50 protein-coding genes, 1 tRNA gene and 3 pseudogenes are annotated in these 55,617 nt (G+C 72.2%); 26 read left to right on the top strand and 28 right to left on the bottom strand.

From position 1 onward, the window contains the following. Window positions 1-176: 176 nt before the first annotated feature. Window positions 177-365: a hypothetical protein gene (locus ACLBYE_RS02795; RefSeq protein ID WP_447692956.1), complete on the top strand. Its 189-nt coding sequence runs from the start codon at window positions 177-179 to the stop codon at window positions 363-365. Between the two features lie 130 nt (window positions 366-495). Beyond that, the gene (locus tag ACLBYE_RS02790) at window positions 496-936 is read left to right on the top strand and encodes a hypothetical protein (protein ID WP_447692955.1); all 441 of its coding nucleotides are present in this window, start codon (window positions 496-498) and stop codon (window positions 934-936) included. Window positions 937-1,341: 405 nt separating this feature from the next. On the opposite strand, the gene ACLBYE_RS02785 is transcribed toward ACLBYE_RS02790, so the two are convergent. The 9 genes from ACLBYE_RS02785 to pdxY form a co-directional block, all read right to left on the bottom strand. After that, complete coding sequence (locus ACLBYE_RS02785; RefSeq protein WP_447692954.1) at window positions 1,342-1,503, bottom strand: hypothetical protein; 162 nt, start codon at window positions 1,501-1,503, stop codon at window positions 1,342-1,344. A gap of 1 nt (window position 1,504) precedes the next feature. Continuing rightward, window positions 1,505-1,699: a helix-turn-helix domain-containing protein gene (locus tag ACLBYE_RS02780; protein ID WP_447692953.1), complete on the bottom strand. Its 195-nt coding sequence runs from the start codon at window positions 1,697-1,699 to the stop codon at window positions 1,505-1,507. 36 nt (window positions 1,700-1,735) lie between these two features. Beyond that, a complete protein-coding gene (locus ACLBYE_RS02775; protein ID WP_447692952.1) occupies window positions 1,736-1,996 on the bottom strand; it encodes a hypothetical protein in 261 nt (86 codons plus the stop codon). Window positions 1,997-2,075: 79 nt separating this feature from the next. After that, a tRNA-Ser gene (locus tag ACLBYE_RS02770) sits at window positions 2,076-2,165 on the bottom strand. A gap of 154 nt (window positions 2,166-2,319) precedes the next feature. Next, a complete protein-coding gene (gene glgX / locus ACLBYE_RS02765; protein WP_447692951.1) occupies window positions 2,320-4,590 on the bottom strand; it encodes a glycogen debranching protein GlgX in 2,271 nt (756 codons plus the stop codon). A 124-nt stretch (window positions 4,591-4,714) separates the two neighbouring features. Further along, a complete protein-coding gene (locus ACLBYE_RS02760; RefSeq protein WP_447692950.1) occupies window positions 4,715-5,713 on the bottom strand; it encodes an ABC transporter substrate-binding protein in 999 nt (332 codons plus the stop codon). 180 nt (window positions 5,714-5,893) lie between these two features. Then, the gene (locus ACLBYE_RS02755) at window positions 5,894-6,628 is read right to left on the bottom strand and encodes an NUDIX hydrolase (RefSeq protein ID WP_447692949.1); all 735 of its coding nucleotides are present in this window, start codon (window positions 6,626-6,628) and stop codon (window positions 5,894-5,896) included. Further along, complete coding sequence (locus ACLBYE_RS02750; RefSeq protein ID WP_447692948.1) at window positions 6,621-7,505, bottom strand: PhzF family phenazine biosynthesis protein; 885 nt, start codon at window positions 7,503-7,505, stop codon at window positions 6,621-6,623. The genes ACLBYE_RS02755 and ACLBYE_RS02750 overlap by 8 nt, the downstream gene beginning before the upstream one ends. A 57-nt stretch (window positions 7,506-7,562) precedes the next feature. Next, window positions 7,563-8,411, bottom strand: coding sequence for a pyridoxal kinase PdxY (gene pdxY / locus ACLBYE_RS02745; protein ID WP_020092476.1), 849 nt, complete (start codon window positions 8,409-8,411; stop codon window positions 7,563-7,565). Window positions 8,412-8,547: 136 nt separating this feature from the next. Between pdxY and ACLBYE_RS02740 the strand changes: the two genes are divergently transcribed. From ACLBYE_RS02740 to ACLBYE_RS02725, 4 genes are all read left to right on the top strand, one after another. Beyond that, complete coding sequence (locus ACLBYE_RS02740) at window positions 8,548-9,069, top strand: DedA family protein (RefSeq protein ID WP_447692947.1); 522 nt, start codon at window positions 8,548-8,550, stop codon at window positions 9,067-9,069. Between the two features lie 16 nt (window positions 9,070-9,085). Then, entirely contained in the window at window positions 9,086-9,862 is a 777-nt protein-coding gene (locus ACLBYE_RS02735) for a cobalamin-binding protein (RefSeq protein ID WP_447692946.1), read from the top strand. Window positions 9,863-9,977: 115 nt separating this feature from the next. Next, window positions 9,978-10,490 (top strand): MmcB family DNA repair protein, encoded by a 513-nt coding sequence (locus tag ACLBYE_RS02730; protein ID WP_447692945.1) that lies wholly within the window; start codon window positions 9,978-9,980, stop codon window positions 10,488-10,490. A gap of 118 nt (window positions 10,491-10,608) precedes the next feature. Continuing rightward, a complete protein-coding gene (locus ACLBYE_RS02725; protein WP_447692944.1) occupies window positions 10,609-12,213 on the top strand; it encodes a Na+/H+ antiporter in 1,605 nt (534 codons plus the stop codon). A gap of 15 nt (window positions 12,214-12,228) precedes the next feature. On the opposite strand, the gene ACLBYE_RS02720 is transcribed toward ACLBYE_RS02725, so the two are convergent. Both ACLBYE_RS02720 and ACLBYE_RS02715 read right to left on the bottom strand, forming a co-directional pair. Next, entirely contained in the window at window positions 12,229-12,507 is a 279-nt protein-coding gene (locus tag ACLBYE_RS02720) for a hypothetical protein (RefSeq protein ID WP_042671541.1), read from the bottom strand. A 155-nt stretch (window positions 12,508-12,662) separates the two neighbouring features. Further along, window positions 12,663-13,106: pseudogene (locus ACLBYE_RS02715) on the bottom strand (N-acetyltransferase family protein); the annotation flags it as partial. 176 nt (window positions 13,107-13,282) lie between these two features. Between ACLBYE_RS02715 and ACLBYE_RS02710 the strand changes: the two are divergent. The 3 genes from ACLBYE_RS02710 (at window position 13,283) to glyS (ending at window position 17,040) form a co-directional block, all read left to right on the top strand. Further along, window positions 13,283-14,191 (top strand): glycine--tRNA ligase subunit alpha, encoded by a 909-nt coding sequence (locus ACLBYE_RS02710; protein ID WP_447692943.1) that lies wholly within the window; start codon window positions 13,283-13,285, stop codon window positions 14,189-14,191. A 253-nt stretch (window positions 14,192-14,444) separates the two neighbouring features. Next, window positions 14,445-14,888 carry a DUF3828 domain-containing protein gene (locus tag ACLBYE_RS02705; RefSeq protein ID WP_042671538.1) on the top strand — a complete coding sequence of 148 codons (444 nt, stop codon included), beginning with the start codon at window positions 14,445-14,447 and terminating at the stop codon, window positions 14,886-14,888. Between the two features lie 52 nt (window positions 14,889-14,940). Further along, window positions 14,941-17,040, top strand: a complete 2,100-nt coding sequence (gene glyS / locus ACLBYE_RS02700; protein WP_447692942.1) for a glycine--tRNA ligase subunit beta — start codon at window positions 14,941-14,943, stop codon at window positions 17,038-17,040. 179 nt (window positions 17,041-17,219) lie between these two features. Here glyS and otnC read toward each other — a convergent pair whose 3' ends face one another. Next, entirely contained in the window at window positions 17,220-17,900 is a 681-nt protein-coding gene (otnC, locus tag ACLBYE_RS02695; protein ID WP_091927287.1) for a 3-oxo-tetronate 4-phosphate decarboxylase, read from the bottom strand. Next, window positions 17,897-18,904 (bottom strand): LacI family DNA-binding transcriptional regulator, encoded by a 1,008-nt coding sequence (locus ACLBYE_RS02690; RefSeq protein WP_447692941.1) that lies wholly within the window; start codon window positions 18,902-18,904, stop codon window positions 17,897-17,899. Before ACLBYE_RS02690 ends, otnC begins: the two co-directional genes overlap by 4 nt. Window positions 18,905-19,291: 387 nt before the next feature. Here ACLBYE_RS02690 and ACLBYE_RS02685 point away from each other — a divergent pair, with 387 nt between their 5' ends. From ACLBYE_RS02685 to denD, 5 genes are all read left to right on the top strand, one after another. Then, the gene (locus ACLBYE_RS02685; protein ID WP_447692940.1) at window positions 19,292-20,614 is read left to right on the top strand and encodes an MFS transporter; all 1,323 of its coding nucleotides are present in this window, start codon (window positions 19,292-19,294) and stop codon (window positions 20,612-20,614) included. 107 nt (window positions 20,615-20,721) lie between these two features. Then, window positions 20,722-21,630, top strand: a complete 909-nt coding sequence (gene ltnD / locus ACLBYE_RS02680) for an L-threonate dehydrogenase (protein ID WP_447692939.1) — start codon at window positions 20,722-20,724, stop codon at window positions 21,628-21,630. A gap of 12 nt (window positions 21,631-21,642) precedes the next feature. Beyond that, the gene (gene otnI / locus ACLBYE_RS02675) at window positions 21,643-22,425 is read left to right on the top strand and encodes a 2-oxo-tetronate isomerase (protein ID WP_447692938.1); all 783 of its coding nucleotides are present in this window, start codon (window positions 21,643-21,645) and stop codon (window positions 22,423-22,425) included. Further along, window positions 22,422-23,696 (top strand): 3-oxo-tetronate kinase, encoded by a 1,275-nt coding sequence (gene otnK, locus ACLBYE_RS02670; protein ID WP_447692937.1) that lies wholly within the window; start codon window positions 22,422-22,424, stop codon window positions 23,694-23,696. The genes otnI and otnK overlap by 4 nt, the downstream gene beginning before the upstream one ends. Before the next feature lie 26 nt (window positions 23,697-23,722). After that, the gene (gene denD, locus ACLBYE_RS02665; protein ID WP_447692936.1) at window positions 23,723-24,700 is read left to right on the top strand and encodes a D-erythronate dehydrogenase; all 978 of its coding nucleotides are present in this window, start codon (window positions 23,723-23,725) and stop codon (window positions 24,698-24,700) included. A 133-nt stretch (window positions 24,701-24,833) separates the two neighbouring features. On the opposite strand, the gene ACLBYE_RS02660 is transcribed toward denD, so the two are convergent. Continuing rightward, on the bottom strand, window positions 24,834-25,235 hold the full coding sequence (locus ACLBYE_RS02660; protein ID WP_447692935.1) for a type II toxin-antitoxin system VapC family toxin: 402 nt from the start codon (window positions 25,233-25,235) through the stop codon (window positions 24,834-24,836). Next, entirely contained in the window at window positions 25,235-25,471 is a 237-nt protein-coding gene (locus ACLBYE_RS02655; RefSeq protein WP_447692934.1) for a type II toxin-antitoxin system VapB family antitoxin, read from the bottom strand. The genes ACLBYE_RS02660 and ACLBYE_RS02655 overlap by 1 nt, the downstream gene beginning before the upstream one ends. Window positions 25,472-25,553: 82 nt before the next feature. On the opposite strand from ACLBYE_RS02655, the gene recQ reads away from it, so the two are divergent. The 5 genes from recQ to grxD all read left to right on the top strand — a co-directional run bounded on the left by recQ (window position 25,554) and on the right by grxD (window position 30,934). Further along, the gene (gene recQ, locus ACLBYE_RS02650) at window positions 25,554-27,395 is read left to right on the top strand and encodes a DNA helicase RecQ (protein WP_447692933.1); all 1,842 of its coding nucleotides are present in this window, start codon (window positions 25,554-25,556) and stop codon (window positions 27,393-27,395) included. A gap of 154 nt (window positions 27,396-27,549) precedes the next feature. Beyond that, window positions 27,550-29,775 carry a phosphoribosylformylglycinamidine synthase subunit PurL gene (purL, locus tag ACLBYE_RS02645; RefSeq protein ID WP_447692932.1) on the top strand — a complete coding sequence of 742 codons (2,226 nt, stop codon included), beginning with the start codon at window positions 27,550-27,552 and terminating at the stop codon, window positions 29,773-29,775. A gap of 26 nt (window positions 29,776-29,801) precedes the next feature. Further along, on the top strand, window positions 29,802-30,038 hold the full coding sequence (locus tag ACLBYE_RS02640; protein ID WP_007568343.1) for a BolA family protein: 237 nt from the start codon (window positions 29,802-29,804) through the stop codon (window positions 30,036-30,038). 23 nt (window positions 30,039-30,061) lie between these two features. Continuing rightward, complete coding sequence (locus tag ACLBYE_RS02635) at window positions 30,062-30,556, top strand: DUF29 domain-containing protein (protein ID WP_447692931.1); 495 nt, start codon at window positions 30,062-30,064, stop codon at window positions 30,554-30,556. A gap of 39 nt (window positions 30,557-30,595) precedes the next feature. Then, window positions 30,596-30,934, top strand: a complete 339-nt coding sequence (grxD, locus tag ACLBYE_RS02630) for a Grx4 family monothiol glutaredoxin (protein ID WP_012318124.1) — start codon at window positions 30,596-30,598, stop codon at window positions 30,932-30,934. 156 nt (window positions 30,935-31,090) lie between these two features. Here the strand turns inward: grxD and ACLBYE_RS02625 are convergent, their stop codons facing one another. Beyond that, complete coding sequence (locus tag ACLBYE_RS02625) at window positions 31,091-31,747, bottom strand: class I SAM-dependent methyltransferase (RefSeq protein WP_447692930.1); 657 nt, start codon at window positions 31,745-31,747, stop codon at window positions 31,091-31,093. A gap of 98 nt (window positions 31,748-31,845) precedes the next feature. Between ACLBYE_RS02625 and rlmN the strand changes: the two genes are divergently transcribed. Continuing rightward, complete coding sequence (rlmN, locus tag ACLBYE_RS02620) at window positions 31,846-33,120, top strand: 23S rRNA (adenine(2503)-C(2))-methyltransferase RlmN (protein WP_447692929.1); 1,275 nt, start codon at window positions 31,846-31,848, stop codon at window positions 33,118-33,120. A gap of 103 nt (window positions 33,121-33,223) precedes the next feature. On the opposite strand, the gene ACLBYE_RS02615 is transcribed toward rlmN, so the two are convergent. From ACLBYE_RS02615 to ACLBYE_RS02600, 4 genes and pseudogenes are all read right to left on the bottom strand, one after another. Further along, entirely contained in the window at window positions 33,224-34,348 is a 1,125-nt protein-coding gene (locus ACLBYE_RS02615) for a mechanosensitive ion channel family protein (RefSeq protein ID WP_447692928.1), read from the bottom strand. A 287-nt stretch (window positions 34,349-34,635) separates the two neighbouring features. Beyond that, entirely contained in the window at window positions 34,636-39,957 is a 5,322-nt protein-coding gene (locus ACLBYE_RS02610) for an alpha-2-macroglobulin family protein (RefSeq protein ID WP_447692927.1), read from the bottom strand. A gap of 125 nt (window positions 39,958-40,082) precedes the next feature. Next, the gene (locus ACLBYE_RS02605; RefSeq protein ID WP_042673072.1) at window positions 40,083-40,382 is read right to left on the bottom strand and encodes an antibiotic biosynthesis monooxygenase family protein; all 300 of its coding nucleotides are present in this window, start codon (window positions 40,380-40,382) and stop codon (window positions 40,083-40,085) included. 16 nt (window positions 40,383-40,398) lie between these two features. Then, window positions 40,399-40,548 (bottom strand): annotated as a pseudogene (locus tag ACLBYE_RS02600) (Kdo hydroxylase family protein); the annotation flags it as partial. Between the two features lie 258 nt (window positions 40,549-40,806). On the opposite strand from ACLBYE_RS02600, the gene ACLBYE_RS02595 reads away from it, so the two are divergent. After that, window positions 40,807-41,256, top strand: coding sequence for an RNA polymerase subunit sigma-70 (locus ACLBYE_RS02595; RefSeq protein WP_447692926.1), 450 nt, complete (start codon window positions 40,807-40,809; stop codon window positions 41,254-41,256). Between the two features lie 135 nt (window positions 41,257-41,391). Here ACLBYE_RS02595 and ACLBYE_RS02590 read toward each other — a convergent pair whose 3' ends face one another. Both ACLBYE_RS02590 and ACLBYE_RS02585 read right to left on the bottom strand, forming a co-directional pair. Next, a complete protein-coding gene (locus ACLBYE_RS02590) occupies window positions 41,392-42,390 on the bottom strand; it encodes a GNAT family N-acetyltransferase (protein ID WP_056523569.1) in 999 nt (332 codons plus the stop codon). 172 nt (window positions 42,391-42,562) lie between these two features. After that, window positions 42,563-43,045: an Hsp20 family protein gene (locus ACLBYE_RS02585; protein WP_042673074.1), complete on the bottom strand. Its 483-nt coding sequence runs from the start codon at window positions 43,043-43,045 to the stop codon at window positions 42,563-42,565. A 241-nt stretch (window positions 43,046-43,286) separates the two neighbouring features. Here ACLBYE_RS02585 and ACLBYE_RS02580 point away from each other — a divergent pair, with 241 nt between their 5' ends. Beyond that, entirely contained in the window at window positions 43,287-44,321 is a 1,035-nt protein-coding gene (locus ACLBYE_RS02580) for an alpha/beta fold hydrolase (RefSeq protein ID WP_447692925.1), read from the top strand. Between the two features lie 4 nt (window positions 44,322-44,325). On the opposite strand, the gene ACLBYE_RS02575 is transcribed toward ACLBYE_RS02580, so the two are convergent. Continuing rightward, a complete protein-coding gene (locus tag ACLBYE_RS02575) occupies window positions 44,326-44,850 on the bottom strand; it encodes a SixA phosphatase family protein (RefSeq protein WP_447692924.1) in 525 nt (174 codons plus the stop codon). 212 nt (window positions 44,851-45,062) lie between these two features. Between ACLBYE_RS02575 and ACLBYE_RS02570 the strand changes: the two genes are divergently transcribed. Further along, window positions 45,063-45,986: a class I fructose-bisphosphate aldolase gene (locus ACLBYE_RS02570; protein WP_447692923.1), complete on the top strand. Its 924-nt coding sequence runs from the start codon at window positions 45,063-45,065 to the stop codon at window positions 45,984-45,986. Between the two features lie 13 nt (window positions 45,987-45,999). On the opposite strand, the gene ACLBYE_RS02565 is transcribed toward ACLBYE_RS02570, so the two are convergent. From ACLBYE_RS02565 to ACLBYE_RS02550, 4 genes are all read right to left on the bottom strand, one after another. After that, window positions 46,000-46,920 carry an NAD-dependent epimerase/dehydratase family protein gene (locus tag ACLBYE_RS02565; RefSeq protein WP_447692922.1) on the bottom strand — a complete coding sequence of 307 codons (921 nt, stop codon included), beginning with the start codon at window positions 46,918-46,920 and terminating at the stop codon, window positions 46,000-46,002. 16 nt (window positions 46,921-46,936) lie between these two features. Continuing rightward, complete coding sequence (locus ACLBYE_RS02560) at window positions 46,937-47,986, bottom strand: MraY family glycosyltransferase (protein WP_447692921.1); 1,050 nt, start codon at window positions 47,984-47,986, stop codon at window positions 46,937-46,939. A gap of 40 nt (window positions 47,987-48,026) precedes the next feature. Further along, on the bottom strand, window positions 48,027-49,712 hold the full coding sequence (locus tag ACLBYE_RS02555; protein WP_447692920.1) for a methyl-accepting chemotaxis protein: 1,686 nt from the start codon (window positions 49,710-49,712) through the stop codon (window positions 48,027-48,029). Between the two features lie 101 nt (window positions 49,713-49,813). Next, window positions 49,814-51,856, bottom strand: coding sequence for a protein meaA (locus tag ACLBYE_RS02550; protein WP_447692919.1), 2,043 nt, complete (start codon window positions 51,854-51,856; stop codon window positions 49,814-49,816). Window positions 51,857-52,468: 612 nt separating this feature from the next. Between ACLBYE_RS02550 and ccrA the strand changes: the two genes are divergently transcribed. Together ccrA and ACLBYE_RS02540 are read left to right on the top strand one after the other, a co-directional pair. Further along, window positions 52,469-53,755, top strand: coding sequence for a crotonyl-CoA carboxylase/reductase (gene ccrA, locus ACLBYE_RS02545; protein WP_042672037.1), 1,287 nt, complete (start codon window positions 52,469-52,471; stop codon window positions 53,753-53,755). A gap of 166 nt (window positions 53,756-53,921) precedes the next feature. Then, window positions 53,922-54,221 (top strand): alkylphosphonate utilization protein, encoded by a 300-nt coding sequence (locus ACLBYE_RS02540; protein ID WP_447692918.1) that lies wholly within the window; start codon window positions 53,922-53,924, stop codon window positions 54,219-54,221. 37 nt (window positions 54,222-54,258) lie between these two features. Here the strand turns inward: ACLBYE_RS02540 and ACLBYE_RS02535 are convergent, their stop codons facing one another. Further along, entirely contained in the window at window positions 54,259-54,435 is a 177-nt protein-coding gene (locus ACLBYE_RS02535; RefSeq protein ID WP_012318104.1) for a hypothetical protein, read from the bottom strand. 224 nt (window positions 54,436-54,659) lie between these two features. Here ACLBYE_RS02535 and ACLBYE_RS02530 point away from each other — a divergent pair. Then, window positions 54,660-55,617, top strand: a pseudogene (locus tag ACLBYE_RS02530) (serine protease); the annotation flags it as partial.

Below are 55,617 nucleotides of genomic sequence, written 5' to 3'. Positions count from 1 at the left end.
CGCCCGCCGTCGCCTCCTGGCGTGACTAGATCGAGCGCCTGTCCGAGCACGCCTCGCCGTGCCGGTGTCTGACCCCGACGCGGTGGGCGGCGATGCGGGCCAATGCACTGGCCTTCCTCGACTAGCACGGCGCCGAAGCGCACCGGCTGGGCTGGACCGCGGAGCAGCTGTTCGGCGTGCACCCGGAGCACGGCTTCCTGCAGGTCGAGTATGCCGGCGCGCTGATGGTCAACGACAGCAAGGTCGTTGGCGTGGAGGCGGACCGGATCGTGTTCGACCGGTTCAGCGGCTACCGGACGAAGCCGGGTCAGACCTGGGGGCCGCCGGTCTGGGAATACGCCGCTCGGGTCGGCCGAAGCGCCTGACGGGTCTCGGCTTTCCGGGCGCCATCCACACCGCTCCACCACGACTTCGCGCGACATGGCCGCCGCCGGTTGAAGCGCGTCTCCGCCTCAGGCTTGTTCCATGTTCGTTCGCGAACGGAGGGCCGCCAGAATGAGGCGCCTGAGGGATGCAACGCACGGTCGGGTGTACGTCGACTGCGCGACCTGCAAGCGCTCGGGCCGCTACACCGTCGCCAGCCTGATCGACCGCTACGGGGCCGACATCTCGACGCTCGACCTGCTCCGGCACCTGACGGCCTCGTGCCGCTACCAGCGCGCGCCCGGGGCGCCGCCCGCGCGGAAGTACGAGCACCTCTGCCTCGCCGCAATCACGCTGCCGCCGCCAGCCAAAAAAATTCCGCCGGTGCCGCCGGGTGACCCCTACACGGTCGAGATCTGGCGCGAGACCGGCGGCAACGTCGAGCTGCACCTCGCCACCGCCTATCCGCTGACCGTGGCGATCGCGGCCGCCTGCCTGGAGTGGCCGACGCACATGGTCACCGTGCCGGATGAGGCTCGGATCGTGCGGAAGCGGGAGCGGCCGCCGCGATGACAGCGGGCCGGGCTGCGGTGGCAATGAAACGCGCCCGACCCACTGGCCACCAGGCTCGTTTGCGCACGGTCCTAGGCAGCGTGGTTCAACTCACCTGCGAACGGATCTATTTTGTGTCCACCCTGGGTCGAGTCCGTCATTTCTCAGGAGCCAAGCGCCATCGAGTCCAGTTCCGGCGCGTCTCGCTGCTCGCAAAGCCGTCAGCCTCCAGCCGCGTTAGCGCCCGGGCAGCGTGCATGCCGCGCTCCCGCCCGGGGATGCCGGCACGTTCTGCGATCTCGGTAGCGGTCGCCGGCTCGGACGTCAGCGCTGCCAGCACGCGCGGGCGTAGATCCTGACGCGGCCGGGCGCCTTGAGGCGATGGAACCTTCGGCAAGGCGCCGGGCTACAGCGATTCGCCATCCTCTACGAGTCCGCGGCTCGCGGCGAGCGCCACAGGTCGGCATCCGAGAAGTGGAAGTCTCCGACCTGCCAGCGTTCGAGCTCGTCGCCGATCGGCTCGACCACGATGCCGGCGGCCCGCAGCGCGGCGACGGCTTCGAGGACCGGATCGGCCTCATCGCCCATCTTACGCTTGCACCACAGGTGCCGCTTGAGCCTCTGCTGAAAGCGCAGCCAAGACCCGCGGGGCGTGCTGATCGCCGCCGAGACCGCGCTCCAGCTTGCTGATCAATCCCTGCGGGATGCCAAGCTGTCGGGCGAGATCGTCCTGCGACAGTCCCAGTTCGCGACGCCTGTTGCGGATGAGCAGGCCGGCGGGCACAGGCGAAGTGCCGGCTTGGGCAGATCCGCGCACTGCCTACCCCTTCACCGGGTGCGCCAGCAGGATCGCGGTCCGGACCATGTTGCGCTTCCATGCCGGCTTGTCGGTGGTCAGCGCCTCGGCCGCGCGGGTGTTCGTGCGCAGCGTCTCGACGAGATCAAGGGTCCAGCCCTTCGCGAGCGGGTAGGCCTCCGTCGCCAGATCCGCGAGCACGGCGTCGACCGCGGCGTCGATCTCCTGATCGGTGATCTCGGCGGCCTTGCGCAGCTCGGAGACGGTCGGAGCTTCCTTCGCCATCACGAACCGTCTGCTGGTGGGGTAGATGGTGGGGCGGAGGCGCTCGCCTCAGAAATTCTTCAGTTATTTCAATGCAAGTTGGCGGAGGGAGCGGGATTCGAACCCGCGATACCGTTTCCGGTATACACACTTTCCAGGCGTGCGCCTTCAACCACTCGGCCACCCCTCCGTCCGCGAACCGGGCACCCGAGCGCGCACGCCGCGCGCCGGGCGCGGCCAGGGCCGCGCGGTGCCGTGCTGTTAGCCGGGTGCGCCGTCCTGCGCAAGGCGCAGACGGCCGGGCGATGCGAAAACCGCCCGGCCGCGTTTCTCACCCCCTCGCCTTACCCCTCCGCCTCGTCGAGGTGGAAGCGGACATGCTCCACGTTCGCCCGCTCGAAGGCCTGCATCACGTGCTGGTAGGAGCGCTCCATGGCGTTGTCCTCGACGCCCGGGCTATCCTCGGGCTTCAGCACGAACATCAGGAGCGAGCGCCCGGTCACGTCGTAGCCGGAGCCGAACTTGAAGCTCTCCACGTCCTGGCTGTCGGGCAGGTTGGTGTCGAGGAGCCGCGTCCAGGCCACACCGCCGACCGATTCCGGCAGCGTGAACGTCACGAGGTCGTGGTAGGCGTTGAACATGATCAGCAGCGTCGCGTCGCCGCCGCGGCGGTGCAGGCCGGTGGCCTGGGCGCGCCCGTCGAGCTGGACCGCGAAGGCTCGGGCCTCGCCGTCCGACCAGTTCTCGCCGGCCATCTCGCTGCCGTCCGGCCGCAGCCACGTCACGTCCTTGACGCCGAACTCCTCGTCGTACTGGCCGGTGAGGAACCGCCCGCGGCTCAGGATCGGCAGGGCGTTGCGCAGGATGATCAGGCGCTGGGTGAACTCGGCGAGATCCCGCTCCTCGTCGCCGATCGCTCCCCAGTCGAGCCACGAGACCTCGTTGTCCTGGCAGTAGGCGTTGTTGTTGCCCTTCTGGGTCCGAGCGAACTCGTCGCCGGCGAGCAGCATCGGCGTGCCGCGGGACAGGAACAGGGTCGCCAGCATGTTGCGCATCTGGCGCAGGCGCACCGCCCGGATCTCGGGATCGTCCGTCGGGCCCTCCACTCCGTAATTGTACGAGAGGTTGTGCGAGTGGCCGTCGCGGTTGCCCTCGCCGTTCGCCTCGTTGTGCTTGTCGTTGTACGAGACCGTGTCGTGCAGGGTGAAGCCGTCGTGGGCGGTGAGGAAGTTCACCGAGGCCCAAGGCTTGCGCCCGCGCTTGTTGAACTTGTCGGCCGAGCCCGAGACCCGAGCCGCCAGGTCCGGCAGCAGGCCGCCGTCGCCCTTCCAGTAGGCGCGGACGTCGTCGCGGAACCGGTCGTTCCACTCGGCCCAGCCGGGCGGGAAGCCGCCGACCTGGTAGCCGCCCGGGCCGCAATCCCACGGCTCGGCGATCAGCTTGACGTTGTTGAGCACCGGGTCCTGCCGGCAGGTGTCGAGGAAGCCGCCGCCCTCGTCGAAGCCGTAGGGCTCGCGGCCGAGGATCGTCGCGAGGTCGAAGCGAAAACCGTCGACCTGCATCTCCTGCGCCCAGTAGCGCAGGGAGTCGGTGACGAGTTGCAGCACCCTCGGGTGCGACAGGTTGAATGTGTTCCCGGTGCCGGTGTCGTTGATGTAGTAGCGCGGCTCGTTCGGCAGCAGCCGGTAGTAGGAGGCGTTGTCGACGCCCTTGAACGACAGGGTCGGGCCCTTCTCATTGCCCTCGGCGGTGTGGTTGTAGACCACGTCGAGGATCACCTCGAGGCCGGCGCCGTGGAAGCGCGAGACCATCTCCTTGAACTCGGAGAAGGCGAAATCCGGCACCGCGGCGTAACGCCGTGCGGGGGTGAAGAACGAGATCGTGTTGTAGCCCCAGTAATTCACCAGGTCCTTCTGCTGCAGGTAATCGTCCTGCACGAAAGAGTGGACCGGCAGCAGCTCCACCGAGGTGACCCCGAGGCTCTTGATGTAGTCGAGCACGTCCCGGGTGCCGAGGCCGGCATAGGTGCCGCGCAGCTTCTCCGGCACCCGCGGGTCGAGCTTGGTCATGCCCTTGACGTGGGCCTCGTAGACGATGGTCTTCTCCCAGGGGATCAGCGGCTTGCGGTGGCGCCCCCAGGTGAAGGCCGGGTCGATGACGCGGGAGCGGCGCGTGTAGGGGGCGCTGTCGCGCTCGTCGAAGGTCAGGTCGTCGCCGGTCTCCATCTGGTAGCCGAACAGGGCCGGGTTCCAGGTGATCGATCCGACGAGCCCCTTGGCGTAGGGGTCGATCAGCAGCTTGTTGGGGTTGAACCGGTGCCCGGCCTTCGGCTCGTAGGGGCCGTGGACGCGGTAGCCGTAGATCGTGCCGGGGCGCGCGTCGGGCAGGTAGCCGTGCCAGATCTCGTCCGTGTACTCGGGCAGCTCGATGCGCTCGATCTCCTGCTCACCCTGGTCGTCGAACAGGCAGAGTTCGACCTTGGTGGCGTGAGCCGAGAACAGCGCGAAATTGACCCCGAGCCCGTCCCAGGTGGCGCCGAGGGGATAGGGTTGGCCTTCCTGGATGCGCGAGCGGGTCGCGCGGGCCTGCGATGCGGGACGACGGGAATCGGACATGGACACTCCGGAACGCGACCCGCCCGGCCACGTGCCGCTGCGGGGAGCCCCTGGTGAACGTGCCGGAAACAGCGAAGCTCCCGCAGTGCCGCAAAAATCGCGGGGCGTGACGACCGCGCCTCCCTCAGTTCGAGGCCGCTTCCGTGAAGCTCCGGTCCACGGCCCGGCCGACGTCGAGCGTCTTCGACAGGATGCCGTACCGCGTCGCCCGGTCCGAGGCGTCCTGGACCTCCTTCACGACGCCCTCGTCGAGCGCGATCGGGCGCGTCCGCTGCGCCGTGTAGGCCGCGCGCAGGACGTCCTCCGGCATCTTGGTCAGCGCGGCCGTGTTCCGGGCGTAGGCGTCGAGATGGTCCAGCGACCAGAGTCGCGCCCGGTTCAGGCGGCTCAGGAAGTCCTGCAGCGCCGCCCGCTTGGTGGCGATGGCGCTGTCCGATGCGACGATGAAGGTGATGGTCGGCGTGAGGCCCGCGCCGTCCGCGATCGGCCGGGCCTTGTCCTTGAGCGTCGCGAACGCGACGTAGGGCTCCCAGACCGCCCAGGCATCCACCGAGCCGGCCATCAGCGCGACCTTCGCGTCGACCGGGTTGAGTGGCGCGAAGGTGGCCTCGGACGGCGCGATCCCGGCCTTCTCCAGCGTCGCGCTGATCAGGAACTGGCCCCAGCCGCCGCGGGTGCCGGCGAGCCGCTTCCCCCTCAGATCCGCGGCCGAGCGGATCGGAGACTCCGCGCGGACCAGGATCGCCTGCGTCCGGGGATCGGACTTGGTGCCGCCGATCGCCTTGATCGGTGCCCCGGCCGCGACGACCGTGAGGAAGGAGAGGTCGCCGGTGTAGCCGACATCGAGGGCGCCGGCGTTGAGCGCCTCCAGGATCGGCGCGGCGGCGGGGAATTCCGACCACGCGATCCGGTAGGGCAGATCCTTCGCGTAGCCGGCGATCTCGAGGAGCGACCGGTTCCCGCCCTTCTGGTCGCCGACCCGCAGGACGACCTCGTCCGCGCGGGCGGCCACCGGACCCAGCGTCACGGTGGCCAGGGTCATCGTGGCCAGCATCAGTGCGGTCGCGAGCCGCGCCCCGGCGAGCCGGCGGCCACCGGGCCGCAAGTGAGATCGGATGAACATGGGGCCTACCGGGATACGCTGCCCGCTTCGTGCGGGGCTGTTCGGTGGAAGGCCGAGTTTATGCTTGATAAAAGGGCGGTCAATGAAACGGAAATCTGTATTGCCCGCGGTCGGGAAACGAGACAACATCCGGCCGACCTCCGCGGGGAGACGAATGTTTTTCCCCGCGCGCCGTGCCGATCAGCGGGCGGGCGGGAACGCATCCGCCAGGTAGGCCCGCACGAAGCCCGGCATCCGCGCGGGATCGATGTCGTCGCGGCCCCGCACCACGTGCATCCCGGCGAGTTCCGGCTCCGCCTCGGCGCCGAGATGGTCGGCGATGCGCGCCACGAGCTGCGCGGCCGGCTCGGGGAAGCGCACCGGCCGGAGGAAGGCGAGCTGGCCCTCCCCCTCCAGCAGAACCCATTCCGTTTCGGCCTCGTCCGGCAGCGCGAGGCCGGTCTCCTCGGCGAGTTCCCGGGCGGCGCTGCCGGTGAGATCGACCCGCGCGCCGCGCACGTCGTCCGGATCCGGGGTGCCGCAGGGGAAGTAGAGCTGGCCGGCATTGGCCGTGTGGGGGCCCATCTCGCCGAGCAGGACGGCACCGTCCGCCGTCCAGGGCACGATCGCCGCGAAGGCGTTGGCGATGCGGGCCTCTACGTGGGGCCTGTCCCGGTAGTAGGTGAAGGTCGCGTAGCGCGTCGCGAACAGGTCGAGGCGGGCGACCCCGTCGGCGACGGCGTGGTCGCAGCACAGCAGGACGGTGCCGTCGAACATGCCGGGGCTGCGGCGCAGCCGGGCCTGCCAGTGGGCCGCGATGGCGGCCGCGTGGGCCTGAGGAAAGGCCCAGTCGTGCTCCACGAACCGCGCCGCCACGTCCGCGACGCGGGTGATTCGGAAACCGTCGGAGACGCCGTCAGAGTGGCCGTCAGACATGCAGGGTGCCGTCCGACAGGATCACGGCGGCGCCGCCGATCTCGACGCCCTGCAGGGCGCCGGCCGCGATCGTGAGCTGGAGCGCGATGTCGCTCGGCCGACCCATCGCCTCGCCCTGGCGGATCGCCACGTCGTGAGTGCCGTCGCCCAGCGCCTCGAACTGCATCAGCACCCCCGCGAAGGCGGAGGCCGCCGAGCCGGTAGCGGGATCCTCCGGGACGCCGACATTCGGTGCGAACATGCGGACGCGCCAGCGCGGGCCGGTGCCCTCGGGATCCGGGGTGTAGAGGTAGAGCCCGTCGGCCGGATCGGGCGCCTGGGCCGTCCGGGCGGCGTCGAGGGCGGCCACCGACGCGACCGGCACGCAGGTGAAGGTCGGCCCCACGCCGTGGCGGCTCGGCGCGTGCCGGCCGGTGCCGATGTCCCCGGGCTCGAGGCCCAGCAGCGGCGCCAGCACCGCGGGCTCCGGCCCCGGACCGAGGTAGTCCGGCAGGACCGGGAGCCGGAACCGGGCCCGGCCGCCGGTCCCGTCCGCCAGGGTCTCGACCACGCAGGGGACGATGCCGATCCCCTCCTCCAGGCCGAAGGCGCGGGCGTCGCCCCGGGTCGGGTCCTGCAGCGCCAGCAGCACGGCGGTGCCCACCGTCGGGTGACCGGCGAAGGGAAGCTCCCGGGCGGGGGTGAAGATGCGCAGCGCCGCCCGGTGCCGGGCCTCCGTGGGCGGGAGGACGAAGACCGTCTCCGACAGGTTGAACTCCCGCGCGATGGCCTGCATGGCGGCGGTGTCGAGCCCCTCCGCGTCGAGCACCACGGCGAGGGGATTGCCGGCGAGCCTCCGCTCGGTGAACACGTCGAGGGTGACGAAGCGGCGCGCCATCGTGTCGATCCTTGCTGCTCTCTGCGGACTTGGACGGAGCGGTTTGCCGGGGGCGCCTCAGACCGCCTCGACCGGAAACCGCGCGCTCGGGTTCACGTACTCCTCCTGCGCGGCGACCGTCAGGATCTCCCGCGATCCCGCCTCGGCGGTGCGCTTGAGCAGCCCGTAGATCGAGGCCGCCGCGGCGCCCAGCGCCGCCTCGGCCGAGCCGGTCCGGGCGTAGTGCACCAGGAACAGCGCCGCGATGCAGTCGCCGGCCCCGTTCACCGCGATGGCGAGCCGCGGCGTCCGAACCCGGAACACCCGCCCCTCCGCGCCCGCGAGCAGGTCGATGCTGTCGGCGGGCGTGTCGGCGCAGAGCGCCGAGGTGACCAGGACCACCCGCGGCCCGCGCGCCCGGAGCGCCGCGATCGCGGCCCCGGCCTCCGCCAGGGTGCCGCTCGGCAGGCCGGTGAGCAGGCCGAGCTCGAACTGGTTGGGGGTGAGGATGTCGGCGGCCGGGACCGCGCGCTCGCGCAGGAACGCCTCGATGCCGGGGCGCACGTAGACGCCCTCCTCGACGTCGCCGATCACCGGGTCGCAGCAGTAGAGCGCCCGCGGGTTCGCCGCCCGCACGGCGTCCACCGCCTCCAGGATCGCGGCGCCGATCTCGGCCGAGCCCATGTAGCCCGACAGGACCGCGTCGCAGCGGCCCAGGACGCCGCGCTCGCCGATGCCGCGCACCACCTCGCGGATCATCGCCGCGTCGAAGACGGGGCCGCGCCACGCGCCGTAGCCGGTGTGGTTGGAGAACTGCACCGTGTGGACCGGCCAGACCTCGACTCCGAGCCGCTGCATCGGGAACACCGCGGAGGCGTTGCCGACATGGCCGTAGGCGACGTGGGACTGGATCGACAGGACGTTCAACGCGGGACTCGCTCGTTGTCCCGCTACGGTTAGCCGGTTCCCGCGCCGACCGCACCCCTGTCCCTTGCCGCCCTCCCCCGTGCGCCTCAGATGGGACCGACCCTCCTCACATCCCCAGAGCCCCCTTCGGAGCCCCATGGACATCGAAGCCCTGCGCACCTCGACCCTCGCCTTCGTGGAGGCGCACAAGGCCTGGACGCCGGTCATAGCGGGCGGCCTCGCCTTCTGCGAATCGATCGCGATCCTGTCGCTGTTCGTCCCGGCGACCGTGATCCTGGTCGGCATCGGGGCCCTCGTGGGTGGCGCCGATATCCCGTTCTGGCCAGTGGTGATCGCCGCCGCGGTCGGGGCCGCCCTCGGCGACTGGATCTCGTACGAGGCCGGGCGCTGGCTCGGGCCGGGGGCAAAGACCAAGTGGCCCCTGCGGCGCTATCCCGAGCTGATGGCCAAGGCCGAGGCCTTCATCGGTCGGTGGGGCATCGCCGCGGTGGCCCTGGGGCGCTTCTTCGGGCCGGCCCGCGCCCTGGTCCCGCTCTTCGCCGGGATCCTCGGCCTGTCGCGGCTGCCGTTTCAGCTGGCCAACGTCGCCTCCGCCCTGATCTGGGCCTTCGTGCTGCTGGCCCCCGGGGCCGGGCTGCTCACGTGGCTCGACCGGTGATGCGGCCCGACCGCTGATGCGCCGCTTCCCGCCCGAGCGGATCGTCTGCCTCACCGAGGAGACGGTCGAGACCCTGTACCTCCTGGGCGCAGAGGAGCGGATCGTCGGCGTCTCGGGCTACGCGGTGCGCCCGCCCCGGGTCCGCCGGGAGAAGCCGCGCGTCTCGGCCTTCACCAGCGCGGACATCCCGAAGATCCTGGCGCTGGCGCCGGACCTCGTCCTGGCCTTCTCGGACCTCCAGGCCGGCATCGTCGCCGACCTCGCCCGCGCGGGCGTGGCGGTCCACCTGTTCAACCAGCGCGACGTGGCGGGCTGCCTCGCGATGGTGCGCACGCTCGGCGCCCTCGTGGGTCTGCCGGAGAGGGCCGAGACCCTGGCGGCGGGCCTCGAGGCGCGGCTGGCCGCGGCCGCCGCCGCGGTCCGGGACCGGCCGCCCCCGCGCGTCTACTTCGAGGAGTGGGACGCGCCGATGATCTCCGGCATCGGCTGGGTCTCGGACCTGATCGGCCTCGCCGGCGGCAGGGACGTCTTCCCGGAGCTGAGCCGCCAGCCGGCCGCGAAGGACCGGATCGTCACCGCCGAGCAGGTGATCGCGGCCGCGCCCGACGTGATCCTCGCCTCGTGGTGCGGGAAGCGGGTCAATGTCGAGCGCATCCGGTCCCGGCCCGGCTGGGCGGCGATCCCGGCGGTCCGCGACGGGCGCGTCCACGAGATCAAGTCGCCGCTGATCCTGCAGCCCGGCCCGGCCGCCCTTACCGACGGGTACGACGCGATCCGGGCCTGCCTCGGGTGATCGTCCCGGGGTGATGCGTGGGGCGATGCCGCGCCGCAGGTGACGGACCGGGCGCGACTTGGCAGGATGTCCCGATTCGGTACAGACGCACCCGCAGACGCATCCCCCGAGCTCGATGTCCGCTTCCCTCGGCCTTCCCGATTCCGCGCCCCCGGCCGTCGAGGGGCTGCTGCCGCCCGACCGGCGGCAATCGCCCATGGCCCTGCGCATCCAGCGCGGCGTGCGCCGGCTGTTCTCCGAGATGGGCTGCGTCACCCTGCCGGAATTCTCCCTCGTCAACGGACGCCGCGCCGACGTGATCGCGCTCTGCGGCGCCGGCAAGCTCACCATCGTGGAGATCAAGTCGAGCGTGGCCGATTTCCGCGCCGACCGGAAATGGCCGGATTACCGCGATTTCTGCGACCGGTTCTTCTTCGCCATCCCCGAGGACGTGCCCGAGGCGCTGATCCCGGAGGAGTGCGGTCTGATCGTCGCCGACGCCTACGGGGCCGGGATCCTGCGCGAGCCGCCGGAGCACCCGCTGAGCGGCGCCCGCCGCAAGGCCGTGACGCTGCGCTTCGCCCACAGCGCCGCGCGCATCCTGCACGCGCTGGCCGATCCGGGCGCAGTGCGGGAAGGGGCGCTGTAGGTCGCTGACCGTACCGGGACCCTCGGCGGACCCACGGCCGACGCGGTATTCATCCGACCGGGAAACGTCCTAGAACGGCCGCGCTTGCCGGAACTCCGGCGCCGGGCCCGATCCACCGATGACATCCGTCGCCCTGTTCGAGCTGATCCTCGGCCTCCTCGGGGCGGCCCTGCTGCTGTCGCTGGCGGCCGGGCGTCTCGGCTTCCCGCCGGCCGCCGCCCTCGTCGTCGGCGGCATGGCGCTGGCGGTGGTGCCGGGCCTGCCGGCCTTCGATCTCGACCCGGACCTGATCATGGTCCTGTTCCTGCCGCCGCTCCTGCTCGAATCCGCCTACTTCACCGTCTGGCGCGACTTCCGGGCGAGCCTCGGCCCGATCCTGTCCCTGTCCCTCGGCGCGGTCCTGTTCACGACCCTCGTGGTCGGGCTCGTCGCCCACGCGGTGGTGCCGTCCCTGCCCTGGGCCGCCTGCTTCGCCCTCGGCGCCATCGTCTCGCCGCCGGACGCGGTGGCCGCCAAGGCGGTGCTGGCCCGCGTCGCCCTGCCCCGCCGGATGATCACGGTCCTGGAAGGCGAGAGCCTCGTGAACGACGCCTCGGGCCTCGTGCTCTACCGCTTCGCGGTGGCGGCGGCGCTCACCGGCACCTTCAGCGCCTGGGCGGCGGCCGGCAGCTTCGCGTGGCTCGCGGTGGCGGGTGTCGCGGTCGGGATCGCGTGCGGGGTGGCGGTGACCCTGGTGATGCGGCGGATGCACGACGCGAACGCCATCACGGTGCTGAGCTTCCTCGCCGCCTACGTCGCCTACCTCGCGGCCGAGGAGATCCACGCCTCCGGCGTCCTGGCCGTGGTCGCCTGCGGCCTGATGATGGGCGGCCGGGAGCACGAGACCTTCGACGCGCATGCCCGCCGCCATTCCGTGGCGGTGTGGGAATTCGTGGTCTTCGTGCTGGAGGCCCTCGTCTTCGTGCTGATCGGCTTGGCGCTCCGGGGCGTGCTCGCCCGGACCGGCGGCCAGATGGGCGCGCTCGCGGCGGAGCTGCCGCTGGCGCTCGCCGTCACGGCGACCTGCGTCGTCGCCCGCCTGCTCTGGGTGTTCCCGGCCGTCTACCTGCGGCGGCTCCTGTCGCCGCGGGTCCGCGCGCAGGAGCCCGCCCCGAACCCGGCCGTGCCGCTGATCGTCGGGTGGGCCGGCATGCGCGGGGTCGTGACCCTGGCGGCCGCCCTGGCGCTGCCGGTGGATTTCCCCGGCCGCGACGCGATCCTGGTCGCGGCCTTCGCGGTGATCCTGTTCACCGTGCTCGTGCAGGGCACGACCCTGGGGCCGCTGATCCGCAGCCTCCGCCTCGACCCCGTGGCGCACCTCCCCGAGGGCCACCTCGACGCGCCGATGGCCCGCGTCGTCGTGAACGAGGCCGGGCTCGCCGCCCTGCAGGGCCTGGTGTTCGCCGAGACCGGGGCGCTGAAGCACCCGCGCCTCGTGGAGGAGTACCGCCGCCGGGTGCGGGCGGCCTCGCGGGACCGCGACGAGCGGGCGGCGCTGGAGGCCGAGAAGACCGAGCACTTCGCCGCCGCGCTGCTCGCCGTGCGCTCAGGCCGGTCGGCCCTGATCGACCTGCACCGGCAGAACCGGATCCACAGCTCGGTAATGCGGCAGCTCGAGACGGAGATCGACCTGGAGGAACTCCATCTCAAGCGTCTGGCCGGGACCGCACCGGCCCACGGCTGAGTCGGAGCGCGGGCGTCAGTGGGCCGCGCAGCCGTCCGCCGACTGGCCGTAGCCGCTGTAGACCACCCGGACCTTGCGCAGGCAGCTTCCCTCAGCCTTCGGCGCGGCCGCCACGGGGGCGACCTCCACAGGCTCGACCCGCAGGGTCGCGGCCACCGGCTGGTCTTCGGACGTGGCGAGCGCGCGGGTGGCGCTCATCACGAAGGGCGTGGCGGCCAGCGACGAGATGGCGAGCGCGGCGAAGACGGCGATGTTCTTGCGGCCGAAGCTGGTGCGGGTGCGAGCATTGAACATGACGGGTCGTCCGACGTTTAATATTCGGCAGCGCTGAGGTGCCGAGATCCCCTGTTGCGCTGATAACTTGGCCGTCAGCTCGGCGGTTCCGGTTTATTGCCCAAAAACCGCCACGCTTGCGTGTCCCGGCGCACGTGGGGCGCCGGCGCTGAGAAGATCCTGCGGTACTGCACGAAGCCCGACTTCTCGGCGATCCGGTCGTAGAGCTGCATCGCGTCCGCGTTGGTCTCGTGCGTCAGCCAGTGGACGCGCGAGCAGCCGGCGGCCTGCGCGGCCGCGTAGACGTGCTCGATCAGCCGACGGCCGATCCCGAGCCCGCGCGTGCCGTCCGCCACGAACAGGTCCTGGAGGTAGCAGTAGTCGCCGACCGTCCAGGCCGAGCGGTGGCGGATGTGGTGGACGAGGCCGACCGCCTCGGCGCCGCGCCACGCCAGGGCGCCGTCCACCGGCTCGGCCGGATCGTTGAGGCGCTGCCAGGTCGTGTCCGTGACGGCGTCCGACAGGTCGACCTTGTAGAAGGACTGGTAGCCCCGCCAGAGCGGCAGCCAGGCGTCCCGGTCGCCGGGGCCGATCGGGCGGATCGCGAGGTCAGGATCCATGATTCGCTCCGTGGGTGCGCAGCCAGCGGACCATCATCGGGACCGCGTAGGCAACCCGGGCTGCCCGCGCCGCGTCCCTGCGGTGGACACCCTCCGCCTTGCACCCCTCGCCGCCCGCACCTAAACCGGCCCGCCGGCGGCCCCAGCCGCCGCGCGATCCCGAGCCGCCGAGACCGATGTCCGAGAAAAAATCCTTCCAGGGTCTGATCCTGACGCTTCAGGAATTCTGGGCGGCGCAGGGCTGCGTGATCCTCCAGCCCTACGACATGGAGGTCGGTGCCGGCACGTTCCATCCGGCCACGACCCTGCGGGCGCTCGGTCCGAAGCCCTGGAAGGCGGCCTACGTCCAGCCCTCGCGCCGGCCCAAGGACGGCCGCTACGGCGAGAACCCCAACCGGCTCCAGCACTATTACCAGTTCCAGGTGATCCTGAAGCCGAACCCGCCGAACTTGCAGGAGCTCTACCTCGCCTCGCTCGCCGCCATCGGCGTCGACCTCAAGCTCCACGACATCCGCTTCGTCGAGGACGACTGGGAGAGCCCGACCCTGGGCGCCTGGGGCCTCGGCTGGGAGTGCTGGTGCGACGGGATGGAGGTCAGCCAGTTCACCTATTTCCAGCAGGTGGCGGGCTTCGAGTGCGCGCCGGTGGCGGGCGAGCTGACCTACGGGCTGGAGCGGCTCGCCATGTACGTCCAGGGCGTCGAGAACGTCTACGACCTGGACTTCAACGGCGCCGAGGGCGCCGACCGGATCACCTACGGGGACGTGTTCCTGCAGGCCGAGCAGGAGTACTCCCGCCACAACTTCGAGGCGGCTGACACCGCGATGCTGTTCCGCCAGTTCACCGACGCGGAGGCCGCCTGCCGATCCTACCTCGCGGCCGGCGCGCCGGACGCGGAGGGCGCGCGCCACCGCATGGCGCAGCCGGCCTACGACCAGTGCATCAAGGCGAGCCACGTGTTCAACCTGCTCGACGCGCGCGGCGTGATCTCGGTGACGGAGCGCCAGAGCTACATCCTCCGCGTGCGCGAACTGGCCAAGGCCTGCGGCGCGGCGTGGCTGAGGACCGCCGCCGGCGGGGCGTGAGGTCGGCGCTGGCGCTCGGCCAGACGGCTGCGGACGACCCAGTCCGGCGTGCCCGGATGCGCCGCCGTCCTTGCGAGCGCAGCGAAGCAATCCAGGGTCGCGCCTCGCTGCCAGACGTCCCGACCCCTGGGTCGCTTCGCTGCGCTCGCGATGACGGAGGGGAGCCCCATCGCGGAGCCCCTTGAGCCCTCGCGCGTTGCAACCCCCGCCAACCGGCGCGCCTCGGCGCGTCCGCAGACGCGGGACATGCCCAATGAAGAAGACGATCCTCGCCCTCAGCCTCCTCGGATTCGGCCTCGCCCCCGCGCTGGCGGCCGATCCCGGGCCTGAGGCCACGGTCAAGAAGCTCTACGCCGAGCCGCACCCGAATCACTCCTCCGTGTACTCGAAGCGCCTGCAGGGCCTGTTCGACGCCGACGCGAAGCAGGCCAACGGCGCCACCGGCAACCTCGATTTCGACTACCGCCTGAACGGCGAGCCCCTGAAGCCCGACACGGTGAAGAACCTGACCTTCAAGGAGGCCACCGAGGGCAAGGACCAGGCGAAGGTCACGGTCGAGCGCAAGGGCGGCAACGGCGCCAACGTCATCGTGTACGACCTCGTGCGCGAGGACGGCGGCTGGAAGGTCTCCGACGCCCACGCGATCGGCGACCGGAAGTGGCAGCTCTCGACCATCCTCAAGGGCGAGTCGCGCTGAGCCCCGCGCGCCGACCCTCGACAGGGGTGCGGCGCGGCGATATGGCCGCCCCATGCCCGACCTCCTGCTCGAACTCCGCTCGGAAGAGATCCCCGCCCGCATGCAGCGGCGCGCGGCGGAGGATCTGAAGAAGCTCGTCACCGACGCCCTCGTGGCGCGCGGCTTCCTGTACGAGGGCGCCCGGGCGTTCTCGACCCCGCGCCGGCTGGCGCTCCACATCGCCGGTCTGCCCGCCCGGGGCGAGGCCGTGCGCGAGGAGCGCCGCGGCCCGCGGGTCGGCGCGCCCGAGGCGGCCGTCCAGGGCTTCCTGAAGGGCGCGGGTCTGACGAGCCTCGATCAGGCCACGACCGTCACCGACCCGAAGAAGGGCGAGTTCTACCTCGCGGTGATCGAGCGGCCCGGCCGCGAGACACTGGACGTCCTAGCCGAGCTCCTGCCCGAGATCGTCAAGAGCTTCCCCTGGCCGAAATCCATGCGCTGGGGCGCGGCCTCGGCCGAGCCGGGCTCGCTGCGCTGGGTGCGCCCCCTGCAGTCGATCGTCGCGACCTTCGGGCCCGAGACCGAGACGCCGGAGGTGGTCCCCGTCTCGGTCGCCGGGATTGCGGCCGGCACCGTGACCTACGGCCACCGCTTCCTCGCCGCCGAGGCGATCGAGGTGCGCCGGTTCGACGACTACATCCAGGCGCTGGAGCGCGCGAAGGTCATCCTCGACGCCGACCGGCGCAAGGACGTGATCCTGCACGACGCCCGCGACCTCGCCTTCGCCCGCGGCCTCGACCTCGTGGAGGACGAGGGCCTGCTGGAGGAGGTGTCGGGCCTCGTGGAATGGCCGGTCGTGCTGATGGGCTCGTTCGACGCGTCGTTCCTCGACATCCCCGCCGAGGCGATCCGCGCGACCATCCGGGCGAACCAGAAGTGCTTCGTTCTGCGCAAGGGCGGCTCGGAGGACCTGGCGCCGGCCTTCATCCTGGTCTCGAACCTCGTCGCCACTGACGGTGGCCAAGCGATCACCGCCGGCAACGAGCGGGTGGTGCGGGCGCGCCTCTCGGACGCGAAGTTCTTCTGGGAGACCGACAAGGCGACCCGCCTGGAGGACCGGCTGCCCAAGCTCGACGCCATCGTCTTCCACGAGAAGCTCGGGACGCAGGGCGAGCGCATCGCCCGAATCGCGGCCCTGGCGAAGGACCTCGCGCCGCTGGTGGGGGCCGACCCGGCGCTCGCCGAGCGCGCCGCGCGCCTCGCCAAGGCCGACCTCGTCACCGAGATGGTCGGCGAGTTCCCCGAGCTTCAGGGGTTGATGGGCCGCAAATACGCGGCGCTCCAGGGCGAGCACGACAGCGTCTGCGCGGCCATCGAGGAGCACTACAAGCCGCTCGGCCCCTCCGACCGGGTGCCGAGCGATCCGGTCTCGATCGCGGTGGCGCTCGCCGACAAGCTCGACACGCTCGCGGGCTTCTGGGCGATCGACGAGAAGCCCACGGGCAGCAAGGACCCGTTCGCCCTGCGCCGAGCGGCGCTGGGCGTGATCCGGCTGATCCTCGACCGCGGCCTGCGCCTGCGGCTGCTGGAGCAGGTCGGCGCTGCGGATCGCGGCCTCGCCGGTCGGGCCGGTGCCGACGCGCGGGATCTACTCGGCTTCCTCGCCGACCGCCTGAAGGTCTATCTCCGCGACCAGGGCGCCCGCCACGACCTGATCGACGCCGTCTTCGCCCTCCCCGGCCAGGACGACCTGCTGATGGTCGTGCGCCGCGTCGAGGCGCTCGGCCAGTTCCTCGACACCGAGGACGGCAAGAACCTGCTCGCGGGCTACAAGCGTGCGGCCAACATCCTGCGGATCGAGGAGAAGAAGGACGGCCGCGCCTACGATTCCGCGCCGGACGCCGCTCTCGCTGCCGCGGGTGAGCCGGCCGAGCGCGCCCTGGCCGAGGCCCTGGCGAAGGCGCGGGAGACCGCCTCGGCGTCCGTCGCCCGCGAGGATTTCGCCGGCGCCATGCAGGCGCTCTCGACGCTGCGCGCGCCGGTCGACGCGTTCTTCCAGGACGTGACCGTCAACGCCCCCGATCCGAAGCTCCGCGAGAACCGCTTGGCTCTGCTCAACGCGCTGCGCGCCGCGACGCGGGAAGTGGCGGAGTTTGCCAAGATCGAGGGGTGAGGCGGAGACCACTGCAGCCCCGTCCTACCATCCTCCCCCTCATCCTGAGGTGCCGGAGCGTCGCGGAGGCCTCGAAGGAGGGCTCAGGGATCGCGGCGGCGTCTGGAGGGCTCCTTCGAGGCTCGCTGCGCTCGCACCTCAGGATGAGGTGGTCTGATGGGAGAGCGGACCCACCGCCCTCACCCGTGATCGTGCCCGGCATGGTCGTCCGGCTCCGGCAGGGTCAGGCCGAAATGGCTCACCAGATCGGCCACCTGCCCGGGGCTCAGCTGCCGCGGGTTGAGGTTGCGCAGCAGCAGGTAGAGCTTGGCGGTCTCTTCCAGCTCCTCGGTGGCGAAGACCGCGCCCTCCAGGCTGTCGCCGGCCACCACTGGGCCGTGATTCGCGAGCAGCACCGAGCTGTACTTTCCCGCGAGGCCCCGGATCGCGTCCGCCACGGCCGGGTCGCCAGGGCGATAGTAGGGCACGAGCGCCGTGCCGCCGGTCCGCATCAGGTAGTAGGGCGTCAGCGGCGGCAGCACCTGCCTGGGGTCGACCTCCGGCAGCATCGACACCGCCACCGCGTGGGTCGAGTGCAGGTGGACGATGGCCTTCGCCTCGTTCCGGCTCTCGTAGAGCGCGCTGTGCAGCGGGATCTCCTTGGTGGGCTTGTCGCCGGAGACCAGCCGCCCCGCATCGTCCAGCCGCGAGATCCGCGCCGGGTCGAGGAACCCGAGCGACGCGTTGGTCGGCGTGACCAGCCAGCCGCCGTCGGGCAGGCGCAGCGAGATGTTGCCGGACGAGCCCGGCGTCAAGCCGCGCTCGAACAGCGAGCGACCGTAGCGGCAGATCTCCTCGCGCAGCCGGCTCTCGTCGCTCATGCGGTCGCTCCCTCGATCAGCTCGAATCCGAGATCGATTTTCCTCGGGCCTGCGCCGGTCAGGCAGGCGGCGGCCTGCCGACCGATCTCCAGGCGCGGCGTGCGCACCGTCGACAGGGGCTGCGGCATCGCCGCCGCGAAGTCGAGCCCGTTGAAGCCGAACAGCGCGATCCGTCCCGGCACCGCCAGCCCCGTCGACAGGCAGGCGAAGTAGCCGCCGAGCGCCATGTCGTCGTTGGAGAAGTAGACCGCGTCGAGATCGGGCACGCGCGCCAGCAGCGCCTCCAGCCCGGCCCGGCCCGAGGCCGGCGAGGACGGTCCCGTCCGGATCTCCTTGCCGTGGAGCGCCAAGCCCGCCTGCCCGAGCGCGGCCTCGAACCCGGCGAGCCGCTTGCCCGCCCGCAGGTCGACCGCGAGATCGTGCCCGAGATAGGCGATCCGCCGGTAGCCGCGCGCCACGAGGTGGCGGGCGCTCGCCGCCCCGACGGCGCGGTTGGAGAAGCCGACCACGGCGTCGATCCCCTCCCCGTCCGTGTCGATCATCTCGACCACGCGCACGCCCCCGGCCCTCGCCAGGGCGACGGTGCCGGGATTGTGCTCCAGCCCGGTGAGCAGCAGCGCCGCCGGTCGCCAGGACAGCAGCGCGGCGGCCAGCGCCTCCTCCCGGTCCGGGTCGTAGTCGCTGACGCCGATCACGCAGGGGATGCCATCGGCGTCGAGGGCGGCGGTGAGGCCGCGCAGCAGGTCGGGGAAGACCACGTTGGCGAGCGACGGGATGACGACCCCCACGAGCCGCGCGCTCGCCCCCTGGCCGGCGAGGCTGCCGGCGAGGCGATTCGGAACGTAGCCGAGACGGGCCACCGCCTCCGCCACCCGTTCGCCGGCGCGTTTGGAGTAGGAGCCGTGGTTGCGCAGGACCCGCGAGACCGTGCTCTCGCCGACCCCGGCCTCACGGGCGACGTCGGTGAGGGTGACGAGCCGCCCCGGCGGCTGGATGTCGTCCATGGCCCCGCTCTCCCGGCGCGGTTTTCTTGCGATGACGTCGCCATTGAGCCGGACGGATCCGGGTAGGCGCGGGTCCCCTCTCCCGTGCGGGAGAGGGCCAGGGTGAGGGGTACGACCGCTCCGGAAGATGCTGGGTCAGCATGCGCGTCGATGACGTGCACCGTCCTGAAGCGTCTGATCCCTCACCCCGACCCTCTCCCGCACGGGAGAGGGGACCCGTCGCGCCCGTCATCGTCATCGCGCCTCACCGACATAGCCGCCTGCATTATCTCGCACAACCGGATTGGCAGCGCTGCCAAAAGGCGATATGGCACCGCCCCAGCGCCGCCCGACGAGCGGTGAAGACCAACGTCCGGCGGCCGTGCGGCCCGGACCAGGGAGTACGCCATGCCGGTTCAAGCCGCCCCGCTGGGGGGCGCCACCGCACCCGCGGACGAGAAGTCCTTCGCCGACCGCACCTACGCCAAGGTGTTCTGGCGCCTCGTGCCGTTCCTGATGCTCTGCTACGTGGTGGCGTATCTCGACCGGGTGAATGTCGGCTTCGCCAAGCTCCAGATGTCTCAGGAACTGAAGTTCTCCGAGACGGTCTACGGCCTGGGCGCCGGCATCTTCTTCCTCGGCTACTTCCTGTTCGAGGTCCCGTCGAACGTGATCCTGCACCGGGTCGGCGCCCGGGTGTGGATCGCCCGGATCATGATCACTTGGGGGGTGATCTCCGGCGCGTTCCTGTTCGTGAACTCCGAGTGGAGCTTCTACGGGATGCGCTTCCTGCTCGGGCTGGCCGAGGCCGGGTTCTACCCGGGGGTGATCCTCTACACGACCTCGTGGTTCCCGGCCCACCGCCGCGCCCGGGTGATCGCCGTGTTCATGGCCGCGATCCCGATCTCCGGCATCTTCGGCAACCCGCTCTCGGGTTGGATCATGGACGCGTTCAACGGCGCCCACGGCCTGTCCGGCTGGCAGTGGATGTTCCTGATCGAGGCGATCCCGGCCGTGCTGATCGGCCTCGCGGTGTTCTTCTACCTCGACAACCGGCCCGCCGAGGCCAAGTGGCTGACGGAGTCCGAGAAGCAGCTCCTCGAACGCGACATTGCCGCCGACAACCAGGGCAAGGAATCGAGCCCGCACTCGATCGCCACCGTGTTCCGCAATGGCCGCGTGTGGTTCATGAGCCTGATCTACTTCGCCTTCGTCACCGGCCAGTACGGCCTGACCTTCTGGATGCCGACGATCGTCAAGGCGTCGGGCGTGCAGGGCAACTTCAACATCGGCCTGATCAGCGCGATCCCGTTCGTCTGCGCGGCGATCGTGATGGTCCTGCTGGGCCGCTCCGCCGACCGGATGCGCGAGCGCCGCTGGCACCTGATCATCCCGGCGCTGATCGGCGCGGTCGCCTTCGTGGTCTCGGCCAACGCCGGCTCGACGACGATCGCCATCGCGGCGCTGTCGGTGGCGGCGGCCGGCGTGCTGACCTGCTCGCCCCTGTTCTGGTCGCTGCCCACGGCGTTCCTCAGCGGCGCGGGCGCGGCGGCCGGCATCGCGCTGATCAACTCGGTGGGGAACCTCGCGGGCTTCGTCAGCCCCTACGTGATCGGCGCGCTGCGCGACGCCACCGGCAGCACCGCTACGGGCCTCTACGCGCTCGCCGCCATGCTGGTGGTCGGCTCGGTCTGCGTGTTCGTCACACCCGCCCGGATGGTCAACCGCTGACCTCTGATCCAGGCGCGACCTGGCCCCTCTCCCGCACGGGAGAGGGAGACCGGCGCTTCGAGCGGCGACGCCGAGGCGCCCTTTCCTAGCTTCAGGAGCCGTCCCCGATGACCAACGCAACACCCCGCGCCGCGGTGATCGGCCTGGGCTCCATGGGCTCCGGGATGGCCGGCTCGCTCCTGCGGGCGGGCTTCGCGGTCTCCGCCTGCGACGTGAACCCGGACGCGGTGGCGCGCTTCGCGACCGCCGGCGGCCGGGCCGCCGCGAACCCCGCCGAGGCGGCGCGGGACGCCGACGTGGTGGTGAGCGTGGTGGTCAATGCCGCCCAGACCGAGGCGGTCCTGTTCGGCGAGGACGGCGCCGCCGCCGCGATGCCGGAGGGCGCGGTGTTCGTCTCCTCCGCCACCATGGACCCGGCCGTCGCCCGGGCGCTGGCGGCGCGGCTGGAGGCCACCGGCCGCCACTACCTCGACGCCCCGATGAGCGGCGGCGCCGCCCGCGCGGCCGAAGGCGGCCTCACCTTCCTGGCCTCGGGCTCGGCGGCGGCCTTCGCGAAGGCGCGGCCCGCCCTCGATGCCATGGCGGGCACGCTCTACGAGCTCGGCGACGCGGCCGGCCAGGGCGCGGCCTTCAAGATGATCAACCAGCTGCTCGCGGGCGTCCACATCGCCGCCGCCTCGGAGGCGATGGCCTTCGCGGCCAAGCAGGGGCTCGACCTCCGGCGCGTCTACGAGGTGATCACCAAGTCGGCCGGCAATTCCTGGATGTTCGAGAACCGGGTGCCGCACATCCTCGACGCCGACTACAGCCCGAAGAGCGCGGTCGACATCTTCGTCAAGGATCTCGGCATCGTGCAGGACATGGCCCGCGCCGAGAAGTACCCGGTGCCCGTGGCGGCGGCGGCCCTGCAGATGTTCCTGATGGCATCGGGCGCCGGCATGGGCCGGGACGACGACGCCTCGGTGGCGCGGCTCTACGCCCGGGTCTCGGGGGCGAAGCTGCCCGAGAAAGCTTGAGGGGACAGAACCATGCCGCGCTTCGCCGCCAACCTGAGCCTCATGTTCAACGAGGTGCCGTTCCTCGACCGGTTCGAGGCCGCGGCCCGGGCCGGGTTCGACGCCGTCGAGTTCCTGTTCCCCTACGAGCATGCGCCGGACGACATCGGCGCGCGGCTCCGGGCGAACGGCCTGACCCAGGCTCTGTTCAACCTGCCGCCGGGCGACTTCGCCCAGGGCGAGCGCGGGATCGCGGCCTTTCCCGAGCGGTTCGACGAGCTGAAGGCGGGGGTCGACACGGCGCTCCGCTACGCCGAGGCGACCGGCGTCGGCCGGCTCCACCTCATGGCTGGCCTCGCCCCCTGGGACGATTCCAGGGCGATCGAATCATACCGCCGGGCCGTGACCTGGACGGCGGAGCGGCTGGCGCCGGCCGGCCTCGACCTCGTCCTGGAGCCGATCAACGGCCGCAATATGCCGGGCTATTTCCTCAACGATTTCGGCCGCGCGGCCGACCTGATCCGCGAGCTCGCCCTGCCGAACCTGAAACTCCAGTTCGACCTCTACCATTGCCAGATCCTGCACGGCGACGTGACCGTGCGGCTGCGCGCCCTGATGCCGCTCATCGGCCACGTCCAGACCGCGAGCGTGCCCGAGCGACACGAGCCCGGGACCGGCGAGATGGCCGACTTCTTCCTGTTCGACGAGCTGGACCGGCTCGGCTACCGCGGCTTCGTCGGCTGCGAGTACATTCCGGCCGCCGACACCGTCGCGGGCCTCGGCTGGCTCGCCGCCTACAAGGAGAGCGCCCGATGAGACTCGCGCTGGGATGCGTCGCCGACGACTACACGGGCGCCTCGGACCTCGCCAACACGCTGACCAAGGCGGGCCTGCGCACGATCCAGACCATCGGCGTGCCTGAGGACGGCCGGTCGCTGCCGGAGGCCGACGCGGTGGTAGTGGCCCTCAAGAGCCGCTCGATTCCCGCCGACCAGGCCGTGGCGCGCTCCCGCGAGGCGGAGGCCTGGTTGCGGGCCCGGGGCGCGGCCCACGTGATGTTCAAGGTCTGCTCGACCTTCGACTCCACCGATGCGGGCAATATCGGCCCGGTCATGGACGCCCTGCGGGCCGAGGCCGGCGAGACCGTCGCCCTCGTCACCCCGGCCTTCCCCGAGACCGGGCGGAGCGTCTACCAGGGCAACCTGTTCGTCGGCTCGGTGCCGCTGAACGAGAGCCCGCTCAAGGACCACCCGCTGAACCCGATGCGCGACGCCAACCTCGTGCGCGTGCTCGGGCGCCAGAGCGGCAGTCCCGTCGGCCTGATCGACACCGCCACGGTGGCGAAGGGCGCGGAGGCCGTGGCCGCCCGCCTCGACGCCCTCGCGCAGGAGGGCAAGGGCGCCGCCATCGCGGACGCGATCTTCGACAGCGACCTCGAAGTGCTCGGCCGGGCGATCGTCGGCCGCAAGTTCTCGGTGGGTGCGTCCGGCCTCGGCCTCGGCCTCGCCCGGGCGCTCGCGGCCGACGGGCGGGGAACCAAGGACGCCGCCGGCGCGGCCGTGGGCGAGCCGGTGGGCGGCGCCTCGGCCTGCCTCGCCGGCAGCTGCTCGCAGGCGACCCTCCAGCAGGTCGCCGCCGCGGAGGCGATCATGCCGGTGCTGCGCCTCGACCCGGCGCGGCTGCTCGCGGGCGATGACGTGGTCGCCGAGGCCCTGGCCTTCGCGGAGGAGCGCCTGGCCTCCGGCCCGGTGCTGATCGCCACCTCGGCCCCGCCCGAGGCGGTGCGCGCGCTCCAGGCCGCCCACGGAGTCGACGCGGCCGGCCACGCCATCGAGGCGGCGCTGGCTGCGATCGCCGAGGGCCTCGTCGCCCGCGGGGTGCGCCGGCTCGTGGTCGCCGGCGGCGAGACCTCCGGCGCGGTGGTCGACCGGCTGGGGCTGACCGCCTTCCTGCTCGGGCCGGAGATCGCGGCGGGCGTGCCGGTGCTGCGCACGGCGGGCCGGCCCGAGCCGATGCTGCTCGCCCTCAAATCCGGCAATTTCGGCGGCGCCGACTTCTTCGGCCGCGCCCTCGACATGATGGCCTGACGCCACAACCCGACGGGAGGTTTTCCATGCACGCCCTGATTCTCGGCGCCGCCGGCATGATCGGCCGCCGCCTCGTGGACGCTCTGGTGAGGGATGGCCGGGTCGGTGGGCAGCCGCTCACCGCCCTCACGCTCCTCGACGTAGTGCCGCCCGCGGCGCCCGAGGGCTTCTCCGGCCCGGTGCGGGCCGAGGCCGCCGACCTCACGGCGCCGGGCGCCGCCGAGGCTGCCATCGCCGAGCGGCCGGGGGTGATCTTCCACCTCGCCGCCGTGGTCTCCGGCGAGGCCGAGGCCAATCTCGAGCTGGGCTACCGGGTCAACCTCGACGGCACGCGCCTGCTCCTCGACGCGATCCGGGCGGCCAGCGCGGCGGACGGCTACCGGCCGAAGCTGGTCTTCACCTCCTCGCTCGCGGTGTTCGGACCGCCCTTCCCCAAGGTCATCCCGGACGACCACATCCTGCGCCCGGCATCGTCGTACGGGGTCCAGAAGGCCATGGGCGAGCTGATGCTCGCCGACTACGCGCGCCGCGGCTTCCTCGACGGGATCGGCCTGCGGTTGCCGACGATCTGCGTGCGGCCGGGCAAGCCCAACAAGGCGGCCTCGGGCTTCTTCTCGGGGATCATCCGTGAGCCGCTGGCCGGCCAGGAGGCGATCCTGCCGGTGCCCGACACGGTCCGGCACTGGTTCGCCAGCCCGGCGGCGGCGGTGGGCTTCCTCACCCACGCGGCCGGGCTCGACCTCGCGGCGATCGGCCCGCGGATCAGCCTGACCATGCCGGGCGTCTCGGCGACGGTGGCGGAGGAGATCGAGGCCCTGCGGCGCGCGGCGGGCGACAAGGCCGTGGCGCTGATCCGGCGCGAACCCGACGCCACCATCGCGCGGATCGTCGGCAGCTGGCCGGAGGCGTTCGAGCCGGAGGCCGCTCTGGCCCTGGGCTTCCGGGCGGACGCGTCCTTCGACGCGATCGTCGCCCAGCACGTGGCCGAGTTCCACGGCGGCTGAGGCCCCGTTCGCCGTCGTCGCGAGCGCAGCGACGTGACCCCGGGCGGCGCGACCGTTGTGGACCGGGCGCCACTGGATTGCTTCGCTTCGCTCGCAAAGACGAGGGTGCCGACATCTGATGCGGACGGGGCGGTCAGCCGAGGGCCGAGCGGATGTCGGTCTGCGAGAAATCGTCGCCGACGTAGAGCAGCGGCACGCCGTGCACCCGCGCGCAGGCATAGGCGAAGCAGTCGCCGAGGTTCAGGCGCGCCGGGTGGCGGCCCTTGCCGTAGCGGGCGTGGGCCGTGACGGCCTGGGCGCTCACGGCCTCGGCGATGGGAACGATGCGCAGACCGGCGACGCGGATGAGCTCCGCGACTTCCGCTTCGGCATCCGCGACGGACATCGCCTTCTTGCGAGCCACCGCGATCGCCGCCTCGAAGATGGCGAGGCCCGAGGTGAGGGGTGTCACCGCGCCGTCGAGGCAGTCCAGCAGAACGGGGCGCTCCGGCTCCGCGGTCAGGATCGCTACGAGAGCCGAGGCGTCGACGAACATCACTCGTCGTTCAGGCTGTCGTAGAATGTCTTGTCGGCCTCAAGGCCCGTGCGCGGCACGGCATCCATCCTGTCGAGGAGGGGCTTCAGCCGTTCTGCAAGGGGCAGGCACGACTCCCGGCGCGCCAGCTCGTTCGCGAGCGCGAGTCGCACCGCCTCGGTCTTGCTCACGCCGGCCCGCGATGCCAGCTTCTCGGCGAGCCGATTCACCTCTTCGCTGCGGATGTTGAGCGGCATGGCGGCCCCCGTGTAGACACGGGGAGGCTAGTGTCTACACACCCCTGCCGCAAGGGCGGCCAGACCCCGACCAAGGATCCCGATGACCCGCCTCGACGAGGCCCGCGCCGCGCTGAAGAAGACGTTCGGCTACGAGGATTTCCGCCCCGGCCAGGACGAGGTGATCAGCGCGGTGCTCGACGGGACCGACGTGTTCGCCGTGATGCCCACGGGCTCGGGCAAGTCGATGACCTACCAGCTCCCGGCGCTGGTCGATCCGGGGCTCACCGTGGTGGTCTCGCCGCTGATCGCGCTGATGCACGATCAGGTCCAGCAGATGCGCAGCGTCGGCATCCGCGCAGCGACCCTGAACTCGACGGTCACGGAATCCGAATCCCGCGAGACTTGGCGCAGCCTGCGCTCCGGTGACCTGCGGCTGCTGTTCGTCTCCCCCGAGCGCCTCCTGATGGACGGCTGCATGGACGCCCTGCGCGGCGCCGGCGTCCGGCGGCTCGCCGTCGACGAGGCCCATTGCGTCTCGCAGTGGGGGCACGATTTCCGGCCCGAGTACCGGGAGATCGCCCGCGCCCGGACGGCGCTGGGCAACGTCCAGACCCTGGCGCTCACCGCCACCGCCGACGCCGCGACCCGCGCCGAGATCGCCGAGCGGCTGTTCCCGCAGGACCGGCCGCCGAGGATCTTCGTCCATTCCTTCGACCGGCCGAACATCCGGCTGACCTTCCAGCCGAAGGACAACCCGGCCCGGCAGATCGAGCGGTTCCTGAAGCACCGGCGATCGGAGAGCGGGATCATCTACTGCTCGTCGCGCAAGCGCACCGAGCAGCTGGCCGAGACTCTCCGGAAGGACGGGTTCGACGCCCTGCCCTACCATGCCGGCCTCGACCAAGCGACGCGGATGGCGAACCAAGACCGGTTCCTGCAGGAGGACGGGGTGGTGATGACCGCCACCGTCGCCTTCGGCATGGGCATCAACAAGCCGGACGTGCGCTTCGTCTGCCACGCCGACATGCCCAACAACGTCGAGGGCTACTACCAGGAGATCGGCCGCGCCGGCCGCGACGGGCTGCCCGCCGACACGCTGACCCTGTACGGCCTCGACGACATGGCGCTCCGCCGCCGCCAGATCGACGAGAAGGAGATCTCGGACGACCGCCGCCGGGTCGAGCGGCGCAAGCTCGAGGCGATGATCACCCTGTGCGAGGGCGCGACCTGCCGCCGCCAGTCGCTGCTCGCCTATTTCGGCGAGTCGAGCGGCGCTTGCGGCCGCTGCGACCTGTGCCGCGGCGGCGTCACCCTCGTGGACGGGACCGTCCCGGCCCAGAAGATCCTGTCGGCGATCGTGCGCACGGGCCAGCGCTTCGGCGCGGCCTATATCTGCGACGTGGTCCACGGGAAGGAGAGCGACCAGATCCGCCGCAACGGCCACGCGAGCCTCAAGACCTTCGGGGTCGGGGCCGACAAGCCGGTGGCGGCGTGGCGGGCGATCCTGCGCCAGCTCTTCGCCGCCGGGGCGATCGCTGAGAACGCCGACGGCTACGGCGGCTTGTCCATGACCGAGAAGGGCGAGGCGATCCTGTTCGGCCGGGAGCCGGTCCAGCTCCGCCCGGATCCTGAGCCGAAGGCCGAATCCCGCGAGCGCCGCCGGGCCGCCGCCCGCGAGGACGGCGAGATCGCCCTCTCGGAGGCCGACGAGGCGCTGTTCCAGCACCTGCGCGGCCTGCGCGCCACGCTGGCCCGGGCCGAGGGCATCGCGGCCTTCATGGTCTTCCCGGACCGGACCCTGATCGAGATGGCCCGCCAGAAACCCGTCGATCTCTGGGCGCTGCGCACCGTGCACGGCGTCGGCGAGCGCAAGCGCGAGGCCTACGGCGACAGGTTCGTGGCCGCGATCGCCGATTTTCTGGCCCATCCGCCCGCGGCGTGACCGGCACCCATACACGGCCAGCAGGGCCGGCGTATTGCAACGCGGTGGCGGAACGCACTAATCCGTCACCGTCGCCGCGCGCGGCCCGGTTCGGGTCGCGCATCGGGTCGAGGGCCCTGCCGGGGCTCCCGGACCGCCCTCGTCGAGACCGCCCATGTTCCGCAACGACGTTCCGATCACCCCCGAGCTCGTGGCCCAGCACGGCCTGACGCCGGACGAGTACGAGCGCTTCCGCGGCCTGATCGGGCGCGACCCGACGCTGACCGAGCTCGGCATCGTCTCGGCGATGTGGAACGAGCACTGTTCCTACAAGTCCTCCCGCAAGCACCTGCGCGGGCTGCCGACCTCGGCGCCGTGGGTGATCCAGGGGCCGGGCGAGAACGCGGGCGTCATCGACATCGGCGACGGCCACGCCTGCGTCTTCAAGATGGAGAGCCACAACCACCCGAGCTACATCGAGCCCTACCAGGGCGCGGCGACCGGGGTCGGCGGCATCCTGCGCGACGTCTTCACCATGGGCGCGCGGCCGATCGCGGCGCTCAACGCCCTGCGCTTCGGCTCCCCCGACCACCCGCGCACCCGCAGCCTCGTCTCGGGCGTGGTCGCGGGCGTCGGCGGCTACGGCAACTCCTTCGGCGTGCCGACGGTCGGCGGCCTGACCGGCTTCCACAAGCGCTACGACGGCAACATCCTGGTCAACGCCATGGCGGTGGGCCTCGCCCGCACCGACGGCATCTTCTACGCGGCCGCCGCCGGCGTCGGGAACCCGATCGTCTATCTCGGCTCCAAGACCGGCCGCGACGGCATCCACGGCGCCACCATGGCGTCGGCCGAGTTCGACGAGGAATCCGAGTCGAAGCGCCCGACCGTGCAGGTCGGCGACCCCTTCGCCGAGAAGCTGCTGCTGGAGGCCTGCCTGGAGCTGATGGCCTCCGGCGCGGTCATCGCCATCCAGGACATGGGCGCGGCCGGCCTCACCTGCTCGGCGGTGGAGATGGGCGCCAAGGGCGACCTCGGCGTCGAGCTCGACATCGACAAGGTGCCGGCCCGCGAGGAGGGCATGACGCCCTACGAGATGATGCTCTCGGAGAGCCAGGAGCGCATGCTCATGGTGCTCAAGCCCGGCATGGAGGCCGAGGCCGAAGCCATCTTCGTGAAGTGGGGCCTCGACTTCGCGGTGATCGGCCGGACCACCGACACCCTGCGCTTCGTCATCAAGTGGCACGGCGAGACCGTGGCCGACCTGCCGATCAAGGAACTGGGCGACGAGGCCCCGCTCTACGACCGGCCGCACCTCACCAACACCCACCAGCCGGTGATCGCGGCCGCCGAGGTCCCGGCGCCGGCCTCGCTCACCGACGCGCTGAAGCGCCTCGTCGGCTCCCCCGACCTGTCGTCCAAGCGCTGGGTGTTCGAGCAGTACGACCACTTCATCTTAGGGAACACCGTCCAGAAGCCCGGCGGCGACGCCGCGATCGTGCGGGTCGAGGACGGGCCGAAGGGGCTGGCGCTCACCTGCGACGTGACCCCGCGCTACTGCGAGGCCGACCCGGTCGAGGGCGGCCGGCAGGCCGTGGCCGAGGCGTGGCGCAACATCACGGCGGTCGGCGCCAAGCCGCTCGCCATCACCGACAACCTGAACTTCGGCAACCCAGAGAAGCCTGAGGTGATGGGCCAGCTCGTCGGCTGCCTCCAGGGCATCGGCGAGGCCTGCCGGGCGCTCGACTTCCCGGTCGTGTCGGGCAACGTCTCGCTCTACAACGAGACCAACGGCGTCGGCATCCTGCCGACCCCGACCATCGGCGGCGTCGGCGTGCTCGACGACGTGGCGCGCCACGCGACGATCGCCCTCAAGCGCGAGGGCGACGTGCTGGTGCTCATCGGGGCGAGCGAGGGCTGGCTCGGCCAGTCGGCCTACCTGTCGGTGATCGAGGGCCGCGAGGAGGGCGCGCCGCCGCCCGTCGACCTCGCGCTGGAGCGCCGCAACGGCGACTTTGTCCGCGCCCTGATCCAGGCCGGCACCGTCGACACGGTCCATGACCTCGCGGATGGCGGCCTCGCCGTCGCGCTCGCCGAGATGGCGATGGCGGGCCGGATCGGCGCGGCGCTCTCCGACGTGCCGGTGGATCTGCCGCCCCACGCCTACCTGTTCGGCGAGGACCAGGGCCGCTACCTGCTGGCGGTGCGGCCGGAGGCGGCGACCGACCTCCTCGCGGCCGCCGCGGCCCAGGGCGTGGCCGCGGCCTCGGTCGGCGTCGCGGGCTCCGACCGTTTGACCCTGCCGGGCGGCGAGACCATATCGCTCGCCGACCTGTCCGCGGCGCACGAGGGCTGGCTGCCCGACTACATGGCGAGCCAGCCGGCGGCGCCGGCCGCTTGAGCCCCGTTCTGACGAGGAGTTTCCCGATGCCGATGGATGCGGGCGAGATCGAGCGCATGATCCGCGAGGCCCTGCCGGACGCGCAGGTTGAGATCCGCGACCTCGCGGGCGACGGCGACCACTACGCCGCCACCGTCCTGTCGGCGGCCTTCAAGGGTAAGACCCGCGTGGCGCAGCACCAGATGGTCTACGGCGCCCTCCAGGGCCGGATGGGCGGCGTGCTCCACGCCCTTGCGCTGACCACGGGCGTCCCGCAGGATTGAGCCTTCTCGCGGGAGCGCTCCCGATGGATCGACCGAGTCTCTACGACGACGACATCGTGACCTGGGCCGAGGAGCAGGCGGCGGCCCTGCGCGCGCTGGCCGAACGACCTGAGCTGTCGAACGCTGTCGATTGGGAGAACGTTGCCGAGGAGATCGAGAGCGTTGGGCGTTCGCATCTGCGGGCAGTCGAAGGTCTGCTGATCCAGACGCTCGCCCACCTCCTCAAGCGCGCATCCGCCCCGCTCGCACCGGCCAGCCTGCACTGGCGGGAGGAGATCGCGACCTTCCAGATCACCGCCCGGAACACCTACGAAGCGTCGATGCGGCAAAGGCTGAACTGGAACAGGATCTGGAAATCTGCCGTCACGGCGGCCGAGGCTGGTCTCGGCGCCTATGGGAACGCGCTGCTCCCGGGGCTGCCGGAGGCCTGCCCGATCCGTCCTGAGGATATGCTGACCGAGACTTTCGACATAGAGCGCGCACTTCGTACGATCGCTACATCGGTTGCGCGCCGCTGACGCAGACCTCACATACGACCGACGAACAAGGACAGAGCGATGACCGACGTCAACACGACCATCCAGAACGAGATCGCCTCCCAGGACGTGGTGGTGTTCATGAAGGGCACGCCGCAGATGCCGCAATGCGGCTTCTCGGGGCAGGTGGTGCAGATCCTCAACTACCTCGGCGTGCCGTTCAAGGGCGTGAACGTCCTGGCCGACCAGGAGATCCGCGAGGGCATCAAGGCCTTCTCGAACTGGCCGACCATCCCGCAGATCTACGTGAAGGGCGAGTTCGTCGGCGGCTGCGACATCACCCGCGAGATGTTCCAGTCGGGCGAGCTGCAGACCTTCCTGTCCGAGAAGGGCGTGCCGGTGAAGACCGCCGCCGCCTGACTCTTTCGAGACTCGGCACATTGGATGAGGGCGCCCGCGGGCGCCCTTTTTCGTGCCCGTCTTTGCGAGCGCAGCGAAGCAACCCAGGGCAGCGCGAGCTCGGCGGGCGTGGCGCCGCTGGATTGCTTCGCTCCGCTCGCAAAGACGGCGAATAGATCAGCGCGGCTCCCGCGCGACGAACAGCGCCACGCAGCCGACGACCGTGATCTCGACCGACCGGAACCGCCGGTCCAGCGCCGCGCGCAGCTCCGGCAGGGTGTCGCCGGCGTTCGAGAACACCCCCTCGCGGTTGTAGACCCGCATCAGCGCCCGCGCCGCCCCCGTGGTCGGGACGCCGCCCGCGAGGATCGTGGCGCCGAACACCACGCCGTCATCGGCCAGGCACGGTCGCACCGTGTCGAAGGCCCTCGCCTTCGCGGCGATGTCGCCCGGCAGGCAGTGCAGCAGGTAGGTCATCCCGATCGAGTCGAACGGCGCGATGCCGCTGGCCGGCGCGCCGAGCACGTCGATCCGGTAGGTCTCGGGCCGGTAGCGCGCGATCCGGTCGGCCGCGAAGGTGAGGCTGTCGGCGTTGAGGTCCATCAGTCCGACCCGCGGCGCGGGCGCCGGGAACCGGCATCGGTCGAGGTACCAGCCGGTCCCGACCCCGACGTCGAGATGTGCGAGGCCCGCGTGCCGGTCGTAGAGATCGAGGATCCGCGCTGTGGGACAGCGCCAGATCAGCGGGTTCGACAGGCGCAGCACGACGAGGTCGTAGATCCGCAGCGTCCGCGGATTGTAGATCGCCTGCCCGGCTCGGGTGTCGGTCGCCATGGCTCTCCGTCAGGCCCCCTGTGGGCAGCGCGCATTCGCCTTCGCCGCCGCGATCGCCTATATCAGACCCTTTCCAACGTATGGATCGTTTGAACGCCATGGCGACGCCGTCGCTCGACAGCGCCCGCGCGGCCGATGCCGCGATCGAGAAGGCGCCGGATCTCCTCCCCGAGGCGCTGCCCGGCCGCCGCCCCTCGCTGGTCGGCCTGACCCGCGACGCCCTCAAGGCGCAGCTCATCGGCATGGGCGTGCCCGAGCGCGAGAGCCGGATGCGCGCCGGCCAGGTCTGGCACTGGGTCAATTTCCGCGGGGCGTCCGACTTCGCCGAGATGACCAATGTCGGCAAGGCGCTGAAGGCGCAGCTCGCCGAGCACTTCACGCTGGAGCGGCCGGAGGTGGCGAGCCGGCAGGTCTCGCGCGACGGCACCCGCAAGTGGCTGCTGCGCATGGCGCCGACCAACCGGCAGGAGCACAATCGCGGCGCCGAGATCGAGTGCGTCTACATTCCCGGCCCGGACCGGGGCACGCTCTGCGTGTCCTCCCAGGTCGGCTGCACGCTGACCTGCTCGTTCTGCCACACCGGCACGCAGCGCCTCGTGCGCAACCTGTCGGCGGCCGAGATCGTGCAGCAGCTCGTCACCGCTCGGGACGAGCTCGGCGACTGGCCCGGCCAGATGCCGAGCCGCGACGCCGGCGGCTCCGGCGAGGTCGGCCGGCTCGTGACCAACATCGTGTTCATGGGCATGGGCGAGCCCCTCTACAACCTCGACGCCGTGGTCGACGCGGTCGGGGTGATGTCGGACCAGGAGGGCCTCGGGCTGTCCCGCCGCCGGATCACTGTCTCGACCTCGGGGGTCGTGCCGCAGATCCCGCGGCTCGGCGAGCAGGCCAACGCCATGCTGGCGATCTCGCTCCACGCCGTGCGCGACGACCTGCGCAACGAGCTGGTGCCGCTCAACCGGAAATACCCAATCGCCGAGCTGCTCGCGGCCTGCCGGGCCTATCCGGGTCTGAGCAACGCCCGCCGGATCACCTTCGAGTACGTGATGCTGAAGGACGTCAACGATTCGGACGCGGACGCGCGCGAGCTGGTCCGCCTGCTCAAGGGCATCCCGGCCAAGATCAACCTGATCCCGTTCAACCCCTGGCCGGGCAGCCGCTACGAATGCTCGGACTGGGACCGGATCGAGCGCTTCTCCGAGATCGTGTTCAACGCCGGCTACGCCTCGCCGGTGCGCACGCCCCGGGGCCGGGACATCCTGGCTGCCTGCGGCCAGCTCAAGAGCGAGACCGAGAAGCTGCGCGCCCGCGCCCGGCTGATGCAGGAGGAGGGCATCGGCGTGGAGAGCTTCTACGCGGGCGCCGACGACTGACCCCCGTCTTTGCGAGCGCAGCGAAGCAATCCAGAGTAGCGCCACGCTCACCGATGGCGCGCAGCCCTGGGTCGCTTCGCTGCGCTCGCGATGACGGCGCGGTTCACGCCGCGAACCGCCGCGCCTCCGCCCGGCGCAGGGCCGGCTCCTCGGCGCCGACCCACTCCGTCCGGTGCCGCGGCAGGGCCTCCGGGTGCTCGGCCTGGAGCCACGTGATCATCGCCTCGCGGACGACGCAGCGCAGGTCCCAGGCCTGGGGCGCGTTGCGGGCGCTCACCAGCATCCGGATCTCGATCGTCGCTTCCTTCGCATCCGAGACCTGAAGGTTGACCACCTTGCCGTCCCACAGGGGCGTGGCCCTGGCGATCTCGGCGAGCTTCTCGCGCATCGCCGCGACCGGCGCCCGGTGGTCGACGTAGACGAACACGCTGCCGATCAGCGAGGCGCCGTCGCGGGTCCAGTTCTGGAACGGCTTCTGGATGAAAAAGGTCAGCGGCAGGACCAGCCGGCGCCAGTCCCAGAGGCGGACCACCACGTAGGTCGCGGTGATCTCCTCGACCCAGCCCCACTCGTTCTCGACGATGATCGCGTCCTCGATCCGGATCGGCTGCGTGATGGCGATCTGGATGCCGGCCACGAGGTTCGACAGGACCGGCTGCATGGCCAGCCCGAGGACGAGGCCCGCCGCGCCCGCCGAGGCGAGCAGGCTGACTCCGTACTGGCGCACCGGCTCGAAGGTCATCAGCGCCACCGACAGGGTGACGAGCGCCACCAGCGTCACGCCGGCCCGCTCCAGGATGCGCATCTGCGTGAAGTGCTTGCGCGCCAGGAGGTTGTCCTCGGCGTCGAGCTTGAACCGGCGCAGGTAGATCACCGTGGCGATGTGGAGCGCGGTGGCGCAGCACCAGCCGGTCAGCGTCACGAAGGCCACCAGCAGGATCTGGTTGAGGGCGATCCGCACCTCCCAGGACAGGTGCACGGTGGTCGAGGCGAGGCTGATCGCCACCACGATCAGACCGAGGCGGCTCGGCCCGCGGGTGCGCGACACCAGCGAGCGCCAGAACAGGCTCTTGCCCGCGACCGCCCGCTTCATTGCCCGGTAGACCACCCCGTGCAGGGGCATCACCACGGCGCAGCAGGCGACGATGAGGATCAGGCTCTCGGCCCACCACGGCAGGTAGGCCAGCGCGCGGGCTGCGGAGCCGGCGAGCGCGTCGAGGTCCGGCATCGGGCATCGCTCCACGGGTTCCGAACAGGACCTGTGGCAATGGGTGGGCGCTGGCGGGGGTTCCGCGGCGCACCATGTGCTCGCCGCAACGCAGCGATCCGGCCCGGCGGGTTGCTCCGCCGCGTTCCAGGCGGGTCCGGACGATTACTTCAGCACCACCGTCCTTGCGAGCGCAGCGAAGCAATCCAGGGCCGCGCCACGTTCACGGGTGTCGCGCTGACCTGGGTCACTTCGCTGCGCTCGCGATGACGGGCGGGAGCACCGATCAAAACGTCCGAACGCCCGCCCTACTTCGCGGCCCCGACCGTCACGCTGCCCGAGGCAGTTCGGCCGAACCGCGCCGGCCGGTACATGTCCTCCACGGTGGCGCCCGGATGGACGTAGGTCCCGGGCGAGACCGCCCGCACCGTGTAGGCCACCGTGAAGAAGGCCGACTGGCTCGGGTCGCGGTCGTAGGCCGCCACGAACCGGTCGTCCCGGAACTCGGTGTGGACCGGCTGCACGTCGGACTTGGCGAAGGCGAGCCCCTGGAGCGCGTCGGCGTCGAGGAGCTTCGGATTGTCGATCTCCAGCCCCGCCGGCAGCGGGTCGACCAACAGGAGCCGCGCCGCCTCCGCTTTGGCCTCGGTGACCTTGAGAACCACCACCAACCTGTCGTTCTGGCGCAGGCCGCTCGCCGGGTCGACGACGCTGCCGTCGAGGCGGCGGAAGCTGCGCTCGATCGTGTAGCCCTGCTGCGCCGCCGGCTCCGGCACCAGGGGGCTGCCGTTGACGGTCACGGCCACCTGCACAGGCGCGCGGCCGGTATTGGTAAGCTGCACGCCCCGGTCGGCCAGGGCCGCCTCGCGGTAGACCCGGGCCAGCAGGCCGGTCTGCGGCGTGCCGTCCAGGGTGAACGACAGGGCGCCCGCCTCGTTCGACAGGCTCTCGGCGGCGAGCACCAGCCAGGCATTCTCCTGCGTACTCGTCGAGCGCTCGGATTGCTGCTCCTCGCCGAGCACGGAAGCCGCGGGGCCCAGCGCCCCCTGCGCCAGCCCGCTCTCGGCGGCGAGCGTGATCAGCCCGGCCCCGTCGCGCAGCCGGGAGCCGTAATCGGCGCGGTAGACACCCTTGTCGCGCTCGGCGCGCAGGACCGTGAGCGCCGATTCCATGGTCTTGGCGGCCCGGCCGCGGTCGCCGAGCAGCGCCAGGGCGGCGGCGAGCTGCGCGCGCCCGAGGGCGGAGGAGAAGTCGCCGATCTTGGTGTCGGCGAGGTAGCGCAGGTCGCCCATCACCGGCCGGCCGTTCCGGGCGAGCACGTAGGCGGCGTAGGCGAGGTCGGCGCCGCCATTGCGCACCTCGGTGGCGTTGGCCACCGCGTTGCGCAGGTAGTCGAGGGCCTGGGCGAAGGCCTTCTGCGGCACCGCGAAGCCGCGCTCGCGGGCGCGGGTCAGGAAGTCGGTCACGTAGGCGTCGAGCCAGAGGTCGCTCGATCCCTGCGCGGACCACAGGCCGAAATCGCCGCTCGAATCCTGGCGGGCGAGCAGGCGCTCGATCGATTCGCGCACCCTTTCGTCGGCGCCGTTGTCGAGGGCGAGCTTCTCCAGGGCCGCGAGCTTGTTGACGTAGAGCAGCGGCATCGCCCGGCTCACCACCTGCTCGGAGCAGCCGTAGGGGTAGCGGTCGAGCGCCCGGAGCAGGGCCGCCACGTCGACCCCCGGCAGGGCCGTGGCCGAGAGCGAGACGCTGCCGGTGCCCGGCTGCAGGTCGGCGAGGAGGTCCGCGGTCAGCGTCAGGTTCGCCCCGGGGGCGAGGCTGCGTACCGAGCGGCGCAGCAGGGCGCCGGTCCCCGGCGAGATCCCGAGGGCGAAGCTCTGGTTCAGGGCGGCCGGCAGGCCCGGCCCCGACAGGGCGAGGTCGAGGCGGGCCGTGCCGGGTCCGGCGGCGGTGAGGGGAATCGCGAACTGTCCCTTGGCGCCGGCCTCCAGCCGCAGCGTCTGGCGCAGCGCGCTGGCGCCGACCACGACCGGGCCGGTCGGGCTCAGGTCGATCGTGTACTCGCCCGCCTGCCCCTCGACGTTGTCGAGGGCCACGAACAGGCGCGAGCGGTCGCCGGTGTCGAGGAAGCGCGGCAGCGTGGCGCTGAGCACGACCGGGTCGCGGATGATCACGTCGGCCTGGGCCTGCCCGACCCGGTCGCCGCTCCAGGCGGTGACCATGACGCGGCCGGTGCCGTTGAAGGCCGGGATCGGGAAGGTGACGCTGGCCGCGCCGTCCGTCCCCACGGTCACGACGCCGGAATAGAGCGCCAGCGGGGCCTGGGTCGGCGGGGAATCGGCGAGCTCGCCGCCGCCCGCGTCGCCGCCGGAGCGGATCGCCCCGGCCGAGCCCTGCATGCCGTCGATCAGGTAGCCGTAGAGGTCGCGGACCTCCGGCCCGAGCGCCCGCTGGCCGAGGAAGTACTGGGTCGGGTCCGGCGCCGCGTAGCGGGTCAGGTTGAGGATGCCGACATCGACGAGGGCCACGGTGATCCGCGCCGGCTCGCCGGCCTTCAGTCCGGTGATCTGGACCGGCAGGGTCAGGTCCTGGCGCGGGCGCGCCCGCTCCGGCGCCTTCAGGGAAACCCCGAGGCTGCGCCGCTCCCGGTCCACCGAAAACCACGCCAGACCTAGCGCCCGGCCGGGCAGACGCTTGGCCGCCTGGTCGAGGGGCCGGTAGGCGGTGGCCACCAGGTAGGCGCCGGCGCCCCACTCGGCCTTCACCGGGATGCTGACCGTGGTGCCGCCCTCCGGCACGCTGACCTCCAGGGTCTGGTGCACGCGGTCGCTGACGACCATCAGGCTGGCCTGACCCTTGAACTTCGGGCTGAGCTTGGCCCGCAGCGTGTCGCCGGCCGCGTAGGCGGCCTTGTCGAGGGTCAGGTCGAGCAGGTCGGGCGCCTCCGCGGTCTCGGAGCCGCCCCAGCCCACCTCGAAGCCGAGGCTCGCGGTCGCCTCCGGTGCGCCCGCGGCCGAGACCTCGAGCCGGTAGCGGCCGAGGCCGACCGGCGCCTCGATCCGGCTCGGGCCGGCCGCCGTGAGGTCGACGGTGCCGCTGGCGACGCGCCGGGCGGACTTCACCGACTCGAACGACCAGCGCCCGTCCGCCCGGTACCACTGGTACGACTGGTCGATCCGCGACAGGGTCCAGCTCACGCCCGGCCGGGCGAGGAGCGCCCCGTCGGGGCGCGCGAACACCGCGTCGAAGCCCGCGATCCCGCCCTCCTTGAGGTCGGTGAAGCCCTTGCGCAGGGCAAGGACCGGGCTCGCCGGGAGGATCGGCAGCGTCAGGCTGCGCGACAGCGCGCGGCCGCCGGGCTCGCCGACCGCCAGCGTGATCTTCGCCTCCAGCGCCCGCGGTGCCGCGACCTGGGGCACCGGCACCGTGACGGTGGCGGCGCCCTGCGCGTTCGTGGTGGCGTGGTCCTGCAACTCCTGGGTCGTCGGCTCCACGGCCTCGTCGTCGAGACCGATGGCGTAATTCTCCAGCCCCTTGATGCCGCTGGTGGCCGCCGCCTGCACGGTCACGCTGCCCGACACGTCGAGATCGGAGCCCGGGGCGCCGTAGAGGTAGCGGGCGGCGACGTCGACCTGCGCGGCCTCGCCCCGGTTCAGGGCCGCCTGCCGGGCCTTGAGGGTCACCTCCAGCCGCTCCGGGACGTAATCCTCCACGAGGAAGCTGGTCTCGCCGATCGCGGGCGCCTTCGGGTCCGTGTAGGCGGAGACCCGCCACGTGCCGTGCATCGCCCCCGACAGGAGCGGCAGCGGCAGGGCCCGGCCGCCGAGCCCCTGGTCGGGCACCGAGACGCGCCGGTACTCGACGCCGTCTGGCCGCTTGACCACCAGGGTCAGCGGCAGGTCCGGCACGGCGGCGCCGCGGGGGTCGCGCAGCAGGGCGGTGAGCTGGACGGTCTCGCCGGTGCGGTAGACCCCGCGCTCCGGGAACAGGTAGGCGTCGAGGCCGCCGGTCTCGGGCCGCCCCTTCACGCCGCGGTCGGTGAGGTCGAAGGCGCCGAGGTTGAGGTCGAGGAAGCCGTAATCGCCGCCCGCCTGGGCGACCACGAGGCTCGGCGCGAGGCCGCCCTCCCCGCGGGCGAGCCCCGGATCGAAGGCGACGTGGCCCTGCGCGTCGGTGGTCCGGGTGCCCAGCACCTCGTTGTTGCGGGCGATCAGCCGGATCTCGGCGCCCGGCATCACCTGCGCGGAGGCGAGCGAGCGCAGGACCACGGTGACCCCGTCCCGGCCCTTGGTGGCGGTGAGCCCCAGATCGGAGACCACGAACCACTGGGTCGCCTGGGTGTCGTACTCCTCGTCGGCGGCGGCCGTGCCGGAGGGGCGGGCCAGCATCACGTAGAGGCCGGGCTCGAGCTTGCCCACGGCCTGGAGGACCGGGAAGGCGGTGACGGCCTCTTGGTTCAGCTCGGCCTTGGCGGTGTCGAGGGTGCCCTTCCAGACGCGCTGGCCCTTCTCGGACGCGATCGTCCGGGCGGTCGAGCCGCTGAGCTGGCCCAGGAAGTCCTCCGACCGCAGGGTCGGCAGCAGGCCGCGGTCGCCGATCCGCAGAACCTCGAGGTCGAGCTTCGGCGCGTTCACCGAGACCAGGGGCACCCCCGCTTGGCCCGTCCGCGGCAGGACGTAGTTGCGCCCGGTGAAGCGCACCTGCGGGGCGCGGTCGCGGACGTAGATCTCGTAATCGGCGGCCTTGAGCAGGCTCTCGCCCACCGCCGAGGGCAGGCCCTGGCGGACCACGATGGCGTAGCGGCCGCCGTGCTTGAGCCCGTCGACGCAGACCTGGGAGCCCTCCCCGGTCACGGCGGCCGCGCTGCTGCCCGAGACGGCGACGAAGGGCGCGTAGTCGGTCTTGGGGCGGATCGCCTCCGAGAAGGTGAAGCAGGCCCGGGGGGCGGCCGCGTCGGAATCGACCTTGTAGTCGAGGATCCGGAAGCCGTGCTGCGCCCGCACGGTCTCGTAAGTCTCCCGGACCGGACCGGTCTCGGCCAGGGCGAGGCTCGCCGCGTAGGCGTCGAGCGCCGGGCGCCAGGATTCCTGCTCGGCCTCGGCGGTGCCGAGCGCCGCCAGCGCGGCCGCGGCGTCGGCCGCCGTGCCGGCGCGCTCGTAGGCGCGGTAGGCGGCGGCCGTCACCCGCCCGCGAAGGCGCGACCGGCCCTGGTAGTCGTTGTCCTCGAGGGCACCCAGGGCCGCCGCGGCCCCCCGGGCATAGGCCTGCCAGTTGCGCGCGTCGGACGGATCGGCCGCAACCGCGGCGGTCAGAGGCGCTAGCGCCTCGTCGGCCTTGTCGGCGGCGAGCAGGGCCAGCCCGGCCGAGCGGGACTGGCCGGCCGGCCGCAGCGGGCCCCCGGCTTCTGCCTTCAGCGCGGTTTCCAGGCGGACCGCCGCGCTGGAGAGGTCGGCCCGGACGAAGGTCCTGGCGAACGGCGCGGCGACGGCCGTCACCGGGCGGGGCGCGGTGCGGGCCGCAGGTGGGGACAGGGCTGGCGAGGTCTGAGCGAGCGGGGTCTGGGCGAGGGCCGGATTGCCGGCGATCCCTCCGAGGAGCGCCAGGGCACCCGCGAGCCGTCCGAGCCGCGCCATCAGCCTGTTCCCCACCCGCAATCCCGATGATTCGCCCCGGGTCCCGTCGCGCGGGAGCCTAGCACCGGCGGTCGGGCTCGCAACGCTCCGGATCGCCGGGTCCCTGCCCGGCCTCGCGCCGAGGCTCAGAACGCCTTCAGCACCTGCTCGGCGTGCTCGACGGCGACCGGGCCGGCGAAGCAGTGGGAGACCAGGGCGCGGTAATCCTGCCAGGGCTGCGAGCCGGTGAAGTCCTTGGTGTGGGCCTCTAGCGTGTCCCAGTGGATCAGCAGGCGGTAGCGCTGCGGGTGCTCGATCGAGCGCCGGACCTCGAAGTGCCGGCAGCCCTTGGCCTGCTTGAAGATCGCCGAGGCCTCGGCGATGCCTTTCTCGAACTCGGCCTCCAGGCCGGGCTTGATCTCGATCTGCGCGATTTCGAGGATCATCGGTGCGGTTCCTGTCTCAGGTGCGAAGGGCGCGGCCGAGCTTGGCCGCCAGGATGCGCTGCGGGCTCAGCGCCGGGTCGGCCTGGGCGACGACCGGCAGGGAGGCGGTCTGCTCCAGCATGTAGCGGCCGCCCATGGCGCCGTGCATCACGAGGTCCGAAAAGGTCCCGGGTGAAGGCGCGGACGCGGATCAGCAGCCGGCGCAGGGACTTCTGCTCCTCCGGCGTGCCGGCCGCGCCGCGCAGATCGGCCCGTTTAACGGAGCCGCCGGGGGGAGGCCAGGGCCGCGCATTTCCGGTGGACGGCGGGTGTCATCCACCGGCGCGGCGGAGGCCACCCGCCGGATCGGCTTGCGCAACCGCTTCGTTCCCGGCACGTTCCCCGGCCAGCACCCGGCCCGAGAGCCCGGCGGAGGATGGCGCCGATGGCGACCCTGAAGGAATTCGAGGAGGCCCTGCGCGAGCACGGCATGAACATGGCGCTGGCGCTGCTGGAGCGCCTGCGCGAGCGCGACCGCGCCACCCGGACGGTGAAGCCCGCCCGGCGGCTGACCGGACAGAAGATGACCCCGGAACTCGCCCGGGCGATCCTGGACCTGCACGCCACGACCGGCATGACCCAGCAGGAGATCGCCTTCAAGGTCGGGGTCAACCAGGGCCGCGTGAACGAGGTGATCAAGCGCGGCAAGTGGCTGAGCGACGACCCGAACGCCCCGGAGGCCGTGGCCCGCGACAAGGCGGTGGCCCGGATGCGCGGCGACCCGAAGCCCAGGAAGCCGGCCGCCGCCCGGCCCGCCTCCGCGCGGGCCAAGGAGCGCAAGGCCGCGCCGCCGAAGGCGCGCAACCAGGGTCAGCTGGCGCTGGGGGATCTCTGAGGGGCGGCAGCGCCCTCGTCCTTGCGAGCGCAGCGAAGCAACCCAGGGCAGCGCGACCCTGCGAAGCGTGGCGCTGGATCGCTTCGCTCCGCTCGCGAGGACGGTGCGGGCTCCCGACTCCGATGGCCCGTGCTCTCACCCGGCCGGCGCGAAATGGCCCCGGTAGCGCGCGCCGATCACCTCGACCGGCAGCGCGACGAACACGTCCGTCGTTCCGAACTGGCGGTCGATCACCGCGCCGTCGCCGAAGGTGGCGCCGAGGCGCAGGTAGCCCTTGATCAGGGGCGGCAGCGCCTGCAGGGCGGCCTTGGCGTCCACCGCCTCGCGCGGCATCCGGTCCATCGCCACCGCCCGCTCCGGCAGCGCCCGGGCCCGCCAGCCCTCCGGCGCGCGGGCGTGGTGGTGCAGGAAGGCGAGCGGGAGGGCCAGCCGGTCCGGATCGGTGCCCTCCAGGCTCGCGCAGCCGATCAGCGCGTCGATCCGGTGGTGCAGGACGTAGGCGTAGATCCCCTGCCACAGCAGCTCGACGGTCCGCTTGCTCCGGTAGGGCTTGAGCACGCAGGAGCGGCCGAGCTCCAGGAGCCGCCGGTGCCCCTGCGCGGCGAGAAGCGGCGCGAGGTCGTACTCGCTCTCCGAGTAGAAGCCGGTATGCCGCTCGGCCACCTCGCCGCGCAGCAGCCGGTAGGTGCCGACGACCTTCGGGCGCGGCTCGACGAAGGGCTTCTTCCGCCGCGGCGCCGCGTGGTCGAGGACGAGGAGGTGGTCGCAGACCGCGTCGTAGCCGTCGACATCGCGGCGGGACAGGGCGGCGAGCCCGGAGGGCACCGCCGACATCTCCTCGTAGAAGACCTTGTAGCGCAGCCGCTGGGCCCGCCGGATCTCCGATTTCCGCGTCGCCAGCCGGACCTCGAGGCTGCCGATGCGGCCGAGGCTGCGGCCCTCGAACGGCTCGGGCAGGCGGATCGCCCGCTCGGCCGAGAGCACGTCGTCGATTCCGCCCACGCCCTCGACGCCCGGCAGCGGGACCGACCGGCGGCGCAGCTTGGCGATCGGCGCGCCGACGCCCCACTGCACGCCCCTGTGCCAGCCGGCTCCGAGCGCGCTGTAGGCTCCACGGGCGAGATTGGCGACCATCGTCGGGTTCACTCCGGGTGCGCGTCCGTGCACCGTCGAATCCGACAGAGAGCACGACGGCCACACGCCATTATGACAGCCGCCACGAGAAAGCGCCCCGGCCGGGGCCGGGGCGCTCCAAGAACCTGATCGGTACCCGATGTGGACCTGACGGTTCCCGCGCGGGGCGGGGTCAGGCGGCCTGCTGGACCGCGTCCTTGCGGACGTCGCCCTCGATCACCGGGGCGCTGGGGCGCGCCGCCGAGGCGATCTCGATGCGACGGGGCTTCTTCGCCTCCGGAACCTCGCGGACGAGGTCGATGTGGAGGAGGCCGTTCTCGAGCGCCGCACCCGTCACCTGGACATGGTCGGCGAGCTGGAACCGCCGCTCGAAGGCGCGGGCCGCGATGCCCTGGTGCAGGAACTCCGCCCTGCCCTCGGCCTTGCGCTCGCCCTTCAGCGTGAGCGCGTTCTCCCGCACCTCGATCGACAGGTCGGACTCGGTGAAGCCTGCGACCGCGACGGTGATGCGGTAGGCGTTCTCGCCGGTCCGCTCGATGTTGTAGGGCGGGTAGGTCGGGGCCGCCTCGGCGCTCGCGAACTGGTCGAGGGCGGAGAACAGGCGGTCGAAGCCGACGGTGGAACGGTACAGGGGAGCGAGATCAAACTGACGCATGACATATCCTCGTCTGAGCAACATGCAATTCCGGTCCGCCCGATGGGCCGGACCCGTCTCTCGTGCCGCCTGACGGCCGGCACAGACGAGATATCGGAGGGGGAAAATCGCGCTTCAAGACCCCCGGCGAGGGTCGGAAACGAGATTTTTTCGCTACGGTCGCAGAGTGCATCGGAGCGTGCATCGGGCCGTGCATCGGACAGTGCACGGGACGATGCGCGGAGGCGCTGAGGTGAGGCCAGTGAGACGCTTCGACGGTGACACCGGGCGCGAGCCGCCGCTCCTGACCCTGCGCAGCACGCCCGACAACCCGGTGCCGCCGGGCGGCACGCTGATCGCCGTCGGCACGCGCGACGACTGCACCCTGCGGGCGGCCTACTGGCAGACCACGGCGCGCACCTGCCGGGGCACGGTCTGCCTGCTCCAGGGCCGGGCCGAGTTCATTGAGAAGTACTACGAGACGATCCACGAGCTGCGCGCCCGGGGCTTCGCGGTCGTGGCGTTCGACTGGCGCGGCCAGGGCGAATCGGACCGGCGTGTCGACGACCCCCACAAGGGCCACGTCGCCCGGTTCGACGATTACCGGCTCGACCTGCGGGCGGTGGCCGAGACGATCCTGGTGCCGCTGATGCCCGAGCCCCATGTCGGCCTCGCGCATTCCATGGGCGGATGCGTCGCCCTCCTCGCGGCCCTCGACGGGGCGCTGCCGTTCCGGCGGCTGGTGACCCTGGCGCCGATGCTGTCGATCCGGATGGTCCGCTGGCCGGCCGGCGCCGCGATCCTGTCGCGGGGCCTGCAGCGGCTCGGCCTCGGGAGCCGCTACATCCCGTTCGGCAAGCCGGTCTCGATCGCCACCAACCCGTACGCCGGCAACCGCCTGTCGCGCGATCCCGTCCGCTACGCCCGCAACGCCGCGGCGGCGCGGCAGGTCGGCGCCGGCGCGGTCGGCGACCCGACGATCGCGTGGCTCGCCGAGGCGTTCCGCGCGATGGCGCGGCTGCGCGACCCGCGGGCGGCGCCGCGGATCGGGCTGCCGACCCTGATCGTCGCGGCGGGCGCAGACCCGGTCTGCGGCACGGCGGAGACCGAGCGCTTCGCCGCCCGGCTGAAGGCCGGCCATATCCTGGTCCTGCCGGATTCCCGGCACGAGATCCTGACCGAGCGCGACGCGATCCGGCAGGATTTCTGGGCGGCCTTCGAGGCCTTCGTGCCGGGCTCGCCCCTGCCGACCCACGCGGAGGTCGAGGCGCACGCCGTCGCGGTGCCGGTCGCCTGAGGCGTCAGCCGCCGAGATCCGGGTCGATGTCCCGCGGGCGCACGGACCGGTCGAGGTGCCCGCGGCCCGGCGCGATCTCCGCCCAGCGGTCGCCGTCGAAGTCGATCACCACGAAGGCCGCGGTCGGGAATTCCAGGGCCAGCCGGTCCCGGGCCGCCCGCGGCCCCGAGCCCGCGAGGATCGCGGCGAGGTCGCCGAGACCCGGATTGTGGCCGACGACGATCAGCGTGGCGGCCGCGTCGGGCGCCTGCCGGATCACCCCGAGGATCCGGTCCGCCGGCGCCTCGTAGATCTCGGAATGCCAGCGCGTCTCGGGGCTGCCGAGGGCCGCCTCCATCGCGGCCCAGGTCTCGCGGGTGCGCGCGGCGGTGGAGACTAGGGCGAGGTCCGGGTGCAGGCCCTCCCGCGCGAGGTGGGCGCCCACCGCCGGGGCGGCCCGTTTCCCGCGCGCGTTGAGCGGGCGCTCATGGTCCGCCACGCCCGGCGGACGGTCGGACTTGGCGTGCCGCAGCAGGATCAGCCTGCGCATGAGCGAACCTCTGACGCGTCTCGTGGGCCGGTCTCGGATCTGCCGGTTCGGGCGCGCGGCCGGACCGGGCGGCGCCCGCTCCCGCCCGGTTAGCCGAAAGCGCCGCGTGCGGGAACCTCGGCTTTGCCCGCACCGTTCCGACCGGGAGCCGTCCGCAGCACGGCCCGCGGCCCGATCCGCGGCGCGACGGTCTCTGGCCAGGAGGCTGCCCGATGGACCGATCCGCCCGCGTCACCGAGATCCTGTCGTGGTACGGGGCCGACAGCCCCGGGACCCTCACCAACCTCGCCCGGATGCTGGAGCACGGCAAGCTCGGCGGCACCGGCAAGATGCTGATCCTGCCCGTCGACCAGGGCTTCGAGCACGGGCCCGCCCGCAGCTTCGGCCCGAACCCGCCGGCCTACGACCCGCACTACCATTTCGAGCTGGCCCTGGCGGCGGGGTGCAACGCCTACGCGGCGCCGCTCGGCTTCCTGGAGGCGGGCGCGCGCGACTATGCCGGGCGCATCCCGCTGATCCTGAAGCTCAACGACCACGACCTCCTGGCCGACGAGGAGGATCCCGAGCAGGCGATCACCGGCTCGGTGGCCGACGCCCTGCGGCTCGGGGCCTGCGCCATCGGCTTCACGATCTACCCGGGCTCCGCCCACCGCAACGCCATGTACGGGCAGATCCGCGAGATTGCCGAGGAGGCCAAGAGCGTCGGCCTCGCCGTGGTGATCTGGTCCTACGCCCGCGGCTCGGCCCTGTCGAAGGAGGGCGAGACCGCCATCGACGTGATCGGCTACGCGGCCCAGATCGCCGCGCAGCTCGGCGCCCACATCATCAAGGTGAAGCTGCCCTCGGCCCATATCGAGCAGCCGGCGGCGAACAAGGTCTATGAATCGACCGGCATCCCGATCGGCACGGCGGCCGAGCGCGTCCGCCACGTGGTGCAGTGCGCGTTCAACGGCCGGCGGATTGTGATCTTCTCCGGCGGCGCCCAGGCCGAGGAGGCCAGCTTCCTCGACGAGATCCGCGCCATCCAGGCGGGCGGCGGGTTCGGCTCGATCGTGGGCCGCAACGCGTTCCAGCGCTCAAAGGCGGACGCCCTGTCGCTGCTCGGCAAGATCACCGACATCTACGCGGGCGGCTGAGGCGGGCCGCGCCTCAGCCGCCGTCGCGGGCCAGCCGGGCTAGCCCATCGCTCGTCGGCCCGGCCGGCCGCCAGCCCAGGGACGCGAGCCCGTCGGCGCGGGCGACGAGACCCTCGGCGACGCGGGCGAACTGCGCGTCCCGGCCGGTCAGCCGGCAGCCTAGCCGGAGGAGCCCGGCCGGGACCGGGACGAGGCCCGGGCCGCGGCCGAGGCCCTGCCGGAGGGCCGCGATCATCTCCGGCAGGCTGAGCGGGTCCGGATCGGCCGCGACGAGGGCGCGGTTCAGGGGGGCGGGCGCCGCCAGCACCGCGTCCACGGCGCCCGACAGGCTCTCCAGCGCGATCAGAGAGCGCCGCGCCGCGAGGCCGCCCAGCGGCAGCGGGTAGGGGCTGCGCGCCAGCCGCAGGAGTGCCGCCATGTTGCCCTTCACGCCGGCCCCGTAGACGAGGACCGGGCGCAGCGCGACCCAGTCCAGGCCGGTCTCGGCGAGCGCGGCCTCGGCCTCGAGCTTGGAGCGGCCGTAGGCGTCGGTGGGCCGGGGCGGATCGCCCTCCCCGACTACGCCCGGCGCGCTCGCCCCGACCTGGGCGCGGATCGACGACAGGAACACGAAGCGGCGCACCTTCGCGCGCGCCGCGGCCTCCGCCAGCCGGCGCGTCGCCTCGGTGTTGAGCGTGCGGTAGTCGTCCTCCGGTGCCCCCGACATGGCGTGGGCGAGGCCGGCCGAGTGCACCACCGCGTCGACGCCGCTGAGGGCCGCGGCCATGTTGATCGGGCGGGTCAGGTCGCCGACGACCGCGCTCGCCGCGCCCTCCGGCACGGTCGTGGGCCGGCGCAGCAGCACGCGGACCCGGTAGCCGCGCGCGGTGAGGTCGGCGAGCAGGTGGCGGCCGATGAACCCGGTCGCCCCAGTGAGCGCGATGAGTCCGGTCACGGCTGGGCGGCCTCTGTCACGGCTGGGCGGCACCTTCGGCTGGGGCCGGCGCCGGGGCGCGGGCGAAGCGGCGGAGCAGGGCGGCGACCAGGGCGAGCCCGGCGGCCGATGCGGCGAGCGTGACCGGCCAGGACGGCCAAAACAAGGTCGCGGCGGCGAGCGCCGCCAGGGCGAGATTGGCCGCGAACACCCGTCCGACCACGCCGGGCACGGTCAGCCCGTTGACGGTGGCGCGCTGGTAGTAGTGCCCGCGATGGGCCTCCCAGACCCGCTCGCCCCGCGCCGCCCGCGCGGCGAGAGTCAGGCTGGCATCGGCGAGGTAGACGAGCGGCAGCAGCAAGGCGGCGGCGAACCCGCCCGCCAGGGCGAGCTGGCACAGCAGCCACGCGGTGACGAGCCCGACCGGCAGCGAGCCGACATCGCCGAGGAAGAGCCGCGCGACCGGCCGGTTGAACGGCGCGAAGCCCAGCACCGCGCCCAGCAGGCTCGCCGCCACCAGGGTCGGCAGCGGCGGCAGGTGCCCGGCGAGGCCGATGAGCAGGAGCGCGCCCGCCACCGGGACGATCTCCGCGACCGTCATCCAGTCGAGCCCGTCCATGAAGTTCGTCAGGTTGACGAACCACAGGCCGGCCAGCAGCGCGAGGCCGCGCTCCAGCCAGAGCGGCAGGCCCGGCAGCAGGCGCCCGTCCAGGTGCCAGACCAGCAGGCCGACCACGACGGCCTGCGCGGCGAGCCGCAGGGCGGCCGGCAGCGGCCGGACGTCGTCCACGGCGCCGAGGACCGCCAGGGCCAGGGTGCCGCCGGCGAGCCAGATCCAGTCCGGCCGCCCGCCGATCTCCGGCGCCGCGATCAGCAGGCCCGAGATCGTGACCAGCGCCGTCACCACGGCGATCCCGCCCCCCTGCGGGGTCGGCACGGTGTGGCTGGAGCGGGCGTTCGGCCGGGCCAGGGCGTAGCGCTGCAGCAGCGGGCGCAGGCGCAGGATCAGGCCCGCCGAGAGGGCGGCGGCGAGGGGCACCGCCAGGAGCAGGATCGCGGTCAGGGCGGACGGCAAGTTGGGCGGCATGGCGCCGTCCTACGCGATCCGCCGCCCGACCGTGAGGGGGTTACGCCGCCCGCACCGTGGCGAGGAAGCGCGCGACTTCGGCCCCGAGATGCTCGGACTGGCGCGACATCTCGCTCGCGGCCCCGAGCACCTGGGCGGCGGCGGCGCCCGTCTCCTCGGCGGACTGGGCGAGGCTCGCGATGGTGCCGGTGACCGCGCCGGTGCCGGCGGCCGCCTCGGCGACGTTGCGGACGATCTCCTGCGTGGCCGCGCCCTGCTGCTCCACGGCGGCCGCGATGCTGGAGGCCACGCCGTCGATCTCGCGGATGCGCCGGCCGATCCCGTCGATCGCCGACGCCGCCTGCCCGGTGGAGGACTGGATCCGGCCGATCTGGCCGGTGATCTCCTCGGTGGCCCGGGCGGTCTGCTCGGCGAGCGCCTTGACCTCCGAGGCCACCACCGCGAAGCCGCGGCCCGCGGTGCCGGCGCGCGCGGCCTCGATCGTGGCGTTGAGCGCCAGCAGGTTGGTCTGGGCGGCGATCCCGGAGATCAGCGCCACCACGTCGCCGACCTTCGCGGCCGCGCCGCTCAGGTCCTGGACCAGCGCCACCGTGTTGGTCGCCTCGGCGACGGCGACCCGCGCGAGCTCGGCCGAGCTGCTGACCTGCCGGCCGATCTCCTGGACCGAGGAACCGAGCTCCTCGGCGGCGGCCGCGACGGTGTTGACGTTGGCGGCGGCGTCGCTCGCGGCGCCCGCGACGGTGCCGGACTGCCCGGCGGCCTCGGTCGCGCTGCCGGTCAGGGTCCGGGCGGTGGCCTCCAGCTCGGTCGCGGCCGCCGACACGCCGCCGACGATGCCGCCCACCGCCTGCTCGAAGGCGTCGGCCATGGCCCGGGTCGCGGCCCGGCGCTGCGTCTCGGCATCGGCGCGGGCCAGCGCCGTCTCGGCCTCCAGGGCGCGCGCGCGGACGAGGTTGTCGCGGAACACCACCACGGAGCCCGCCAGCGCCCCGATCTCGTCGCGGCGCTCCTGCCCGGAGATCGCCACCTCGGCGTCGCCCGCCGCGAGGCGCTGCGTGACGGCGGCGATCTTGCGGAGCGGCCCGCTGACGCCGCGGGTCACCAGCACGAAGGCCCCGAGCGCCACCAGCAGGGCGAGGCCGGCGAGCGCCAGCACGTTCCGCTTGGCGGCATCGTAGGTCTGCGCGATCAGCGTGCCGCTCGCCTGCGAGCCGTCGCCGTTCAGGGCGACGAGCTTCTCCCAGTCGGCCATGATGGCGCGGATGCTGTCCGACATCACCGTGTTGTAGATCCGCTGCCCGCCGGCGACGTCGCCCGCCTCGGCCTTGGCCACCGCCTCCCGCTGCTGCTCGGCGTAGGTGGCCACGTGCTGGCGGAAGGCCGCGTAGGCCTCGCGCTCGGGCTGGGTCAGCGTCAGGGCCTCGTACCGGGCGTACTGGGCGGCGAGCAGCGCGTCGCGCTTGGCGATCTGGTCGGCGACCTCGGCGCGCAGCGCGGGCGTGTCGGCGGTGATCAGGCGGACGGCGTTGACCCGCTGCCGCATGAAGTTGATGCCGATCCGGCCGAGGGCGTCGGTGGCCGGGATGCGCGTGTCGCGCAGCTGCGCGGCGGCGGACTCGATGCGGCCGAGCTCGGCCAGCGAGAGGCCGCTCGTCGCGGCGATCAGCAGCACCAGGGCCGCGAGACACAGGCCGAGCTTGGCCGCGATGGAGATACCGGCGCGCATAGGAGTTGGTCCCCGATCCCGTGTCTGGGATCGGGGCCAATACTTGTCCGATAAATGTTAAGGTTGTTTGGGGCCTGCCCGGACCGGGCAGGGTCGGTCCGCTAGTAGACCTGGGCCTCGGCGCGCGGCTGATCCGCCGGGCCGTCCCGTCGATCCAGACCCTTCTCCACGACCTTGGCGAGCCCGACCATGATCTGGTCGATGGCGTAGTCCTTCGGCGTGTAGACGGCGCGCACGCCCATGTTCTTGAGGACCAACTCGTCCTCCGGCGAGATGATGCCGCCGACCACCACCGGGATGTGGTCGAGCCCCGCCTCGCGCATCTTGGCGCGGACCTCCCGCACCAGCGGCACGTGGGAGCCGGACAGGATCGACAGGCCGACCACGTGGGCGCCGGTCTCCTTGGCCTTCGCGACGATCTCGGCCGGCGTCTGGCGGATGCCGTCATAGGTGACGTCGAAGCCGACGTCCCGGGCGCGCAGCGCGATCTGCTCGGCGCCGTTGGAGTGGCCGTCGAGGCCGGGCTTGCCGACCACGAGCTTCGGCGTCTCGCCGAGCCGCTCGCCGAGATCGGCGATCAGCAGCTTGGCCTCCTCGGCCGCGCCGCTGGAGACCGTCTCCACGGTGACGCCGGTGGGCGCCCGGTACTCGCCGAAGACAGCGCGCAGGCGCGCGCCCCACTCGCCGGTCGTGACGCCGGCCCTGGCCGCCTCGATCGAGGGCGGCATGATGTTGGCGCCGGATCGCGCCGCCTGCTCCAGGGCGTCGAGGGCCTGGCCCACGGCGGTCTCGTCGCGGCGGCCGCGCCACTCGCGGATCCGGCTCTGCGCCTCCATCTCGACGGTCTCGGAGACGGAGAAGATCGCCCCCTCCCCGGCCGTGAGCGGCGACGGCTCGCCCTGCTGCCACTTGTTGACGCCGACGACGATCTGATCGCCGGCCTCGATCGCCGAGATCCGCCGCGCGTTCGACTCCACCAGCGCGCGCTTGAGCGCCCCGGTCTCGACGGCCGCGACCGCGCCGCCGATGCCGCCGATCCGCTCCAGCTCGGCGCGGGTCTGCGCCTTCAGCTCCTCGACCTTGGCCTCGATCACGTGGCTGCCGTCGAAGATGTCGTCGTACTCGAGGAGGTCGGTCTCGAAGGCCAGGATCTGCTGCATCCGCATCGACCATTGCTGGTCCCAGGGCCGCGGCAGGCCGAGCGCCTCGTTCCAGGCCGGGAGCTGCACCGCGCGGGCGCGGGCGCGCTTGGAGAGCGTCACCGCCAGCATCTCGATCAGGATGCGGTGGACGTTGTTCTCCGGCTGCTGCTCGGTGAGCCCCAGGGAGTTCACCTGCACGCCGTACCGGAAGATGCGCTTCTTCGGGTCGTCGATGCCGTAGCGCTCGCGGGCGATCTCGTCCCAGAGCTCCGAGAACGCCCGCATCTTGCAGATCTCGGTGACGAACCGCAGGCCCGCGTTCACGAAGAACGAGATCCGGCCGAACACCTCGGGGAAGCTCGCGGCGTCGAACTCGGGGTCCTCGCGCACGGTGTCGAGCACCGCGATGGCGATGGCGAGCGCGTAGGACAGCTCCTGGACCGGCGTCGCCCCCGCCTCCTGAAGGTGGTAGGAGCAGACGTTCATCGGGTTCCACTTCGGCACGTTCTTGGTCGTGAACAGGATCACGTCCTTGGTGAGCCGGAGGGACGGTGCGGGCGGGAACACGTAGGTGCCGCGCGACAGGTATTCCTTGATGATGTCGTTCTGGGTCGTGCCCTGGAGGGCGGCGATCGGCGCGCCCTGCTCCTCGGCCACCGCGAGGTAGAGCGCCAGCAGCCACGGGGCCGTGGCGTTGATCGTCATCGAGGTGTTCATCTGGGCGAGCGGGATGTCCTGGAACAGGGTCCGCATGTCGCCGAGATGCGCGATCGAGACGCCGACCTTGCCGACCTCGCCGCGGGACAGCTCGTGGTCGGGGTCGTAGCCGGTCTGGGTCGGCAGGTCGAAGGCGACCGACAGGCCGGTCTGGCCCTTGGCGAGGTTGCCCCGATAGAGCTTGTTGGACTCCGCCGCGGTCGAGTGACCCGCGTAGGTGCGGATGATCCAGGGCTTGTCGCGGCTCGACTTGTCGCTCCTGGTCTCGGCGACGCTCGCGCCCATTCCTCGCCTCCGTGTGATCTTTGTATCCGCGCGGGGCGCGGCCTTGCGGTCACCGTAGCGAAGGCTTGAGCACGCGTCATCCGGGACGGAAGTGCAAGACGCCCGCGCGGGCATCCGCGGCTCATGAAAAAACTTGCCCGCCGGAACAGCGGGATTTGAAGGCGCCGCGGCGCGCCGCCGCCCGCGCGCCGCCCGCGATCGCGGTCCGGACGGTGCCGCGCGACGGTCCCGACCCGCTTTATCAATGCTGGTATAATGTCTACCTGAACTGTTCTGCGCGGGACTTGCCGCTGTTCAGGCGCGAGAGAGCAAGTCGAGCCAATGACTTAGAGGTGCATGTGCTCGCCGGACGGCCGGGAGCAGCTCGGGCTGGCGGCGGTGGAGTCGGGCAAGGTCTCGGGGCCGGGGCGACCGAGGCCGGCGCCGAATAATACTTGGTCTGCCGGAAAGCCGATTTTGAATACGTGGTCGCGCGCCCTGTGCTCGCGCTTTTTTCATGTCGGAAACCGTCGGCTTTCGACTTTCGGCCCACTTGGACGCCTCCGGCATCGCCGGTATAGCGCGATGGAGAACCGCGGCCGTGAGAAACACGCGGGACGAGAGGAGAGCGAGATGGCGGCGAGCGCTGCGATCAGTCCGACGGGCGGGGAGGTCAAGGACCTCTACGAGATGGGTGAGATCCCGCCGCTGGGTCATGTGCCGGCCAAGATGTATGCCTGGGCGATCCGGCGCGAGCGGCACGGACCCCCGGAACAGTCCCACCAGCTCGAGGTGCTGCCGGTCTGGGAGATCGGCGACGACGAGGTGCTGGTCTACGTCATGGCGGCGGGCGTCAACTACAACGGCGTCTGGGCCGGCCTCGGCGAGCCGATCTCGCCCTTCGACGTCCACAAGGGCGAGTACCACATCGCGGGCTCCGACGCCTCCGGCATCGTCTGGAAGGTCGGCTCCAAGGTGAAGCGCTGGAAGGTCGGCGACGAGGTCATCGTCCACTGCAACCGCGACGACGGCGACGACGAGGAGTGCAACGGCGGCGATCCGATGTTCTCGCCCTCGCAGCGGATCTGGGGCTACGAGACCGGCGACGGCTCCTTCGCCCAGTTCTGCCGGGTGCAGTCCCGCCAGCTCATGGTCCGGCCGAAGCACCTCACCTGGGAGGAGGCCGCCTGCTACACGCTGACGCTCGCCACCGCCTACCGCATGCTGTTCGGCCACGCCCCGCACACGGTGAAGCCGGGCCAGAACGTGCTGATCTGGGGCGCCTCCGGCGGCCTCGGCGTGTTCGGCGTGCAGCTCTGCGCGGCGAGCGGAGCCAACGCCATCGCGGTGATCTCGGACGAGTCGAAGCGCGACTACGTGATGAGCCTCGGCGCGAAGGGCGTCATCAACCGCAAGGACTTCGACTGCTGGGGCCAGCTGCCCAAGGTCAACAGCCCCGAGTTCCACGCCTGGACCAAGGAGGCGCGGAAGTTCGGCAAGGCGATCTGGGACATCACCGGCAAGCAGGACGTCGACATCGTGTTCGAGCATCCGGGCGAGGCGACCTTCCCGGTCTCGGCGCTGGTGGTGAAGCGCGGCGGCATGGTGGTGTTCTGCGCCGGCACGACCGGCTTCAACATCACCTTCGACGCCCGCTACGTCTGGATGCGGCAGAAGCGCATCCAGGGCTCGCACTTCGCCCACCTCAAGCAGGCCTCGTCGGCGAACCAGTTCGTGCTCGACCGGCGGATCGACCCGTGCATGAGCGAGGTCTTCCCCTGGGACAAGATCCCCCAGGCCCACACCAAGATGTGGAAGAACCAGCACCCGCCGGGCAACATGGCCTGCCTCGTCAACTCCCCGCGCGCCGGCCTGCGCACGGTCGAGGACGTGATCGAGGCCGGTCCGCTGAAGCGGTAAGGCGCTCCGTCGGGCCGGTTCCCGCTCTCGCGCGGGGCCGGCCCGATCGGTTAGGCTCGCGGCGTCCCGCGCCGACTCGGCGACCGATTCGGTGTGCCGGGGCGCGGATGACGGGCCGACGCGATCCTCACAGGACCCGGCCCCGATCCGGACAGGGGGCACGGTTTTGAGCGGCGACGACGAGGCTTACGTCTACGACGAGGCGACGGGCGAGTGGCTCCCGCCCGGGTCCGCGGCCGCGCCCGCCGAGGCGCACGCCGTTCGCGACGCGGCCGGCAACGTCCTGGCCGACGGCGATTCGGTTACGCTGATCAAGGACCTCAAGGTCAAGGGCGCGAACCAGACCCTGAAGCAGGGCACGGTCATCCGGTCGATCCGGCTCACGGACGATCCGGACGAGATCGACTGCCGCCACGACACCATCAAGGGCCTCGTGCTGCGCACCGAGTTCGTGCGCAAACGCTGAGGCCGGTGCGGCGCGGCGCTTCTCCAGGCCGCCCGCGCTACCGCCGCCGCGTCTCGTCCTGCGGCAGGTGCCGGCCGTAGGCCTCCTGCTTCTCGGCGCGCTCCTGGATCAGGTCGGCGTAGGCCTGCCGCATCTCCGGCGAGACGCTGATGCTCTTGCCCTTGGCGGCCTTGCGCTTGGGCGCCTTCTTGAAGGTGTTGTTCGTGTCGCTCATGCCGGGCTCCGCGTCGAACCGTGGCGGCATCGCGTGGCCGGACGACCGATCCGGGATCCGGCCGCCGCCCAGGGCCGGTCACCCGCCCTGTAGCGCATCGCGGCGCCGGACGCACGGCTGCCGGGATCGGGCCGGTATCGGGCCGGGACCGGATTGATCTGGCCTGTCGCGGCGGCCTCTGCCAGGATCGGGACGACGCGGGCAAAGCGGGTCGGAGGGCGGGAATGGATTCGGGTGACGCGTCGCGGTGCCGGGTCCCGGATTCCCTGCGCGGCCGCGCCCGGCGCGCGACGGCCCTCGCGATCCTGATCGCCCTCGGCACCGGGCCTGTCGGGGCCCAGGACCGGCCGGCGCCCGCCCGGGCCGCCCCCAGATCCGCGCCGGCCGACCCCGTCTTCGAGGCGATGCGGGCGGGCTTCGAGGCCCTGCCGGAGGCCGACCGCAAGGCCGTCCAGGACGCCCTGGTCTGGACCGGCGACTTCAACGCCGTGGTGTCGGGGGCCTTCGGGCGCCGGACCTTCGAGGCGCTCACCGCCTACGGCGCCCGGACCGGCGGGGCCGACCCCCTCGATCCGCGCGGCCGGGCGGCGCTGCTGTCCGCCGGCGCGGCGGCGCGGAACGCGGCGCGTTTCCGCGTCGCGGTCGACCCCGGGACCGGCGCCGTGATGGGCGTGCCCGAGAAGCTCCTGGCGAGACGGACTGTCCTGCCCTCCGGAACCCGCTGGCAGAGCCAGGACGGCCGCGTCACCCTGGAATCCCGCGCCTTCCCGCCGGGGGCCGAGAGCCTCGACGCGCTGTTCGAGAAGGCGACCGCGCCGCTCCCCGGCCGCAAGGTGACCTACAAGCTGCGGCGGCCGGACACCGTGGTGGTCACCGCCGAGACCGGGCCGGGACTGTCCTACATCCGCTACGCGTCCGGACCGGAGGGCGTGCGGGGGTTCCTGCTCGGCTACGATCGCGCCCTGGCGCCGGAGGTCGACCGGCTCGTCATCGCCGTGGCGAACGCCTTCGTGCCGTTTCCCGATCCCGCCGCGGCGCCGGCCGCGCAGCTACCCCCGAGCCCGGGTCCGGCACCGGCCGCCCGCGCCGCCGCCCACCCGGCGCCCCAGCCGCAGGCCGCGCCGCTGAGGCCGGCGAGCCTCTCCCCCGCGCCGGCCTCGGGTGCGGGTCTCGCGAAGTCGG

It is taken from the genome of Methylobacterium sp. A52T (genome assembly GCF_053346095.1).
Note: the sequence above shows the minus strand (reverse complement) of the source record. Positions and strands in the feature narration are given on the sequence as shown.

Coding starts and splice junctions, on each gene's coding strand:
- ACLBYE_RS02725 (WP_447692944.1), top strand. CDS start 10,609: ATGACATCCGTCGCCCTGTTCGAGCTGATCCTCGGCCTCCTCGGGGCG.
- ACLBYE_RS02585 (WP_042673074.1), bottom strand. CDS start 43,045: ATGCGTCAGTTTGATCTCGCTCCCCTGTACCGTTCCACCGTCGGCTTC.
- ACLBYE_RS02785 (WP_447692954.1), bottom strand. CDS start 1,503: ATGGGCGATGAGGCCGATCCGGTCCTCGAAGCCGTCGCCGCGCTGCGG.
- ACLBYE_RS02740 (WP_447692947.1), top strand. CDS start 8,548: ATGGACATCGAAGCCCTGCGCACCTCGACCCTCGCCTTCGTGGAGGCG.
- glgX (WP_447692951.1), bottom strand. CDS start 4,590: ATGTCCGATTCCCGTCGTCCCGCATCGCAGGCCCGCGCGACCCGCTCG.
- otnK (WP_447692937.1), top strand. CDS start 22,422: ATGAGACTCGCGCTGGGATGCGTCGCCGACGACTACACGGGCGCCTCG.
- ACLBYE_RS02605 (WP_042673072.1), bottom strand. CDS start 40,382: ATGATCCTCGAAATCGCGCAGATCGAGATCAAGCCCGGCCTGGAGGCC.
- ACLBYE_RS02760 (WP_447692950.1), bottom strand. CDS start 5,713: ATGTTCATCCGATCTCACTTGCGGCCCGGTGGCCGCCGGCTCGCCGGG.
- ACLBYE_RS02775 (WP_447692952.1), bottom strand. CDS start 1,996: ATGGCGAAGGAAGCTCCGACCGTCTCCGAGCTGCGCAAGGCCGCCGAG.
- ACLBYE_RS02615 (WP_447692928.1), bottom strand. CDS start 34,348: ATGCCGGACCTCGACGCGCTCGCCGGCTCCGCAGCCCGCGCGCTGGCC.
- ACLBYE_RS02720 (WP_042671541.1), bottom strand. CDS start 12,507: ATGTTCAATGCTCGCACCCGCACCAGCTTCGGCCGCAAGAACATCGCC.
- ACLBYE_RS02575 (WP_447692924.1), bottom strand. CDS start 44,850: ATGCGCAGGCTGATCCTGCTGCGGCACGCCAAGTCCGACCGTCCGCCG.
- ACLBYE_RS02685 (WP_447692940.1), top strand. CDS start 19,292: ATGCCGGTTCAAGCCGCCCCGCTGGGGGGCGCCACCGCACCCGCGGAC.
- ACLBYE_RS02735 (WP_447692946.1), top strand. CDS start 9,086: ATGCGCCGCTTCCCGCCCGAGCGGATCGTCTGCCTCACCGAGGAGACG.
- ACLBYE_RS02710 (WP_447692943.1), top strand. CDS start 13,283: ATGTCCGAGAAAAAATCCTTCCAGGGTCTGATCCTGACGCTTCAGGAA.
- ACLBYE_RS02610 (WP_447692927.1), bottom strand. CDS start 39,957: ATGGCGCGGCTCGGACGGCTCGCGGGTGCCCTGGCGCTCCTCGGAGGG.
- otnC (WP_091927287.1), bottom strand. CDS start 17,900: ATGAGCGACGAGAGCCGGCTGCGCGAGGAGATCTGCCGCTACGGTCGC.
- ACLBYE_RS02560 (WP_447692921.1), bottom strand. CDS start 47,986: ATGCCGCCCAACTTGCCGTCCGCCCTGACCGCGATCCTGCTCCTGGCG.
- ACLBYE_RS02660 (WP_447692935.1), bottom strand. CDS start 25,235: ATGTTCGTCGACGCCTCGGCTCTCGTAGCGATCCTGACCGCGGAGCCG.
- otnI (WP_447692938.1), top strand. CDS start 21,643: ATGCCGCGCTTCGCCGCCAACCTGAGCCTCATGTTCAACGAGGTGCCG.
- ccrA (WP_042672037.1), top strand. CDS start 52,469: ATGGCGGCGAGCGCTGCGATCAGTCCGACGGGCGGGGAGGTCAAGGAC.
- recQ (WP_447692933.1), top strand. CDS start 25,554: ATGACCCGCCTCGACGAGGCCCGCGCCGCGCTGAAGAAGACGTTCGGC.
- ACLBYE_RS02705 (WP_042671538.1), top strand. CDS start 14,445: ATGAAGAAGACGATCCTCGCCCTCAGCCTCCTCGGATTCGGCCTCGCC.
- ACLBYE_RS02640 (WP_007568343.1), top strand. CDS start 29,802: ATGCCGATGGATGCGGGCGAGATCGAGCGCATGATCCGCGAGGCCCTG.
- rlmN (WP_447692929.1), top strand. CDS start 31,846: ATGGCGACGCCGTCGCTCGACAGCGCCCGCGCGGCCGATGCCGCGATC.
- ACLBYE_RS02555 (WP_447692920.1), bottom strand. CDS start 49,712: ATGCGCGCCGGTATCTCCATCGCGGCCAAGCTCGGCCTGTGTCTCGCG.
- ACLBYE_RS02755 (WP_447692949.1), bottom strand. CDS start 6,628: ATGTCTGACGGCCACTCTGACGGCGTCTCCGACGGTTTCCGAATCACC.
- ACLBYE_RS02730 (WP_447692945.1), top strand. CDS start 9,978: ATGTCCGCTTCCCTCGGCCTTCCCGATTCCGCGCCCCCGGCCGTCGAG.
- ACLBYE_RS02550 (WP_447692919.1), bottom strand. CDS start 51,856: ATGGGCGCGAGCGTCGCCGAGACCAGGAGCGACAAGTCGAGCCGCGAC.
- grxD (WP_012318124.1), top strand. CDS start 30,596: ATGACCGACGTCAACACGACCATCCAGAACGAGATCGCCTCCCAGGAC.
- glyS (WP_447692942.1), top strand. CDS start 14,941: ATGCCCGACCTCCTGCTCGAACTCCGCTCGGAAGAGATCCCCGCCCGC.
- ltnD (WP_447692939.1), top strand. CDS start 20,722: ATGACCAACGCAACACCCCGCGCCGCGGTGATCGGCCTGGGCTCCATG.
- ACLBYE_RS02570 (WP_447692923.1), top strand. CDS start 45,063: ATGGACCGATCCGCCCGCGTCACCGAGATCCTGTCGTGGTACGGGGCC.
- denD (WP_447692936.1), top strand. CDS start 23,723: ATGCACGCCCTGATTCTCGGCGCCGCCGGCATGATCGGCCGCCGCCTC.
- ACLBYE_RS02590 (WP_056523569.1), bottom strand. CDS start 42,390: ATGGTCGCCAATCTCGCCCGTGGAGCCTACAGCGCGCTCGGAGCCGGC.
- ACLBYE_RS02750 (WP_447692948.1), bottom strand. CDS start 7,505: ATGGCGCGCCGCTTCGTCACCCTCGACGTGTTCACCGAGCGGAGGCTC.
- ACLBYE_RS02595 (WP_447692926.1), top strand. CDS start 40,807: ATGGCGACCCTGAAGGAATTCGAGGAGGCCCTGCGCGAGCACGGCATG.
- ACLBYE_RS02635 (WP_447692931.1), top strand. CDS start 30,062: ATGGATCGACCGAGTCTCTACGACGACGACATCGTGACCTGGGCCGAG.
- ACLBYE_RS02790 (WP_447692955.1), top strand. CDS start 496: ATGAGGCGCCTGAGGGATGCAACGCACGGTCGGGTGTACGTCGACTGC.
- ACLBYE_RS02535 (WP_012318104.1), bottom strand. CDS start 54,435: ATGAGCGACACGAACAACACCTTCAAGAAGGCGCCCAAGCGCAAGGCC.
- ACLBYE_RS02655 (WP_447692934.1), bottom strand. CDS start 25,471: ATGCCGCTCAACATCCGCAGCGAAGAGGTGAATCGGCTCGCCGAGAAG.
- ACLBYE_RS02690 (WP_447692941.1), bottom strand. CDS start 18,904: ATGGACGACATCCAGCCGCCGGGGCGGCTCGTCACCCTCACCGACGTC.
- ACLBYE_RS02625 (WP_447692930.1), bottom strand. CDS start 31,747: ATGGCGACCGACACCCGAGCCGGGCAGGCGATCTACAATCCGCGGACG.
- purL (WP_447692932.1), top strand. CDS start 27,550: ATGTTCCGCAACGACGTTCCGATCACCCCCGAGCTCGTGGCCCAGCAC.